This window comes from Variovorax sp. CCNWLW235 (assembly GCF_037204085.1).
Classification (GTDB): Bacteria; Pseudomonadota; Gammaproteobacteria; order Burkholderiales; family Burkholderiaceae_C; genus Variovorax.
Window position 1 is genome coordinate 225,009 of the sequence record NZ_JBBCBW010000005.1, and the last position, 53,750, is coordinate 278,758.

General features: G+C 66.1%; 58 protein-coding genes and 1 pseudogene (1 of these 59 only partly in view). 40 read left to right on the plus strand and 19 right to left on the minus strand.

What is annotated here, in order from left to right; all coding sequences use genetic code 11:
* Positions 1-96: 96 nt before the first annotated feature.
* From hfq to V9L21_RS08650, 9 genes are all read left to right on the plus strand, one after another.
* On the plus strand, positions 97-342 hold the full coding sequence (hfq, locus tag V9L21_RS08610; protein WP_012747311.1) for an RNA chaperone Hfq: 246 nt from the start codon (positions 97-99) through the stop codon (positions 340-342).
* A 54-nt stretch (positions 343-396) separates the two neighbouring features.
* Complete coding sequence (gene hflX, locus V9L21_RS08615; RefSeq protein WP_157613551.1) at positions 397-1,566, plus strand: GTPase HflX; 1,170 nt, start codon at positions 397-399, stop codon at positions 1,564-1,566.
* A 74-nt stretch (positions 1,567-1,640) separates the two neighbouring features.
* Positions 1,641-3,005, plus strand: coding sequence for an FtsH protease activity modulator HflK (gene hflK / locus V9L21_RS08620; protein ID WP_337311057.1), 1,365 nt, complete (start codon positions 1,641-1,643; stop codon positions 3,003-3,005).
* A 16-nt stretch (positions 3,006-3,021) separates the two neighbouring features.
* Positions 3,022-3,924, plus strand: coding sequence for a protease modulator HflC (hflC, locus tag V9L21_RS08625; protein ID WP_157613552.1), 903 nt, complete (start codon positions 3,022-3,024; stop codon positions 3,922-3,924).
* A 19-nt stretch (positions 3,925-3,943) separates the two neighbouring features.
* Positions 3,944-4,132 carry a DUF2065 domain-containing protein gene (locus V9L21_RS08630; protein WP_126747290.1) on the plus strand — a complete coding sequence of 63 codons (189 nt, stop codon included), beginning with the start codon at positions 3,944-3,946 and terminating at the stop codon, positions 4,130-4,132.
* 44 nt (positions 4,133-4,176) lie between these two features.
* Positions 4,177-5,337 carry an ATP phosphoribosyltransferase regulatory subunit gene (locus V9L21_RS08635; RefSeq protein WP_126747291.1) on the plus strand — a complete coding sequence of 387 codons (1,161 nt, stop codon included), beginning with the start codon at positions 4,177-4,179 and terminating at the stop codon, positions 5,335-5,337.
* Positions 5,338-5,360: 23 nt separating this feature from the next.
* On the plus strand, positions 5,361-6,692 hold the full coding sequence (locus tag V9L21_RS08640; RefSeq protein WP_337310936.1) for an adenylosuccinate synthase: 1,332 nt from the start codon (positions 5,361-5,363) through the stop codon (positions 6,690-6,692).
* Positions 6,693-6,710: 18 nt separating this feature from the next.
* On the plus strand, positions 6,711-7,235 hold the full coding sequence (locus tag V9L21_RS08645) for a phosphoribosyltransferase (RefSeq protein WP_157613555.1): 525 nt from the start codon (positions 6,711-6,713) through the stop codon (positions 7,233-7,235).
* A gap of 179 nt (positions 7,236-7,414) precedes the next feature.
* Positions 7,415-7,948 carry a hemerythrin domain-containing protein gene (locus V9L21_RS08650; protein WP_337310938.1) on the plus strand — a complete coding sequence of 178 codons (534 nt, stop codon included), beginning with the start codon at positions 7,415-7,417 and terminating at the stop codon, positions 7,946-7,948.
* Between the two features lie 25 nt (positions 7,949-7,973).
* Here V9L21_RS08650 and V9L21_RS08655 read toward each other — a convergent pair whose 3' ends face one another.
* Entirely contained in the window at positions 7,974-8,426 is a 453-nt protein-coding gene (locus tag V9L21_RS08655) for a VOC family protein (protein ID WP_337310940.1), read from the minus strand.
* Positions 8,427-8,511: 85 nt separating this feature from the next.
* Here V9L21_RS08655 and V9L21_RS08660 point away from each other — a divergent pair, with 85 nt between their 5' ends.
* The 3 genes from V9L21_RS08660 (at position 8,512) to V9L21_RS08670 (ending at position 10,959) form a co-directional block, all read left to right on the plus strand.
* Positions 8,512-9,705, plus strand: coding sequence for a PLP-dependent transferase (locus tag V9L21_RS08660; RefSeq protein ID WP_337310942.1), 1,194 nt, complete (start codon positions 8,512-8,514; stop codon positions 9,703-9,705).
* A 15-nt stretch (positions 9,706-9,720) separates the two neighbouring features.
* A complete protein-coding gene (locus V9L21_RS08665; protein WP_337310944.1) occupies positions 9,721-10,686 on the plus strand; it encodes a hypothetical protein in 966 nt (321 codons plus the stop codon).
* Positions 10,687-10,755: 69 nt separating this feature from the next.
* Positions 10,756-10,959 (plus strand): hypothetical protein, encoded by a 204-nt coding sequence (locus V9L21_RS08670; RefSeq protein WP_126747299.1) that lies wholly within the window; start codon positions 10,756-10,758, stop codon positions 10,957-10,959.
* A 75-nt stretch (positions 10,960-11,034) separates the two neighbouring features.
* Here V9L21_RS08670 and V9L21_RS08675 read toward each other — a convergent pair whose 3' ends face one another.
* Complete coding sequence (locus V9L21_RS08675) at positions 11,035-11,715, minus strand: arylesterase (RefSeq protein WP_337310946.1); 681 nt, start codon at positions 11,713-11,715, stop codon at positions 11,035-11,037.
* On the opposite strand from V9L21_RS08675, the gene V9L21_RS08680 reads away from it, so the two are divergent.
* Genes V9L21_RS08680 through rlmB form a run of 3 tightly spaced genes read left to right on the plus strand, consistent with a single transcriptional unit; the run spans position 11,714 to position 14,193 of the window.
* A complete protein-coding gene (locus V9L21_RS08680; RefSeq protein WP_126747300.1) occupies positions 11,714-12,436 on the plus strand; it encodes an ABC transporter ATP-binding protein in 723 nt (240 codons plus the stop codon). The two genes, V9L21_RS08675 and V9L21_RS08680, sit on opposite strands and share 2 nt — an antisense overlap.
* Positions 12,433-13,413: a hypothetical protein gene (locus tag V9L21_RS08685; RefSeq protein WP_337310948.1), complete on the plus strand. Its 981-nt coding sequence runs from the start codon at positions 12,433-12,435 to the stop codon at positions 13,411-13,413. The genes V9L21_RS08680 and V9L21_RS08685 overlap by 4 nt, the downstream gene beginning before the upstream one ends.
* 33 nt (positions 13,414-13,446) lie before the next feature.
* The gene (rlmB, locus tag V9L21_RS08690; protein WP_337310950.1) at positions 13,447-14,193 is read left to right on the plus strand and encodes a 23S rRNA (guanosine(2251)-2'-O)-methyltransferase RlmB; all 747 of its coding nucleotides are present in this window, start codon (positions 13,447-13,449) and stop codon (positions 14,191-14,193) included.
* Between the two features lie 236 nt (positions 14,194-14,429).
* On the opposite strand, the gene V9L21_RS08695 is transcribed toward rlmB, so the two are convergent.
* Both V9L21_RS08695 and V9L21_RS08700 read right to left on the minus strand, forming a co-directional pair.
* Complete coding sequence (locus V9L21_RS08695; RefSeq protein WP_148110631.1) at positions 14,430-14,600, minus strand: SoxR reducing system RseC family protein; 171 nt, start codon at positions 14,598-14,600, stop codon at positions 14,430-14,432.
* 121 nt (positions 14,601-14,721) lie between these two features.
* Positions 14,722-15,309, minus strand: coding sequence for a helix-turn-helix domain-containing protein (locus tag V9L21_RS08700; protein WP_337310952.1), 588 nt, complete (start codon positions 15,307-15,309; stop codon positions 14,722-14,724).
* A gap of 69 nt (positions 15,310-15,378) precedes the next feature.
* On the opposite strand from V9L21_RS08700, the gene V9L21_RS08705 reads away from it, so the two are divergent.
* Positions 15,379-15,903, plus strand: coding sequence for a GNAT family N-acetyltransferase (locus V9L21_RS08705; protein WP_337310954.1), 525 nt, complete (start codon positions 15,379-15,381; stop codon positions 15,901-15,903).
* Here V9L21_RS08705 and V9L21_RS08710 read toward each other — a convergent pair.
* The 3 genes from V9L21_RS08710 to V9L21_RS08720 form a co-directional block, all read right to left on the minus strand.
* The gene (locus tag V9L21_RS08710) at positions 15,900-16,859 is read right to left on the minus strand and encodes an aldo/keto reductase (protein WP_337310956.1); all 960 of its coding nucleotides are present in this window, start codon (positions 16,857-16,859) and stop codon (positions 15,900-15,902) included. The two genes, V9L21_RS08705 and V9L21_RS08710, sit on opposite strands and share 4 nt — an antisense overlap.
* A gap of 27 nt (positions 16,860-16,886) precedes the next feature.
* Positions 16,887-17,495 (minus strand): chromate transporter, encoded by a 609-nt coding sequence (locus V9L21_RS08715; RefSeq protein ID WP_337310958.1) that lies wholly within the window; start codon positions 17,493-17,495, stop codon positions 16,887-16,889.
* Between the two features lie 79 nt (positions 17,496-17,574).
* A complete protein-coding gene (locus V9L21_RS08720; protein WP_337310960.1) occupies positions 17,575-18,165 on the minus strand; it encodes a chromate transporter in 591 nt (196 codons plus the stop codon).
* An 80-nt stretch (positions 18,166-18,245) separates the two neighbouring features.
* On the opposite strand from V9L21_RS08720, the gene V9L21_RS08725 reads away from it, so the two are divergent.
* A complete protein-coding gene (locus V9L21_RS08725; RefSeq protein ID WP_337310962.1) occupies positions 18,246-19,163 on the plus strand; it encodes a YihY/virulence factor BrkB family protein in 918 nt (305 codons plus the stop codon).
* Here V9L21_RS08725 and V9L21_RS08730 read toward each other — a convergent pair.
* The gene (locus V9L21_RS08730) at positions 19,160-19,711 is read right to left on the minus strand and encodes a DUF924 family protein (protein ID WP_337311059.1); all 552 of its coding nucleotides are present in this window, start codon (positions 19,709-19,711) and stop codon (positions 19,160-19,162) included. The genes V9L21_RS08725 and V9L21_RS08730 overlap by 4 nt on opposite strands.
* A 124-nt stretch (positions 19,712-19,835) precedes the next feature.
* Between V9L21_RS08730 and V9L21_RS08735 the strand changes: the two genes are divergently transcribed.
* From V9L21_RS08735 to V9L21_RS08760, 6 genes are all read left to right on the plus strand, one after another.
* Positions 19,836-20,285, plus strand: coding sequence for a CHRD domain-containing protein (locus V9L21_RS08735; RefSeq protein WP_126747310.1), 450 nt, complete (start codon positions 19,836-19,838; stop codon positions 20,283-20,285).
* Between the two features lie 126 nt (positions 20,286-20,411).
* Complete coding sequence (locus V9L21_RS08740; RefSeq protein ID WP_443304523.1) at positions 20,412-21,542, plus strand: patatin-like phospholipase family protein; 1,131 nt, start codon at positions 20,412-20,414, stop codon at positions 21,540-21,542.
* An 86-nt stretch (positions 21,543-21,628) separates the two neighbouring features.
* Entirely contained in the window at positions 21,629-22,411 is a 783-nt protein-coding gene (locus tag V9L21_RS08745; RefSeq protein WP_337310967.1) for a 3-hydroxybutyrate dehydrogenase, read from the plus strand.
* Positions 22,412-22,536: 125 nt separating this feature from the next.
* On the plus strand, positions 22,537-23,559 hold the full coding sequence (locus V9L21_RS08750) for a tripartite tricarboxylate transporter substrate binding protein (protein WP_337310969.1): 1,023 nt from the start codon (positions 22,537-22,539) through the stop codon (positions 23,557-23,559).
* Positions 23,560-23,602: 43 nt separating this feature from the next.
* A complete protein-coding gene (locus V9L21_RS08755; protein WP_337310971.1) occupies positions 23,603-24,076 on the plus strand; it encodes a tripartite tricarboxylate transporter TctB family protein in 474 nt (157 codons plus the stop codon).
* Positions 24,077-24,091: 15 nt separating this feature from the next.
* On the plus strand, positions 24,092-25,600 hold the full coding sequence (locus V9L21_RS08760) for a tripartite tricarboxylate transporter permease (RefSeq protein WP_337310972.1): 1,509 nt from the start codon (positions 24,092-24,094) through the stop codon (positions 25,598-25,600).
* Here the strand turns inward: V9L21_RS08760 and V9L21_RS08765 are convergent.
* Positions 25,587-26,543, minus strand: coding sequence for a bifunctional helix-turn-helix transcriptional regulator/GNAT family N-acetyltransferase (locus V9L21_RS08765; protein ID WP_443304525.1), 957 nt, complete (start codon positions 26,541-26,543; stop codon positions 25,587-25,589). The two genes, V9L21_RS08760 and V9L21_RS08765, sit on opposite strands and share 14 nt — an antisense overlap.
* A gap of 155 nt (positions 26,544-26,698) precedes the next feature.
* On the opposite strand from V9L21_RS08765, the gene V9L21_RS08770 reads away from it, so the two are divergent.
* Complete coding sequence (locus V9L21_RS08770) at positions 26,699-29,098, plus strand: YgiQ family radical SAM protein (RefSeq protein ID WP_337310976.1); 2,400 nt, start codon at positions 26,699-26,701, stop codon at positions 29,096-29,098.
* Positions 29,099-29,105: 7 nt separating this feature from the next.
* Here V9L21_RS08770 and V9L21_RS08775 read toward each other — a convergent pair whose 3' ends face one another.
* Positions 29,106-29,561 carry a DUF1294 domain-containing protein gene (locus V9L21_RS08775; protein WP_337310978.1) on the minus strand — a complete coding sequence of 152 codons (456 nt, stop codon included), beginning with the start codon at positions 29,559-29,561 and terminating at the stop codon, positions 29,106-29,108.
* Positions 29,562-29,627: 66 nt separating this feature from the next.
* On the opposite strand from V9L21_RS08775, the gene V9L21_RS08780 reads away from it, so the two are divergent.
* Entirely contained in the window at positions 29,628-30,548 is a 921-nt protein-coding gene (locus V9L21_RS08780; protein WP_337310980.1) for a hypothetical protein, read from the plus strand.
* A 132-nt stretch (positions 30,549-30,680) separates the two neighbouring features.
* Positions 30,681-32,792 (plus strand): esterase-like activity of phytase family protein, encoded by a 2,112-nt coding sequence (locus V9L21_RS08785; RefSeq protein ID WP_337310982.1) that lies wholly within the window; start codon positions 30,681-30,683, stop codon positions 32,790-32,792.
* Here the strand turns inward: V9L21_RS08785 and V9L21_RS08790 are convergent, their stop codons facing one another.
* Positions 32,793-33,671 carry a CoA transferase gene (locus V9L21_RS08790; RefSeq protein ID WP_337310984.1) on the minus strand — a complete coding sequence of 293 codons (879 nt, stop codon included), beginning with the start codon at positions 33,669-33,671 and terminating at the stop codon, positions 32,793-32,795.
* 146 nt (positions 33,672-33,817) lie between these two features.
* Here V9L21_RS08790 and V9L21_RS08795 point away from each other — a divergent pair, with 146 nt between their 5' ends.
* Complete coding sequence (locus V9L21_RS08795; protein ID WP_337310986.1) at positions 33,818-34,720, plus strand: SDR family oxidoreductase; 903 nt, start codon at positions 33,818-33,820, stop codon at positions 34,718-34,720.
* Positions 34,721-34,790: 70 nt separating this feature from the next.
* The gene (locus V9L21_RS08800; protein ID WP_337310988.1) at positions 34,791-35,399 is read left to right on the plus strand and encodes a glutathione S-transferase; all 609 of its coding nucleotides are present in this window, start codon (positions 34,791-34,793) and stop codon (positions 35,397-35,399) included.
* A gap of 1 nt (position 35,400) precedes the next feature.
* Here V9L21_RS08800 and V9L21_RS08805 read toward each other — a convergent pair whose 3' ends face one another.
* On the minus strand, positions 35,401-35,793 hold the full coding sequence (locus V9L21_RS08805; protein WP_337310990.1) for a DUF488 domain-containing protein: 393 nt from the start codon (positions 35,791-35,793) through the stop codon (positions 35,401-35,403).
* A 28-nt stretch (positions 35,794-35,821) separates the two neighbouring features.
* Positions 35,822-37,675 (minus strand): PhoX family protein, encoded by a 1,854-nt coding sequence (locus V9L21_RS08810; RefSeq protein ID WP_337310992.1) that lies wholly within the window; start codon positions 37,673-37,675, stop codon positions 35,822-35,824.
* A 96-nt stretch (positions 37,676-37,771) separates the two neighbouring features.
* Between V9L21_RS08810 and V9L21_RS08815 the strand changes: the two genes are divergently transcribed.
* Both V9L21_RS08815 and V9L21_RS08820 read left to right on the plus strand, forming a co-directional pair.
* Positions 37,772-38,599, plus strand: coding sequence for a crotonase/enoyl-CoA hydratase family protein (locus V9L21_RS08815; RefSeq protein WP_337310994.1), 828 nt, complete (start codon positions 37,772-37,774; stop codon positions 38,597-38,599).
* A gap of 244 nt (positions 38,600-38,843) precedes the next feature.
* Positions 38,844-39,155 carry a hypothetical protein gene (locus tag V9L21_RS08820; RefSeq protein ID WP_337310996.1) on the plus strand — a complete coding sequence of 104 codons (312 nt, stop codon included), beginning with the start codon at positions 38,844-38,846 and terminating at the stop codon, positions 39,153-39,155.
* 80 nt (positions 39,156-39,235) lie between these two features.
* On the opposite strand, the gene V9L21_RS08825 is transcribed toward V9L21_RS08820, so the two are convergent.
* The 3 genes from V9L21_RS08825 to V9L21_RS08835 all read right to left on the minus strand — a co-directional run bounded on the left by V9L21_RS08825 (position 39,236) and on the right by V9L21_RS08835 (position 41,832).
* Positions 39,236-40,378, minus strand: a complete 1,143-nt coding sequence (locus tag V9L21_RS08825) for a DSD1 family PLP-dependent enzyme (protein WP_337310998.1) — start codon at positions 40,376-40,378, stop codon at positions 39,236-39,238.
* A 117-nt stretch (positions 40,379-40,495) separates the two neighbouring features.
* Positions 40,496-40,819 (minus strand): hypothetical protein, encoded by a 324-nt coding sequence (locus tag V9L21_RS08830; RefSeq protein WP_337311000.1) that lies wholly within the window; start codon positions 40,817-40,819, stop codon positions 40,496-40,498.
* 65 nt (positions 40,820-40,884) lie between these two features.
* Complete coding sequence (locus tag V9L21_RS08835; RefSeq protein ID WP_337311002.1) at positions 40,885-41,832, minus strand: LysR family transcriptional regulator; 948 nt, start codon at positions 41,830-41,832, stop codon at positions 40,885-40,887.
* Between the two features lie 110 nt (positions 41,833-41,942).
* Here V9L21_RS08835 and V9L21_RS08840 point away from each other — a divergent pair, with 110 nt between their 5' ends.
* Both V9L21_RS08840 and V9L21_RS08845 read left to right on the plus strand, forming a co-directional pair.
* Positions 41,943-43,007: a tartrate dehydrogenase gene (locus V9L21_RS08840; protein WP_337311004.1), complete on the plus strand. Its 1,065-nt coding sequence runs from the start codon at positions 41,943-41,945 to the stop codon at positions 43,005-43,007.
* Between the two features lie 67 nt (positions 43,008-43,074).
* Positions 43,075-44,073 (plus strand): Bug family tripartite tricarboxylate transporter substrate binding protein, encoded by a 999-nt coding sequence (locus V9L21_RS08845; protein ID WP_337311007.1) that lies wholly within the window; start codon positions 43,075-43,077, stop codon positions 44,071-44,073.
* A gap of 20 nt (positions 44,074-44,093) precedes the next feature.
* Here V9L21_RS08845 and V9L21_RS08850 read toward each other — a convergent pair whose 3' ends face one another.
* Positions 44,094-45,119, minus strand: coding sequence for an antibiotic biosynthesis monooxygenase (locus V9L21_RS08850; RefSeq protein WP_337311009.1), 1,026 nt, complete (start codon positions 45,117-45,119; stop codon positions 44,094-44,096).
* Positions 45,120-45,262: 143 nt separating this feature from the next.
* Between V9L21_RS08850 and V9L21_RS08855 the strand changes: the two genes are divergently transcribed.
* Both V9L21_RS08855 and V9L21_RS08860 read left to right on the plus strand, forming a co-directional pair.
* Entirely contained in the window at positions 45,263-46,222 is a 960-nt protein-coding gene (locus tag V9L21_RS08855) for an AraC family transcriptional regulator (protein WP_337311011.1), read from the plus strand.
* Entirely contained in the window at positions 46,219-47,109 is an 891-nt protein-coding gene (locus V9L21_RS08860) for a LysR family transcriptional regulator (RefSeq protein WP_337311013.1), read from the plus strand. Before V9L21_RS08855 ends, V9L21_RS08860 begins: the two co-directional genes overlap by 4 nt.
* On the opposite strand, the gene V9L21_RS08865 is transcribed toward V9L21_RS08860, so the two are convergent.
* Positions 47,097-48,005, minus strand: a complete 909-nt coding sequence (locus V9L21_RS08865) for a LysR family transcriptional regulator (protein ID WP_337311014.1) — start codon at positions 48,003-48,005, stop codon at positions 47,097-47,099. The two genes, V9L21_RS08860 and V9L21_RS08865, sit on opposite strands and share 13 nt — an antisense overlap.
* A 194-nt stretch (positions 48,006-48,199) precedes the next feature.
* Between V9L21_RS08865 and V9L21_RS08870 the strand changes: the two genes are divergently transcribed.
* Positions 48,200-48,676 (plus strand): (R)-mandelonitrile lyase, encoded by a 477-nt coding sequence (locus V9L21_RS08870; RefSeq protein WP_337311016.1) that lies wholly within the window; start codon positions 48,200-48,202, stop codon positions 48,674-48,676.
* Positions 48,677-48,764: 88 nt separating this feature from the next.
* Positions 48,765-49,426 (plus strand): annotated as a pseudogene (locus tag V9L21_RS08875) (carboxymuconolactone decarboxylase family protein).
* Between the two features lie 27 nt (positions 49,427-49,453).
* On the opposite strand, the gene V9L21_RS08880 reads toward V9L21_RS08875, so the two are convergent.
* Positions 49,454-49,930, minus strand: a complete 477-nt coding sequence (locus V9L21_RS08880; RefSeq protein WP_337311018.1) for a MarR family winged helix-turn-helix transcriptional regulator — start codon at positions 49,928-49,930, stop codon at positions 49,454-49,456.
* Between the two features lie 226 nt (positions 49,931-50,156).
* Between V9L21_RS08880 and V9L21_RS08885 the strand changes: the two genes are divergently transcribed.
* The 4 genes from V9L21_RS08885 to V9L21_RS08900 all read left to right on the plus strand — a co-directional run.
* Entirely contained in the window at positions 50,157-50,843 is a 687-nt protein-coding gene (locus V9L21_RS08885; protein WP_337311020.1) for a response regulator transcription factor, read from the plus strand.
* The gene (locus V9L21_RS08890) at positions 50,812-52,239 is read left to right on the plus strand and encodes a sensor histidine kinase (RefSeq protein ID WP_337311022.1); all 1,428 of its coding nucleotides are present in this window, start codon (positions 50,812-50,814) and stop codon (positions 52,237-52,239) included. Before V9L21_RS08885 ends, V9L21_RS08890 begins: the two co-directional genes overlap by 32 nt.
* A gap of 205 nt (positions 52,240-52,444) precedes the next feature.
* Entirely contained in the window at positions 52,445-53,398 is a 954-nt protein-coding gene (locus V9L21_RS08895) for a glycosyltransferase family 2 protein (RefSeq protein ID WP_337311024.1), read from the plus strand.
* Positions 53,398-53,750, plus strand: partial view of an ArnT family glycosyltransferase gene (locus V9L21_RS08900; protein WP_337311026.1) — the start only. Its footprint extends 1,198 nt past the window's final position; 353 of the gene's 1,551 nt are visible here — the first part of the coding sequence; it begins with the start codon at positions 53,398-53,400; its stop codon lies off the right edge, out of view. Before V9L21_RS08895 ends, V9L21_RS08900 begins: the two co-directional genes overlap by 1 nt.

Here is a 53,750-nt window from a genome sequence, read left to right on the forward strand (position 1 = left end):
TTATTTTTCAAAGGCTTTTGACCCCGCCTGCTGCGGCGCAGAAACCCTGTGTTAAGGTCATCTCTCCAACAACTACTCTTGAACACGGAGAATATCGTGAGCAATAAAGGGCAACTTCTACAAGACCCGTTTCTGAACACCCTGCGTCGCGAGCATGTGCCGGTTTCCATTTACTTGGTGAACGGTATCAAGCTGCAGGGCCAGATCGAGTCTTTCGACCAGTACGTCGTGTTGCTTCGCAACACGGTGACACAAATGGTCTACAAGCACGCCATTTCCACTATCGTGCCGGGTCGTGCCGTCAACTTCTCGGCTGCCGAGAACGACGACGCCGCAGCCTGATCGCGCGGAGCGCGGCGGTACCCACCGCCGCGCTTTTTCCATATTTGACCCCGCTTGTCTGAACTGAACTCCCGCCAGGAAGGCGCCGCCGTTCTCGTCGGCGTCGATTTCGGGCTGCCCCATTTCGACAGCGAACTCGAGGAACTCGGCCTGCTCGCACAGACCGCAGGCCTGGAACCTGTCGCCCGACTCATCTGCAAACGCAAGGCGCCCGACGCAGCGCTCTTCGTCGGAAGCGGCAAAGCCGATGAAATCAAGGAACTGGCTGCGATGCACCAGGCCAGCGAGGTCATCTTCGACCAGTCGCTGAGCCCCGCGCAGCAGCGCAATCTCGAGCGTCAGCTCGACGTGGCGGTGTACGACCGCACCTTCCTCATTCTGGAAATCTTCGCGCAGCGCGCCCGCTCCCACGAGGGCAAGCTGCAGGTCGAGCTGGCGCGGCTGCAATACCTCAGCACGCGCCTGGTTCGCCGCTGGTCCCACCTCGAGCGCCAGACTGGCGGCGCGGGTGTGCGTGGCGGCCCCGGCGAAAAGCAGATCGAACTCGACCGCCGGATGATCAGCGAGTCGATCAAGCGCACGCGCGAGCGCCTCGCCAAGGTGCAGAAGCAGCGCGGAACACAGCGCCGCCAACGCGAGCGCCGTGAGACCTTCAACATCTCGCTCGTGGGCTACACCAACGCAGGCAAGTCTTCGCTGTTCAATGCGCTGGTGAAGGCGCGCGCGTATGCGGCCGACCAGCTTTTTGCAACGCTCGACACCACCACGCGCAACCTGTACCTGGGCGACGCCCGCCGGCAGGTCTCCATCTCCGACACCGTCGGCTTCATTCGCGACCTGCCTCACGGCCTGGTCGACGCATTCAAGGCCACCCTGCAGGAAGCGGTCGATGCCGACCTGCTGCTGCACGTGGTCGATGCTTCCAACCCGCATTTCCCCGAGCAGATGGCCGAGGTTCAATCGGTTCTTCGCGACATCGGGGCCGATGCCGTTCCGCAGCTTCTGGTGTTCAACAAGCTCGACGCTCTTGAAACTGCACAGCATCCGCTGCATCTGCAGGACGAGATGGAAATCGACGGCGTGCAGGTTCCGCGCATCTTCCTGAGTGCGCGAAGCGGCGAGGGCGTTCCCCTGCTGCGAGCCGAACTGGCCCGCCGGTCGGGTTCCGTGGGCGATACGATGACCCCAGAAGCCGACACTGAATTGCACGATACCGCCAATTGATTGGGCACAATCCCGCCACTGACAAGAGAACGAAGCGAATGAATGCAAAGCCAGCGTGGAGAGGGTTTCTGGGCATGTTCAACCTGAACGATGGCCGGTGGGGGCGTGGCGATGAGCCCGCATCCAACGGCGAGCGCCCGACCGGCAACCGACCTCCCGACGCCGACCCACCGGGCGCCCCGACGCCCCCGCCTTCGGGCAACAGCAACCAGAACAACGGCAACCGTCCTCGCGGGCAGGGCCCTAACCAGGGGCCGCCCGATCTGGACGAACTCTGGCGCGACCTCAATCGCAAGCTCGGCGGCTTCTTCGGCGGTAAGGGCGGCGGCAATCGCCCCAGCGGCAACGATGGTGGCGGCAACGGCTACAGGCCCGACATGAAGAATGCGGGCTTCGGCATCGGCCTCGTGGCCATCGTGGCCGTTCTCATCTGGCTGGGTACCGGCTTCTTCATCGTGAACGAAGGCCAGCAGGCCGTGGTCACCCAGTTCGGCCGCTACAAGGCGACGGTGGGCGCGGGCTTCAACTGGCGCCTGCCGTACCCGATCCAGCGCCACGAAGTGGTCGTGGTCACGCAGATCCGCTCCACCGACGTGGGCCGCGACGCCATCGTGCGCTCCACCGGCCTGCGCGAGTCGGCCATGCTGACCGAGGACGAGAACATCGTCGAAATCAAGTTTGCCGTGCAGTACCGCCTGAGCGATGCACGCGCCTACCTGTACGAAAGCAAGTCGCCCACCGAAACCGTGGTGCAGGTGGCCGAAACCGCTGTGCGCGAAGTGGTCGGCAAGATGAAGATGGATGCGGCCTTGGCCGAGGAGCGCGACCAGATCGCGCCTCGCGTGCGTACGCTGATGCAGACCATCCTCGACCGCTACAAGGTTGGTGTCGAGGTGGTCAACATCAACTTGCAGCAGGGTGGCGTTCGCCCGCCCGAGCAGGTGCAGTCCGCATTCGACGACGTGCTCAAGGCCGGCCAGGAACGCGAGCGCGCCAAGAACGAAGCCCAGGCCTATGCCAACGACGTGGTGCCGCGTGCAACGGGTACCGCATCGCGCCTGAAGGAAGAGTCCGAGGCGTACAAGGCGCGCATCGTGGCGCAGGCACAAGGCGATGCCGGCCGGTTCTCGGCCGTACTGGCCGAATACCAGAAGGCGCCGCAGGTCACGCGCGACCGCATGTACACCGACGCCATGCAGCAGATCTACGCCAGCACCACCAAGGTGCTGGTCGATACCAAGCAAGGCTCCAACTTGCTGTACCTGCCGCTCGACAAGCTCATGCAGATGAGCGGCAACAACCAGGCAACGCCGGTCGATGCAGCCAGCCCCAGCGTGGCCGGCACTGCGCCCGCCCAGTCCTCGGTGATTCCCGTGGCCCCCGCCGCCGGCGACAACCGCGCCCGCGACGGCCGTTCGCGCGACCGCGACGTGCGTTGAAAAGGCTAAGAAGAACATGAACAGAATCGGATTCATCGCCTCGTCGATCCTCGTGCTGCTGGTGCTGCTGAGCTCGACCCTCTTCGTGGTCGACCAGCGCCAGTTTGGCGTGGTGTACGCCCTGGGGCAGATCAAGCAGGTCATTACCGAGCCGGGCTTGCATTTCAAGCTGCCGCCGCCGCTGCAGAACGTCTCGTACATCGACAAGCGCCTGCTCACGCTGTCCAGTCTCGACACCGAGCCGATGCTCACAGCCGAGAAGCAGCGCGTGGTGATCGACTGGTATGTGCGCTGGCGCATCACCGATCCGCAGGCCTACATCCGCAACGTCGGCCTCGACGAGAGCGCGGGCGCCACGCAGCTCAATCGCGTGGTTCGCAACGCCTTCCAGGAAAACATCAACAAGCGCACCGTGCGCGACCTGATCTCCGTGCGCCGCGAGGCCCTCATGTCCGACGTGCAGCGCGAAGTGCTGGCCGTGGTGAAGGGCGCCAAGCCCTGGGGCGTGGACGTGATCGACGTGCGCATCACGCGTGTCGACTACGTGGAAGCGATCACCGAATCGGTCTACCGCCGCATGGAGGCCGAGCGCAAGCGCGTGGCCAACGAGCTGCGTTCGACCGGTTTCGCCGAAGGCGAAAAGATCCGTGCCGACGCCGACCGCCAGCGCGAAGTGATCGTGGCCAACGCCTACCGCGACGCCCAGAAGATCAAGGGCGAGGGCGATGCCCAGGCCGCCGCCGCCTACAGCGAGGCCTTTGGCCGCGATGCGCAGTTCGCCCAGTTCTACCGCAGCCTAGAAGCCTACAAGCAGAGCTTCAACAAGAAGAGCGACGTGATGGTGCTCGACCCGTCGTCCGATTTCTTCCGCGCCATGCAGAGCGCCGGCACGCCAGCAGGCAACGCGCCGCGCCGCTGATCCGGCGGCCGGCTTCGTCGTGAGTGCCGAGATCTTCTGGAGCGCGCTGGCGCTCGTGCTGGTGATCGAAGGCATCCTGCCTTTCGTGTCGCCGGGCGGGTGGCGGCGCGGCTTCGGCCAGCTGATGCAGCTGCGCGACGGACAGCTGCGTTTCTTCGGACTTTGCAGCATCTTGCTGGGTTTGCTCCTCCTTTGGGTTTTGGGGTAGCTCGGTCCCGGTAGAATCCCGGTTTAACCACGCCCCCGATCCCCATGTCCGCCTGGGTCCTCCCGGATCACATTGCCGATGTGCTGCCTTCCGAGGCGCGCCACATCGAAGAACTTCGACGCCAGCTGCTCGATACCGCCCGTGGCTATGGCTACGAGCTGGTGATGCCGCCGCTGCTCGAGCACCTCGAGTCGTTGCTGTCGGGCACCGGCGAGGCGCTCGACCTCCAAACCTTCAAGCTCGTCGACCAGCTCTCCGGCCGCAGCATGGGCCTGCGCGCCGACACCACCCCCCAGGTGGCGCGCATCGACGCCCACTTGCTGAACCGCGAGGGCGTGGCCCGCCTGTGCTACTGCGGCCCTGTGCTCCATACCCGCCCGGATCGGCCGCACGCCACGCGCGAGCCGCTGCAGTTCGGCGCTGAAATCTACGGCCATGCCGGGCTCGAAGCCGACACCGAAACCCTGCTGCTGGCACTCGACTGCCTTCAGGCGGCCGGCATCGGCAATGGCCTGATCGTCGACCTGGCGGACGCACGCATCGTGCGGGCGCTGTTTGCCGGCGTGCCGGTCGATGCCTCGGTGCTGGCGCGCGTGCATGCGGCCCTCGTCGCCAAGGATGCAAGCGAGCTGCATGCGCTCACGCGCAACTTCCCGGCGCCATCTCGCGACGGCTTGCGCGCCCTGGTCCAGCTGTATGGCGATGCGTCGGTGCTCGACGAGGCCGCCAAGGCCCTCAAGGGCACTCCCGCCGTGAGCGCGGCGCTCGCCGGACTGAAGCAGCTTGCTGACAGCCTGCAGGGCGATTCGGGGCGGCAGATCAGTTTCGACCTTGCCGACCTGCGCGGCTATGCCTACTACAGCGGCATGCGCTTCGGCATCTACGTGCCGGGCGCGGCCGATGCGCTGGTGCGCGGCGGCCGCTACGACGAAGTCGGTGCCGTGTTCGGCCGCAATCGCCCCGCGGTCGGCTTCAGCCTCGACGTGCGCGAACTGGTCGGCGTGCTGCCGGCCCGGCCGCTGCGCGCGGCCATCCGCGCACCCTGGAGCGACGCCGCCGGCCTGCGCCAGGCCATTGCCGGGCTGCGCAAGGCCGGCGAAACCGTGGTGTGCGTACTGCCCGGCCACGGCAGCGAAATCGATGAATTCCATTGCGACCGCGAGCTCGTCGAGCAAGCAGGGCAGTGGCAAGTCCGAGCCATCTGAATTTTTGAAGTAATGGAACGAGCATGAGCGTAACCACCGGAAGAAACGTGGTCGTCGTCGGTACCCAGTGGGGCGACGAAGGCAAGGGCAAGCTGGTCGATTGGCTGACGGAAAGCGCCCAGGGCGTGGTCCGCTTCCAGGGCGGCCACAACGCGGGCCACACGCTGGTCATCAACGGTGTGAAAACCGCGTTGCACCTGATCCCGAGCGGCATCATGCGCCCGGGCGTCAAGTGCTACATCGGCAACGGCGTGGTGCTGTCGGCGGCCAAGCTCTTCGAGGAAATCGAAGGCCTGGAGAAAGCGGGCGTCGAAGTGCGTTCGCGCCTGCGCATCAGCGAGGCCTGCCCGCTGATCCTGCCGTTTCACGCCGCGCTCGACATCGCGCGCGAAACCTACCGCGAAAAGGGCGGCGTCGAGAAGATCGGCACCACCGGCCGCGGCATCGGCCCGGCCTACGAAGACAAGATCGCCCGCCGTGCGCTGCGCGTGCAAGACCTGAAGCACCCCGAGCGCTTTGCCACCAAGCTGCGCGTGCTGCTCGACCTGCACAACCATGTGCTGACCCAGGTGCTCGGTGCGCCCGCCATCGACTTCGACCTGGTGTTCGACGAAGCCATGCGCCATGCGGCACTGCTCAAGCCGATGATGGCCGACGTGTCGCGCGAACTGAACGACGCGCATAAGGCCGGCGCCAACCTGCTGTTCGAAGGCGCACAGGGCACGCTGCTCGACGTCGATCACGGCACCTACCCGTACGTCACGTCCAGCAACTGCGTGGCCGGCAATGCCGCCGCCGGCTCCGGCGTGGGCCCGGGCATGCTGCACTACATCCTGGGCATCACCAAGGCCTACTGCACGCGCGTGGGCGGCGGTCCGTTCCCGACCGAACTCGACTGGGCGACGCCGGGCACCCCCGGCTATCACATGAGCACCGTGGGCGCCGAAAAGGGTGTGACCACGGGCCGCAGCCGCCGCTGCGGCTGGTTCGACGCCGCGCTGCTCAAGCGCTCGGCGCAGGTCAACGGCCTGTCGGGCCTGTGCATCACCAAGCTCGACGTGCTGGACGGCCTCGAAAAGCTCGAGCTGTGCACCGGCTATGAACTCGACGGCGAAACGACCGACATCCTGCCGATGGGTGCGGACGAGATCGAACGCTGCACGCCCATCTACGAAACCCTCGAAGGCTGGACCGAAAGCACCGTCGGCGTCACGCAGTACGACAAGCTGCCCGTCAATGCGCGCCTCTACCTGCAGCGCATCGAGCAGATCACGGGCGTGCCGATCCACATGGTGTCGACCAGCCCTGATCGCGATCACACGATCATGATGCGCCACCCTTATCTCGCCGACTGAACAGGAACCAACCAGACCATGTTGACCGAAGACGGCAAACATCTATACGTCAGCTACGACGAGTACCACAACCTGATCGAGAAGCTCGCGATCAAGGTGCACCAGTCGGGCTGGGAGTTCGACACCATTCTTTGCCTCGCGCGCGGCGGCATGCGCCCCGGCGACGTGCTCTCGCGCATCTTCAGCAAGCCGCTCGCCATCATGTCGACCAGCTCGTACCGCGCCGACGCCGGCACGGTGCAGGGCCATCTCGACATTGCCCGCTACATCACCACGCCCAAGGGCGAGATCGCAGGCAAGGTGCTGTTGGTGGACGACCTGGCCGATTCGGGCCATACGCTGCATGCGGTGATGGACATGCTGCGCAACAACTACAAGCCGATCACCGAGCTGCGCAGCGCCGTGCTCTGGACCAAGGCGCTGTCGACCTTCACGCCTGACTACTCGGTCGAGTACCTCGCGACCAACCCCTGGATTCACCAGCCCTTTGAAGGCTACGACTCGCTCGGGCCTGAAAAGCTGCTCGAGAAGTGGTCGGTCTGACCTGATCTCGCCCCGGGGCGGCGACTCATCAGCACCCCGGGCGCGCGCGCATGTAGGCGCACTGCGCGTATGCGCCGCCATGGCTTGCAGTACCCGCTGCAACGATGTAGAACAATAGCGTTAAAGCTTGAAGTTCACAGGCAGTTTTGGAGCCTTCAGCGGCTCCAAAGGAGTCAGGCATGTTGGCAGCGGAATGCGCGTGGGCCATCTTGCGCGCCGAGCACGTTCGCACCCGGGAATTGCTGGATTGCCTCCGCGAGGCGATGAAGGCAGGGGGCGAGGCGAGCGTTCGGCAACGCGCAACATCCGCCATCGAGATCATCGAGCGGCTTCGGGCCTTCGAAGAAAACACGCATCGCCCCAAAGGCGTTGTCATGCTGAACATACTGCGCGGCAGGTCGCGCGAAGCCGACGAGCTCCTTGAGCAGCTCGATGCCGAGAGCGAGTGCTGCAATGGCCTCATCTCGCAGGCGAGGCTGCTGCTCGAGCGCGCCCGGTCCGGTGACCCGGATGCGGCTGGGCAGGCCGGGGCCCTGTTGCGGCAGCACCGGCAGTTCATGTCCACGCATCTGGACAAGGAAGACACGCTCCTGCATTCGCAAACCGCGCTGCTGCTCACGGCCGAGGAGTGGGCGACCGTGGTTTCGTCCATCTCCAAGGAGGTGGGCGCCGCGAGAAAGCGCGAGCATCGGCGCTTACCGGTGCGCGGGTAAGCCTCGAGGAGGCCGCGACCCTTGCCTACGCTTCGCCGGAATCGAACATCGCGGTGTAGCGCCGCTGCATCTCTTCGGGCGTCAGCTTCTCGATGCTGTGGCCCACGTTCCAGCGGTGTCCGAACGGATCGCGGAACACGCCTGATCGCTCGCCGTAGAACTGGTCCTGTGGCGCCATGTCGAGCGTGGCACCGGCCTTGACGGCTCGCGCCACCACGGCATCGGCATCGTCCACGTGCAGATGCAGCGTGACCGCGGTGCCGCCGAGCGTCTTGGCGCTGTGGATGTTGTATTCGGCGAACTCGTCTGAAAGCATCAGGATCGCGCCGTTGTGGAAGTCGAGCTCCGCATGTCCGATGCGGCCGCTCGGTTCGGTCAGCCGGAAGATTTCCTTGACCTCGAAGACCTTGCAGTAGAAGTCGATGGCGGCGCCGGCATCGTCGACGCAGAGGTACGGAAAAAGCTCGTGGATGGCCATGGAAGCTGCCTTTCGAGTGAGGTGAAAAACAGGCTGTTGCCCATCGGCGCATTGTGCGGCGAAACGCCGCGCTAGCATCGGGGCCATGAGCAAGCCCTCCACGACCCTGATTCACCATCCCTACAAGCCGCCCGCCAACTTCGCCGCGCCGCAGCCGGGGATCTACAAGGCCTCGACCGTGTTCTTCGCCGACGTGGCCGCCATGCGCGCACGCGACTGGAAAACCAAGGCCGGCTACACCTACGGCCTGCACGGCACGCCGACCACCTTCACGCTCGAGGAACGCCTGGCCACGCTCGAAGGCGGCACCGAATGCCTGCTGGTGCCGAGCGGGCTTGCTGCCATCTCGCTGGTTGCCTTCGCTTTCCTGAAGAGCGGCGACGAGGTGCTGATTCCCGACAACGCCTACGGCCCCAACAAGGCGCTGGCCACCGGCGAGTTGGCCAACTTCGGCATCACGCACCGCATGTACGACGCGATGAATCCGGCCGACCTGCAGGCCAAGCTCTCCGACCGTACGCGGCTCGTATGGATCGAGGCGGCGGGCTCGGTGACGATGGAGTTTCCAGACCTGCCGGCCCTGGTCGACATCTGCCGCGCCCGCGGCGTGGTCACGGCGCTGGACAACACCTGGGGCGCGGGCCTGGCGTTCGCCCCCTTCGATTTCAACGGCAGCGGGCAGGGCGCGGACATCTCGGTGCATGCGCTCACCAAATACCCGAGCGGCGGCGGCGACGTGCTGATGGGCAGCGTGACTACGCGCGACGAGCGGCTGCACCGCGCGCTCAAGCTCACCCACATGCGCATGGGGTTCGGCGTGGGCGTTGGCGACGTCGAGACGCTGCTGCGCTCGCTGCCCAGCATCGGGCTGCGCTACGCCGCCCACGACCGCACCGCGCGCGACCTGGCACGCTGGCTCAGCGGCCGCGAAGAGATCGCCCAGGTGCTCCACCCGGCGCTCGAGGAGTCGCCGGGCCATGCGAACTGGCGCACCCTGTGCGGCGAAACCGACCTGGCCGCGGGCCTGTTCTCGGTCGTGTTCGATGCGAGCTACAGCACCGAACAGGTCGACCGCTTCTGCGACAGCCTGAACCTGTTCCGTCTCGGCTATTCATGGGGCGGCCCGGTCAGCCTGGTGGTGCCCTACGACATCGGCCTGATGCGCGATGCGAACGTGGCCCCCTGGCCGCACAAGGGCACGCTCGTGCGCTTCTCGATCGGCCTGGAGGACGTGGAAGACCTGCGCGCCGACCTGCAGCAGGCGCTGCTGCAGATGTAGGCCCTGCCCAGGCGCATGGCAAGAAAGAATCGCAAGAGCCAGCCCATCGCCGCGCCCGCCCCGCGTGGCATGGCACCGGCACGCGCGGCAAATACCCATACCGCTGCGCCGCGCGTGCTCGAGGTTCCCGCACACGTGCTGGAAGCGCTGGCGCGTGAGGGAGCGGTGGAGGGTGTGCCGGACCTCGTTGCCACGCGGCTCCTGCTCGGCGGGCTGGTAGCGCTTTTTGCGCTGATGGCGCTCTCCTTTGCCGCCGCGGTGGTGCTGCAGGATGACTGGTCGAACTTGCGCGGCAACGAGGGGATCGTCGCGTTGGCCGTGCTCGCGCTTGTTGCCGGGCTGGGCGGCGGGCTCTGGTATTTGCTGCGGCAGTTTGCGCATGTGAGCCAGGGCTCGATGCGGATCGACGCCGAAGGCATGCGCTGGGGCGATCCCGCGTCGCCGCAGGCGGTGGCGTGGCGCGAGGTCTGCCGCGTGCGCGCTGGCCTGCAGGATGTGAAAACCGAATTCACTTCGAGCGATGCGATCGTCAAGCGGCTTGTCTTCCAGCGGGCCTCGGGTGGCGGCGAAACCATGGATGTGAGGCTGCCATTGGCGCTGACCATGGACGCTCCGCGTGTGCTGCGCTTTCGCAACCGCGCCGCACTCCTGCGGGCGTTGCTGCTGCGGCTTGCCACCCAGCCCCGGCCGAGGCTGCGCTTTGCAGCGGAGGTGTTCATCGACGCCGGCATCGATCCGCAGACGTGGGAGCCGATGCTGGCGCCAAGGCGCTGGATGTGGCTTTCGTCCCTTGCCGCGCTGCTGCCGGTGCTGGCAGTGTTTCTCTTCTGGCCGCTGGGCGAACACGTCGGCTGGATGATTGCGGCCCTGGTCCTCGCGATGCTGGCCGGCGCCGGTGCCATGGGCTGGTTCATGGACCAGCGCTATCCAGGTTTGCAAGGTGTGTTCGAGTTCGAAACACCCACAGGCCCCGTGCCTTGAGACCGCACCGTTATCGCTTACAGTAGGCTACGCACAGTCACCGTGACTGTCTCGCCTCAAGGAGAAGCAGTGGCAACACCAAATTACGGCTACGAAAAGCGCCAGAAGGAGCTGGCCAAGAAGAAGAAAAAGGAAGAGAAGCTCCGCGAGAAGGCCAATCGCAAGCTCTCCCCAAGCAGCGAAGGACTCGCCCCGGGCGACCCGGAAACCGACGTGGCCTCGCTCGAACGCGACCCGCCGACGGTGCCCGAATTGCCAACCAAGAACGGTTGATTCACCGATCGACGCTTTGGAAAAAAAGCCGCTGCAAGCCCCAAGGCCTGCAGCGGCTTTTTGTTTGTGCCGGGCCTACTTGGCAGCGAGCAGCTTGCGCAGTTCCGGCCACACGTTCTCGAGCAACTGGGGCTGCGCCGCGGCCGTGGGATGAATGCGGTCGGCCTGGAAGAGCGCAAGCGCATCGGGGGCGTCGGCCACGCCCTTGAGAAGAAAGGGCACCAGCGCCGCCTTGGTGGCGCTGGCCACCTTGCCGAACACCGCCTCGAAGCGCCGCGTGTAGTCGCCGCCGTAATTGGGCGGCACCTGGATGCCGACGATCAGCACCTTGGCTCCGGCCGCCTGCGCCGCCTTGGTGATCTGCAGCAGGTTTTCCTCGGTGTTCTGGAGCGGCAGGCCGCGCAGGGCGTCGTTGGCGCCAAGCTCCACCACCACGTGGCTGGGCTTGTGCTGCGTGAGCAGCGACGCAAAACGGGCGCGCCCGCCCGAGCTCGTGTCGCCGCTGATGCTGGCGTTGACCACCGTGGCCGGGATCTTTTGCTCAGCAAGCCGCTTCTCAAGCAGGGGCACCCAGCCTTCGCCGCGCTTCAGGCCGTATTCGGCACTCAGCGAATCGCCGAGCACCAGAATCACCGGTTTGCGAGGTGCCGCAGCCTGTGCGGTCTGGGCGTGTGCCGTTGCCGATGCCCCTGCAATGCCGGAAGCGGCGGCGGTCAAGATAAAGTCACGTCGATTCAAAACGAAAAGCCTTTCCATGTCCCAACTCCCGTCTGAAGCCATTGTCGCCGTCGAGCACGTGTTCAAGTCCGTTACAGACTCGACCGGTACGCTGGACATTCTGCAGGACATCGATTTCACCCTGGGCGCGCGGGAAACCGCCGCCATCGTGGGGGCTTCGGGCTCCGGCAAGAGTACCTTGCTGTCGATCATCGCGGGGCTGGACACGCCCACGCGCGGCACCGTCAAGCTCGCGGGCGACGATATCTTTGCCATCGACGAAGATGCGCGCGCCGCTCTCAGGGCCCAGCGCGTGGGTTTCGTCTTCCAGAGCTTCCAGCTGCTTGGCAACCTGAGCGCACTCGAGAACGTGATGCTGCCGCTGGAACTGGCCGGCCGCAAGGATGCGCGCAAGGCCGCCACCGAGATGCTCGGACGGGTCGGGCTCGGGCAGCGGCTCGGGCACTATCCCAAGGTGCTCTCGGGCGGCGAACAGCAGCGGGTGGCCCTGGCTCGGGCATTTGTGGTCCAGCCGGCCCTGCTGCTGGCCGACGAGCCCACCGGCAGCCTCGACTTTGCGACGGGCGAGCAGGTGATGCGGCTGATGTTCGACCTGAACCGCGAACTCGGCACCACCCTCGTGCTCGTTACCCACGACCGCGGCATTGCGGCCCAATGCGAGCGCCGCATCACCATCGAAGCCGGGCGCATGGCGCTCAACGAGTCCAAGCCCGTGCTGGTGGCCTCGCTCGAGGCATGATCGTTCCCAGGTTCTGGGCCGAAGGCCGAATTCAGGAGCGGGTGGCGGGCAAGCAGATCACGGTGCGGCGCTACGGCTGGTCCGACGACAGCCCGATTGCCGCGCAGGCGCATGCCGACCAGCGCACGCAGGAAGCCTTCGAGCGCATCGCCCGTGGCGAGCAGCTCGACCGCCGCGAGCGCAAGCTGGCCTACAACGGCGCCCAGGGCGTACCCATCCGCGAGGAAATCGTCGAGCGGCAGGGCGACACCGTCATTACCCGCAACAGCTACGGCGCGCGCTGCCTCAACACGCCCGATGTGCTGTTCGTGGACATCGACTTCGAGGAGCCGCTGCGCGGCAGCGTGTTCGGCTTTGCGCTGGCGCCCGCGCTGATTGCGGGCGTCGTCGGCGGATGGGCCGCCAAGACCTGGGTGGGCGGTTTGATCGCGGCCGTCGTGGTCTTCATCGTTGCCTACCGCATCGGCCTGGCCAAGAAGCGCGGAGAGGCCAGCAGCAATCCCTCGCCTGAAAAACGCGCGGCCGAGCGCATCGGGCGCTTCGTGCAGCAAAACCCCGACTGGCACTTGCGCCTTTACCGCACCCCGGCCGGCTTTCGCGTGCTGGCAATGCACGACGTCTTCAGCCCGGCCGACCCGGCGGTGGCCGAATGCTTCGAGGCGCTGGGCGTCGACAAGACCTATGCGCGCATGTGCCGCAACCAGAACTGCTTTCGCGCCCGGCTGAGCGCCAAGCCCTGGCGCATCGGCATCGGCGAACACATGCGGCCCCAGCCGGGCGTCTGGCCCGTGTCACCGGAGAAGCTGCCGGTGCGCGACGCCTGGGTGGCGCGCTATGAAAAGGCGGCCGAAAGCCATGCCGCCTGCCAGTACCTGGAAAGCGCCGGCAACAGTGGCCGGGTGCATCCAAACGCTCTGGCCGTTCAGGAACTGCACGACGAAAAAAGCCGGGCGCACAGCGGTTTGCCGATTGCCTGAAAGGCAGGGCGCGCCGCCCTCGATAATCAGGGGATGTCTTCCCCTAAAGTGATCTTCGGCTTCCATGCCGTGAGCGTGCGCATCAAGACCGCGCCCAAATCGGTGCTCGAAGTGATGTTCGACACCAGCCGGCGCGATGCGCGCATGAAACAGTTCATTGCGCGCGCGCAGGAAGCCGGCGTGCGGCTGGTCGAGGCGGACGGCCTGCGCCTTGCCAAGCTCAGCGGCAGCCACGGCCACCAGGGCGTGGTGGCGCGGGTCGAACCCATTGCGCAGGTCCGCTCGCTCGACGAACTGCTCGAGGGCCTTGAAGAAGCCGGCACCGTGCCTCTTCTGCTGGTGCTCGACGGCGTGACCGATCCGCACAACCTGGGCGCCTGCCTGCGCGTGGCCGACGGCGCCGGGGCGCACGCAGTCATCGCGCCCAAGGACCATGCGGCCGGCATCAACGCCACCGTGGCCAAGGTGGCGAGCGGCGCCGCCGAAACCGTGCCGTACTTCATGGTGACCAACCTGGCGCGCACGCTGAACGAACTCAAGGAACGCAACATCTGGTGCGTGGGCACCAGCGACGATGCACCCGGCACCCTCTACCAGAGCGACTTCAAGCGCCCGCTGGCGCTGGTGCTCGGCGCCGAAGGCGAGGGCATGCGCCAGCTCACCCGCAAGACCTGCGACGAACTCGTGAGCATTCCGATGGCCGGAGCGGTTGAAAGCCTGAACGTTTCGGTAGCCAGCGGCGTGTGCCTCTACGAGGCGATGCGGCAGCGCGGCATCTGAGGCGATTGCTCGGCTGGAGGTGATCGAAACCTGTTCGGCCACCATCAGCGCAGCGGGGCGGGCGTGCAACAAGGGAAGAAGAGGCGTCGCCGAGACGGGCGAAGGAATCGAGGCGGACATGGGCGAGCTGACTTGTAGCGATACGCACCGCGAACTGCGGTGCGCACGCGAAGTCAGCTACGCCATGGCCGCGCGGCGTGAAGCCTGTGTGGAATGTGCGGTAGTCGCCATCGAACTCAGGAAGGGTCCTTGCTGCGTGTGCGGCCCACTGCGCTGAAGATGCCGATGCCCAGGATGATCAGCGCGCCAATGCCGATGTAGAGCGTGGGCACGCCGGCGACCGATGCGCCCCAGGCGAGGCCACCCAGGAAAATCAGAAACCCGATCATGTAGAGCACAAATGACATGCTTGTTTCCTCGAAACTGTGATGCCTTGCAGTATCTCGGCCGGTGCCGGGGCCAGCACAGGCCTTCGTCGCCAGTCGCTGTGGGAACTTGCCTACTACTTCTGGGCAAGCCGGCGCAGGCTTAAGGGGGCGATGCAACCAGCAGATAGCGGCAGCCAGTGCGGCCAAGCGCCTTGAAGACCAGAGGGCGGTCCACGCCAAAATCCAGGCAATCGCCCTCGGCCAGTTCGAAGCGCTCGTCGCCATAGTCGACCCGCAGCGCGCCTTCGAGCATCCACAGGCACTGGCGATACGGCTTGCCGCTCCATCGCGGATAGCCGACCTGGGCCGAGCGCGGCAGCTCGATCTCCACCATCTCCACGCCGCCATTTGCACCGCGCTCGACAATCTGTCGGCGCAAATAGCCGGCCTCGGGGTCGCGCCATACCTCCTGCTGCGCCCGGGCGCGCAACCGGCGCGGCGAGCCCTTGTCTTCGGTCAGCAGCTGCGCAAGCGGCACGCCCAGTCCGGCGGCAAGCCGGCCCAGCAACACGGCGGTCGGGCTGCTTTCCGCACGCTCGACTTTGGAGATCATCGCCTTGCTGACGCCGGAAAGCCCGGCCAGCTCTGCAAGGCTCAACCCCTTGGCCTGGCGCAGCGCAAGAAGCCGGCCGGCAATGAGCGAGTCGATGCCGGCGAGTTCGTCGGGCGGAGAAGAATTGTTTCTCATATGAGACTATTATTCTCCTATATTAGACAAACCGCCCTACGTGCCGCCGCCAGTTCGAAAGGAACCAACATGCGCCTGATTACCTGCACAGAGGAGGCCCACGCGGGCGCGATCCTAGACATCCTCAACGAAGCCATCGTCAGCTCGACCGCGCTGTACGACTACAAGCCGCGCACGCCCGAGAGCATGGTCGCGTGGTTTGCGACCAAGCGCGCCAACGGGTTTCCGGTGATCGGCGCCGAGGACGAGGAGAGCGGCAAGCTGCTGGGCTTTGCGAGCTACGGCGCGTTCAGGGCCTTTCCGGCCTACAAGTACACGGTGGAGCACTCGGTGTATGTCGAGGCCGGGCACCGCGGCGCAGGCCTCGGCCGCACGCTCATGGAGGCGATCATTGCGGAGGCGGTCGCGCGCGATGTGCATGTGATGGTCGGCGCCATCGATGCTGCGAACGCCGGCAGCATCGGCCTGCACGAGCGGCTGGGCTTCGAACATGCCGGCACCGTGCGGCAGGCCGGGTTCAAGTTCGGCCGCTGGCTCGACGTGGCCTTTTATCAGCGGATTCTTTCGACCCCCCTGAATCCGGTCGACGGCTAGTTTTCTTCGCTGGCCCGGTCCAGCATCTGGATGGTGCCGGCGTCCAGCTTGAGCTGGGTGGCCACGACCAATTCCTCCAATTGGGCAATCGAGGTTGCGCTGGCGATGGGCGCGGTGACCGAAGGCCGTGCGATCTGCCATGCGATGGCAACCTGCCCCGGCTTGGCGTTGTATTGCTGGGCCACCTTGTCGAGCGCCTCGAGAATGCGCAGCCCGCGCGGGTTCAGGTACTTCTTGGTGGTGTTGGCACCGCGCGCGCTCTTCGAAGCGTCGGCTTCGGTGCGGTACTTGCCGGTCAGGAAACCGGCCGCCAGCGCATAGAAGTTGATGACGCCCACCTCGCGCTTCACGCACAGCGGTTCCAGTTCGTCCTCGAACACCGCGCGGTCGTAGAGGTTGTAGAGCGGCTGCAGGCTTTCGTAGCGCGCAATGCCAAGCCGTTCGGATATGTCGAGCGCTTCGGCCAGCCGCGGCGCGCTGTAGTTCGAGGCGCCGATGGCGCGCACCTTGCCGGCCTTGATCAGCTCGTCGAAAGCGCCCAGCGAATCCTCCAGCGGCGTGGCCGTATCGTCGTCGTGCGACTGGTACAGGTCGATGAAATCCGTCTGCAGGCGCTTGAGCGAAGCCTCCACCGCTTCGCGGATGTACGCGGGCGACAGTCCCGACTTGCCTTCGCCCATCGGCTTGCCGACCTTGGTGGCCAGCACCACGCGGTTGCGCTTGCCGCTTTGCTTGAGCCACTTGCCGATGATGGTCTCGGACTCACCGCCGGTATGGCCCGGCACCCAGCTCGAATAGACGTCGGCTGTGTCGACGAAGTTGAAGCCAGCATCGAGCCAGGCGTCGAGCAGGCGGAACGAGGTGGCTTCGTCCACTGTCCAGCCGAACACGTTGCCGCCGAAGGCGAGCGGCGAAACCAGGAGGCCGGAGCGGCCCAGCGAGCGAAGTTGCGACATGAGTTTCTTCCCTAAAAAGAGCGAGGATCAGACAAAACCGATGGCACCGAGCAGCGCGCCCGCGCCGAGCAGCCACAGCAAGTGAATGCGCGTGCGCCACACGACAAGGGTTGCCGCTGCGCTCAGCAGCCACAAATGCCAGGCGGGCGCGTCGCCCGAATGGTTGCCCGCCGCGAGCACCCAGCCGGTGGCAATCAACAGGCCCACCACCACCGGCGCCATGCCTTGCTTGAAGGCGCGCACGCCGCGCTTGTCGCGGTTGCGGTGGCCCCAGCGGGTGGCAAGGTAGGTGAGGGTGGTGCTCGGCAGCATGATGCCGACCATGGTGACCATGAGCCCCAGGAAGCCGAGCATCCACGCGCCCGGCCCGGCGCCGATGCCGCCGCCCGCGTTGAGGCCGACGTTCCAGCCCATGAGCGCGACAAAGAGTACGTTGGGGCCCGGCGCTGCCTGGGCAATGGCCACCGACGAGCTGAACTGCGCTTCGGTGAGCCAGCCGTGCTGCGCGACGAGGTAGCGGTGCATGTCGGGCACCGTGGTGATGGCGCCGCTGATCGACAGCAGCGACAGCAGCAGGTACTGGCCGAAGAGCGCAAGCCAGTCGTGCCATTGCATCACGATCGTGACAGGGCTCATGTGGCCCCCACGCTCGGCACTGGCGTGTCCTCGCTGCCCCCCGAGGGGGCGCTCGCACCTTGGGGCGGCCCGGCGGTGCTCATGGCGCAATCCTCCGCCACGTCCACGCGCAGGCCACGCCGCCCACCGCCAGCAGCACCCAGCCGAGCGGAATTTTCAGTACCGCGATGGCGCCGAACACCAGCGCCACGAACACCAGGCAGGCGGCAAAGCCCAGCGGGTGCCTGCGCAGCTGCGGAATCAGCTTGATGCCGGTGGCGGCAATCAGGCCGCCCGATACCGCGCCCATGCCGCGCAGCGCGCCCGCCACCTGCGGGTTGCCGGCGTAGTGGGCGTACAGCACGGCCAGCATCAGGATGACGACGAGCGGTATTGCGAGCATGCCGGCCACGGCGGCTATGGCACCGCGCAGTCCGAAATAGCGGTCGCCGATCATCAGCGCGAGGTTGACCACGTTCGGGCCCGGCATCACCTGGGCCACGGCCCAATCTTCCAGAAACTGCTCGGGCGTGAGCCAGCGCTTTTTCTCGACCATTTCGCGCTGGACGATGGCCAGCACGCCGCCGAATCCCTGCAGCGCAAGCCAGGTGAATGAAACAAAAAGGTCGCGTGGCGACTTCGGTTGCGGAGGGTCGGATGGCGCCGCCGCGCCTGAGGGAGACGGATGCATGTGGAGCGATTATCGTAGCCCTACCTGCAACACGCCGGGCACCGGGCCGACATGCCCTGTGCCATTCAAAGGGAGACTTCATGGTCATGCAAATGCGCGCGCTTTTCGATCTCTGCAAGGAGGCCGTGGCCTCATGGTCGAACGACTATGCCCCCAGCATGGGCGCCGCACTGGCCTACTACACGGTGTTCTCGATTGCGCCGCTGCTGCTGATCGTCATTGCCGTGGCGGGCCTGGTGTTCGGGCAGGAGGCTGCGCGAGGCGAAATCTTCCTGCAGCTTTCGGGCCTCATGGGCGAGCAGGGCGCGGCCGCGGTGCAGAGCATGCTGCAGGCGGTCAACAAGCCGGCCGAAGGCATCGTGGCCACGGTGGCCGGCATTGGGCTGCTGGTGATCGGCGCGACCACCGTCTTCGGCGAACTGCAGGACGCGCTCGACCGCATCTGGCGCGCACCGGCCCGCGCGAAGAACAAGGGGCTCTTCAACTTGCTGCGCGTGCGGCTGCTGTCGTTCAGCATGATCATGGGCATCGGCTTTCTGCTCATGGTGTCGCTGGTGGCCAGCGCAGCGCTTGCCGCGCTCAGCAAGTGGTGGTCGCCGGTGTTCGGCGCCTGGGCGACGCTGGCGCAGGCCGTGAACTTCGCCTTCAGCTTTGCAATGGTGACGGTGATCTTCGCGATGATCTACAAGATCATGCCGCGGGCCAAGGTGCAATGGCGCGACGTGTGGGTGGGCGCCGCGGTCACGGCGCTGCTCTTCACCGTGGGCAAGCATCTCATCGGCCTGTACATCGGCAAGAGCAGCGTGGCCTCCGGCTATGGCGCCGCGGGTTCGCTGGTGGTGGTGCTCGTGTGGGTGTACTACTCGGCGCAGATTTTTCTTCTGGGCGCCGAGTTCACCTGGGTGTATGCCAAAACCTACGGCTCGCTCAAGAACGCCAGGGACAGCGCCAGCGCGAATCCTTCGCCCACCCGGTCGGAGCCGCTGCCGCAGCGCTAGCCGGCAAAGCCGCCTTCGTCGAGAAAGCGCTGTTCCTCGGCGCTGGTGGTGCGCCCGAGCAGCTTGTTGCGGTGCGGAAAGCGGCCGAAGCGCGCAATGATGTCGCGGTGCAATACCGCAAAGCGCTGCGTGTTGGCATCGAGCGCCGCGTTGAGCTCGACCGAACGCTCCTGGTCGGCCAGCGATTCGGAGTGCATGAAGGGCAGGTAGAAAAAGCGCCGCAACGCTTCGTCCACCTTCAGGTCGAGGCCTGCCTCGATTGCCTTGCGGGCCACGGCCAACGCCTTGGCATCCGTCGCAAGCATGCGCGCGTTGCCGCGCCAGGTGTTGCGCGGGAACTGGTCGAGCAGCACCATCAGCGCGAGCGCGCCCTCCGGCTCGGTCGACCAATGGTCCAGTTCGCCAAGGGCGGCCGCTTCGTGGGCGGCAAGAAAGCGCCCGCCGAACTCGGCATCGAAGGCATCGTTCTTGGCAAACCATCGGTCGGGTCCGGCGCTGCGCCAGAAGTCGACCACGTCGCGGGCGGTGGGAAGGTTGGCAGGGTGCATCGCCGCATTCTCTTTCAGCTTGGGGCGCTGCGCCGGGGCCGTGAAAGTCGCGGTGGTGGCCGACATCGGCACGGGCCGGGGCTCCCTATGCTGAAGCGGTTTCATAACTCAGGAGATAAAGCTCATGAACCGATATGGCACCCTTTTGCGCGCAACCCTCATCGCCGGCGTAGCCAGCGCTGCGCTGGCCGGCTGCGGGATGATGTCGAAGTCGAACGTCGCGAGCTTCAGCGGCACCATGAACGCCGCCAGCGAAGTGCCGCCCAACATGACGCGCGGCAGCGGCCTGGCGGAGGCCTGGCTCAACAGGGACACGAACGTCCTGAAATACAAGATCACCTACAGCGGCCTGAGCGGCCCGGCCACCGCCGGCCACTTCCACGGGCCCGCGGCAGCGGGTGCCAATGCCGGCGTGGTGCTGCCCTTTGCAAGAACGGAGAGCCCGATCGAAGGCCAGGCCACGCTCACGCCTGCACAGGCGGCCGACCTGCTTGCCGGCAAGTGGTACGCCAACATCCACACAGCGGCCAACCCGGCCGGCGAGATCCGGGGACAGATGCTGCCCAAGATGTAAGGGCTGCAGTCAGCTTGCAGCCGTGGGGCTGGTGTCAAATGACACCATATGACGACGAAGAAGCCCCAGAGATTCCGCACGGCAAGCAAGAAGACCCCGAGCCCGTTCGCAGCGCCCCGCGAAGACATGCGCTCCGCGCGCAAGGCGTTGGTGCTACAGGGCGGAGGCGCCCTCGGCGCCTACCAGGCCGGTGTGTATGCCGCGCTCAGTGAAACGGACTTGCAGCCGCACTGGATTGCCGGCGTTTCGATCGGCGCCATCAACGCCGCATTGATCGCGGGCAATGCGCCCGACAAGCGGGTCGACCGGCTGCGGGAGTTCTGGCACCTGGTGTCTTCCGGGCCGGCGCAGCGTTTGCCGGCATGGCTGGGCGACCGCGCCGCGCAGAACCAGTGGAGCGCTTCCATGGCAATGCTGCTCGGCATTCCGGGTTTCTTCGAACCGCGCTATTCGCCCGCGCTGCTGATGGGCGCTGCGGCGCCCCTTCTGAGCTACTACGACACCGCGCCGCTCAAGCTCACGCTCGAACGCCTGATCGATTTCGACCGCATCAACGCCTGCGAGGCGCGCTTCAGCGTGGGCGCGGTCGATGTGCGCACCGGCAACTCGGTGTACTTCGACAACACGCGCCAGCGCATCGGCCCGGAGCACATCATGGCCAGCGGCGCGCTGCCGCCGGGCTTTGCGCCGGTGACGATCGACGGCGACGACTACTGGGACGGCGGCATCGTCTCGAACACGCCGCTGCAATATGTGCTCGACATTCATCCGCGCTCCGAGCCGCTGGTGGTGCTGCAGGTCGACCTTTTCAATGCACGCGGCGAAATGCCGCGCACGCTGTCGGGCGTGCTGGAGCGGCAGAAGGACATCACCTATTCGAGCCGCACCCGCATGAACACCGATGCACTGGCCGCCAACCTGAACCTGCAGCAGGCCATTGCGGACCTCATCTCCAAGCTGCCCGCGAACCTGCGCAACGACCCGTCTGTGCTTGCGGTGCAGGCCGAGCTCACGCATCACCCGATCGACATCTTTCACCTGATCTACCGCGACAAGCCCTATGAGGCCGAATCGAAGGACTACGAGTTCTCGCGCGCCGCCGTCGAAGAGCATTGGGAAGCCGGCGCGCGCGACATGCGGCGGACGCTGGCGCACCCCGAAACGCTGCGCAGCGACGCCACGGTGAACGGCGTGACCACCTTCGACCTTGGTGAGCCCGGGGTGGGGCGCATCAAGCGGCCCGGGTTGTCGCGTTGACAAAAGATGCCGCGAGCCGCGTGCTCGCCTGAATCCTGCAGTTCCGTTTTCTTTCTTTTTCTTCTTCAACCTCAAGGACGTTCACCATGCAACTCAAGGACAAGGTCGCCTACATCACGGGCTCGGCCAGCGGCATCGGCAAGGAGATTGCTGTTCTGTTCGCGCGCGAAGGCGCCAAGGTCGTCATTGCCGACCTCAACAAGCAAGCGGCCGATGCCACGGCTGCGGAGCTCAAGGCCGCGGGCGCACAGGCCATCGGCGTGGCGGTGGACGTGACCAGTGAGGACCAGGTGAACGCATCGGTCGAGGAAGCGGCCAAGGCCTTCGGCGGCATCGACATCCTCATCAGCAATGCCGGCGTGCAGATCGTGCATCCGGTCGATGAGTTCAGCTTTGCGGACTGGAAGAAGATGCTCGCCATTCACCTCGACGGCGCCTTCCTCACCACCAAGGCTTGCCTCAAGCACATGTACGCCCAGGGCCGTGGCGGCAGCGTGATCTACATGGGCTCGGTGCATTCGAAGGAAGCTTCGCTGCTGAAGGCGCCGTACGTCACGGCCAAGCATGGACTCATCGGCTTGGCCAAGACGGTCGCGAAGGAAGGCGCCAAGCACGGCGTGCGCGCCAACGTGATCTGCCCCGGCTTCGTGCGCACGCCGCTCGTTGAAAAGCAGATTCCCGAGCAGGCGAAGACGCTGGGCATTACCGAAGAGCAGGTCATCAAGAACGTGATGCTCAAGGAAACGGTCGACGGCGAGTTCACCACCACCGAGGACGTCGCCCGCGTAGCGCTGCTGTTTGCGGCCTTTCCGACCAATGCGCTGACCGGGCAATCGCTGGTGGTGAGCCACGGCTGGTTCATGCAGTAACCAAATGACGCCGCCGGGTGCGGCACACGATGGTTCACCCTAATGTCTCCGGCGAGTGAACTGTGCGAAAAATCGCATGGCCATTCAAACGTCATACCAATGACCTTCGCCAGGAGACAACAACCATGCGTGTCAGTTTGCCCCGTGTCAGTTCCTCCCGTGTGTTTTCGCGACGCTCTTTCGTTGCCCATGCCGCGGGTGTCGCGGCCGGGCTCGCCATGTTTGCAGCGGCGGCTCCCGCGGCTGCGCAGGCGTATCCGAGCCGCCCGGTCACGCTGATCGTTCCCTGGGGAGCGGGCGGTGGCACCGATGCCACGGCGCGCATCATTGCAAGCCTGCTCGAAAAAGAACTGGGCCAACCGTTCACCGTGGTGAACCGCACCGGGGGCAACGGCGTGGTGGGCCATTCCGCCATTGCCGCCGCGCCGCCCGACGGCTACACCATCGGCATGGCCACGGTCGAAATCGGCATGATGCATTGGCAGGGGCTCACGCAACTGACCAGCACGTCGTACACCCCCATCGGCCTTGCCAACCTCGACCCCGCCGGCATCCAGGTGCGCGCCGATGCACCCTACAAGACCGTGGCCGAACTGCTCGCGGCCATCAAGGCCAGCCCCGGCAAGCTGAAGGCCTCGGGCACGGGACAGGGCGGCATCTGGCACCTGGCCATTGCCGGCCTCTTGCGCGACCAGAAGATCGATCCCGCGGCCGTGCCGTGGGTGCCGAGCAACGGCGCCGCGCCGGGGCTGCAGGACGTGGTGGCCGGTGGCGTCGACATCGCACCGGTCTCGCTGCCAGAGGCGCGCTCGCTCATCGATGCGGGCAAGGTCAAGAGCCTTGCGATCATGAGCGACAAGCCTTCGGCGCTGTACCCCAATGTGCCCACGCTCAAAGCCTCCATAGGCAGCGACTGGTCGATGGCCGCCTGGCGCGGCATCGTCGCCCCCAAGGGCCTCCCGGCCGACGTGCGCGACAAGCTTGCTGGCGCGCTCAAGAAAGTGGTGGCGAGAAAGGAGTACACCGACTTCATGGCTTCGCGCGGCTTTGGCGTGATCTATGCGGGCCCGGACGACTTCGCCGCCTACATGGCCAAGTCCGACGCCGAGCTCGGCGCAACCATGAAGGCCGTGGGTATCGTCAAGTGAGCGCCGCGCGGCGTGCGTGCGCGCCCCGCGAAGGGGCTGCGCAATGAAGTTCAACGACGCGGTCTTCGGGCTGATCCTGCTGGTGCTCGGCGCGCTGGTGCTGGCCGTGGTGCGCAGCTATCCCGGCATACCGGGCCAGCAGGTCGGGCCGGCGCTTTTCCCGGGGCTGATTGCCATCGGGCTGTGCATCTGCGGCTTCATGCTGCTGGTCAAGGGCTGGCGAGAGCGGCATGCCGCGCCCTGGATGCGGCTTGGCGCCTGGGCTGCTTCGCCGCGCCATGTGCTGGCCGCCGCGCTGGTGATTGGCGCGGTGCTGTTCTACATCGTCGCTTCGGGGCGGCTCGGCTTCTTGCCGACCGCGGCAATCTCGCTGCTGGCGCTGATGCTTGCCATGCGCGTGCGGCCGGGCCGCGCGGTGCTGATTGCGCTGATTGCCTCGCTGCTCATCCATGCGGCGTTCTACAAGCTGTTGCGCGTTCCTCTTCCCTGGGGTGTGCTGACACCCATTGCCTGGTAACCGGGGCCTCCACTCATGTCGGCAGCACTCTTGCAGGCTTTCTCGATGGTCTTCGAGCCCTACACCATCCTTGTGATGGTGCTGGCCTCGCTCTATGGCCTGTTCGTCGGCGCGGTACCGGGGTTGTCGGCCACCATGGCGGTTGCGCTGCTGGTGCCGGTCACTTTTTTCATGCCGCCCATTCCCGCCATCGCGGCGATGGTAACGGCCACCGCCATGGCCATCTTCTCGGGCGACATTCCCGGCTGCCTGCTGCGCATTCCGGGCACGCCTGCATCGGCCGCCTATACCGACGAGGCCTTTGCAATGACGCGCAAGGGCATGGCCGAAACCGCGCTCGGCGCGGGGCTGGTGTTCTCCGCCGTGGGCGGGCTTTTCGGCACCGTGGTGCTCATCGTGGCGGCGCCGGCGCTGGCCGACTTTGCGCTCAACTTCAGTTCCTTCGAGTACTTCTGGCTGGTGCTGCTGGGCCTGACCTGCGCGGTGTTCATTACGTCGGACCGGCCGCTCAAAGGCATGGTCACGCTGCTGCTCGGCCTGCTGGTGGCGTGCGTGGGGCTTGGCAACCCGGCGGGCTTTCCGCGCTTCACCTTCGGCAATGCCGAGATGACGGGCGGCATCGGCATGATCCCGATGATGATCGGCATGTTCGCGGTCTCGGAGGTGATCCGCTTCGCGGTCGATACGCTGCCGCCAGGCGAGATCGTGGTCGAGAAAGTGGGCCGCGTGCTCTCGGGCCAATGGGCGCTGGCTAAAAAGTACCCCGTGCAGATATTGCGCGGCAGTGTGCTGGGCACGGCAGTGGGGGCGCTGCCGGGCGCAGGCGCCGACATCGCGGCATGGATGTCGTACGCCATGAGCAAGAAATTCTCGAAGGAGCCCGAGAAGTTCGGCACGGGCCATGTCGAAGGCATTGTCGAATCGGGTTCGGCCAACAACAGCGCGCTGGCCGGCGCGTGGATTCCGGCGCTGGTGTTCGGCATTCCGGGCGACTCGATCACAGCCATCGTGATCGGCGTGCTCTACATGAAGAACCTCAACCCGGGGCCGACGCTCTTCACCACCAACCCGCAGAACATCTATGCGGTGTTCATGCTGTTCATCATTGCCAACATCATCATGGTTCCGCTGGGCATCCTGTGCATCAAGGTGGCCAAGCGCATCTTGCGGGTGCCGCGCAACGTGCTGATGCCGCTCATCCTGCTGTTTTGCATCGTCGGCGCATTTGCCATCAACAACTCGCTATTCGATGTGGGCGTGATGCTCGTTGCCGGCATCGTGGCGTATCTGCTCGAGGAAAACGGCTTTCCGATTGCGCCCGCCATTCTGGGCGTGGTGCTCGGCGGCATGCTCGAAGAGAACTTCATCACCTCGATGATCAAGTCCGGCGGCAACCTGGCGGGCTTCGTGTCGCGGCCCATCGCCGCTTCGCTGGCCGCGGTGGTTGTGCTGGTGTGGCTTGCGCCGCTGCTTCGAAAACTGTGGGTCAGGGGGCGGCGAACCGCTTCGTCTACTGCAGCTTGAGCGACCAGGTCTCGCCCACGAGTTGCTGGCCGAAGCCTTCGTAGGGCTCGGACTTGTCGAGCTTGAAGCCGCGCTTGGCGTAGATGGCGCGGGCGGCCTCCAGGCAACTGTTGGTCCAGAGCACCATCTTCCGGTAGCCCCTGGCCTTCGCAAAGGCAATGCATTCGTCGGTGAGCCGGGCGCCAAGCCCCAGGCCGCGTGCAGACGGCGCGAGCAAAAGCAGCCGCAGTTGGGCCGTGGTGGGAGATTTGCGCACCACGAAGATCGCGCCCACCCGCTCGCCGTCGAGCTCCGCAATCCAGCACTTCTCCCACGCCGGTTGAAACTTGCGGACGAACTGGGCCACGATTTCGGCCACCAGCGCCTCGAACTCGCTGTTCCAGCCGTACTCGCGCGCATACAGCTCGCCGTGCTGCTGCACCACCCAGCCCATGTCGCCGGGCAACGGGTCACGCAGCACGACGGTGCGGGTGCGCGCCGCAGGGGCGGTGGCCGGATCGAGCAGGCGTTCGATGCGCGCCATGGCATCGACCACCTGCTGGCGGTCGTGCGGCGGCAACGGGGAGAGCAGGGCGGCCGCCTCGTCGCGCGACTTTTGTTGCAGCGGCGCAAATGCGGCGTGGCCCGCTTCGGTAAGGCGCAGCACGCTTTGCCGCGCGTCGCGGGCGTGCGGCTGGCGCGTGAGCCAGCCTTCGGCTTCGAAGCGGCGCAGGATGCGGCTCAGGTAGCCGGCGTCCAGCCGCAAGTCGCGGCCGATCTCGCTTGCCACGGGCGTTGGCCGGTGGGCCAACTCGTACAGCACGCGAACGTCGGTCAGCGACATGTCGCTGCCAAGGTACGGATCGAGCACGCCGATTCGGCTCGTATAGAAGCGGTTGAACTGCCGGATCGCCTTGACGGCGGCGGCATCGGGAGTGGCCAGGGTGCTCGACATGATTGCCATTGTCATATTAATGATTGACTTCGGCAACCAATTAAAGGCCTTGCAGCGGTCGCGCCAAAGCAGCCGGACGCGACAGAAGTGATGGAAAACCCTAAAATCATGGGTTGCCCACTGCGGCGCCGAGCCCGCCAAGCCGCGCCGCCAACTTCCCACTGATGAACGCCCCCGTCGACGTCTCCTTTTTTGCGCGTGCCGCCAAGCCGCTGACCAGCTACCGCAAGTACTGGGCGGCCCGTTTCGGCACGGCCAAGTTCTTGCCCACCACGCGCAAGGAAATGGACGCGCTCGGCTGGGACAGCTGCGACATCATCGTGGTGACGGGCGATGCCTATGTCGACCACCCGAGCTTCGGCATGGCCGTGATCGGCCGCATGCTCGAGGCGCAGGGCTTTCGCGTGGGCATCATCGCCCAGCCCGACTGGCAGAGCGCCGAGCCATTCAAGGCGCTGGGCAAGCCGAACCTGTTCTTCGGCGTGACCGCCGGCAACATGGATTCGATGATCAACCGCTACACGGCGGACCGCAAGATTCGCAGCGACGACGCCTACACCCCCGGCGACGTGGGCGGCGCGCGGCCCGACCGGGCGGCCATCGTCTATTCGCAGCGCTGCAAGGAAGCCTGGAACGACGTTCCCATCATCCTCGGCGGCATCGAAGGCTCGCTGCGTCGCATTGCGCATTACGACTACTGGCAGGACAAGGTCCGCCGCTCGATCGTGGTCGATTCGAAGTGCGACCTGCTGCTGTACGGCAACGCCGAGCGCGCCATCGTCGAAATCGCGCACCGCTTGGCGGCGCGCGAACCTGTGCATGAGATCACCGATGTGCGCGGTACCGCCTTCGTGCGGCGCGACACGCCAGAAGAGTGGTTCGAGATCAACTCCACCAGCGTGGACGAGCCCGGCCGCGTCGAGGCGCACGTCAACCCGTACCTCATGGTGTCGGAGCAGGCCAAGGCCAACGGCGCCACCTGCGCGAAGGAAGACGAAGCCCAGGCTGTGGCACAAGCCGCAGAAGCCGGCGCCGCGGCCAACCCGGTGAACCCGGCCATCAAGCCGCTCACCTTCGTGCCGAACCCCGCGCTCCAGCAGCGCGCCAAGATCAAGGTGCCTCCGCGCGACCGCAGCGTGATCCGCCTGCCGTCGTACGAGCAGGTGCGCGCCGATCCGGTGCTCTATGCCCACGCCAACCGCGTGCTGCACCTCGAAACCAACCCCGGCAACGCCCGCGCATTGGTGCAGGCGCACGGCGAGGGCGCCACGGCGCGCGACGTGTGGATCAACCCGCCGCCCATTCCGCTCACCACGGCCGAGATGGACTACGTGTTCGACCTGCCGTATGCACGCAGCCCGCATCCGCGCTATGCCGACGAAAACGGCAGCCACGACGGTGCGACCAAGATCCCCGCGTGGGAAATGATCCGCTTCAGCGTGAACATCATGCGAGGCTGCTTCGGCGGCTGCACCTTCTGCTCCATTACCGAGCATGAGGGCCGCATCATCCAAAGCCGCTCCGAAGAATCGATCATCAAGGAGGTCGAGGCCATTCGCGACAGCGTGAGCGGCTTTACCGGCACCATCTCCGACCTGGGCGGCCCCACGGCCAACATGTACCGGCTCGGCTGCAAGAGCCCCGAGATCGAGGCCGCCTGCCGAAAGCCCAGCTGCGTGTATCCGGGCATCTGCCAGAACCTGGGCACCAACCACGATCCGCTCATCAAGATCTACCGCCGCGCGCGTGCGCTCAAGGGCATCAAGAAGATCCTGATCGGCTCGGGCCTGCGCTACGACCTGGCCGTGCAGTCGCCCGAATACGTGAAGGAGCTGGTGCAGCACCACGTCGGCGGCTACCTGAAGATCGCGCCCGAGCACACCGAGCAGGGCCCGCTCACCAAGATGATGAAGCCCGGCATCGGCAGCTACGACAAGTTCAAGCAGATGTTCGAGAAGTTCTCGGCCGAGGCGGGCAAGAAGCAGTACCTCATTCCGTACTTCATTGCCGCGCATCCGGGCACCAGCGACGAGGACATGATGAACCTCGCGATCTGGCTCAAGAAGAACGGTTTCCGCGCCGACCAGGTGCAAACCTTCTACCCGAGCCCGATGGCCACGGCCACGACGATGTACCACACCAACAAGAACCCGCTGCGCAAGATCACGCGCGACAGCGAGACGGTGGACATCGTGCGCGGCGACAAGCGCCGCCGCCTGCACAAGGCCTTCTTGCGCTACCACGACGCCAACAACTGGCCGCTGCTGCGCGAGGCCTTGAAGAGCATGGGCCGCGCCGACCTCATCGGCAACGGCAAGCACCACCTCATTCCAACGTGGCAGCCGCTCACCGATGGCGGCTACACGAGCGCGCGGCGCAAGAACTCGACCTCCGCGCCAGTGGCGGCCAAGGCGTCGGCGCCGGTCAGGCTCGCACCGGTAAAGCCCTCGAAGGGCCGCATGCTCACGCAGCACACCGGCCTGCCGCCGCGCGACAACGGTTCGGCGCCACCGCGCAAGGCCGCGGCCGGCCCGGTGCGCGGCAGCATCCGCAAGCCACGCTGAGCCGAGCTCAGCCCCCGAGCAGTCCGGCCGGCACCAGCTTGCCGACCCAGGCGGCCACGGCGGCGATATTCAGCAGCACGGTGGCCCAGTAGCCCGCCATGAAGCTCGCCTTGCGCGACTTGTGGCGAAAGAGCCGCTGCGCGCACCATGCGCCCGGCCATCCTCCCGCCAACGACAACAGGTGCAGCGTGCTCTCCGCGGTGCGCCAACGTCCGGCTTGCGCAGCGCTCTTGTCGAAACCGTAGACCGCGAAGGTCAGAAGGCTGACCAGCAGCAGCACGCCCAAGGCAAGCGGCGGCAGGCGCGCGGTCCATACGCCGTAGCCGAGCAGCGCCGCATAACCCAGGAGCAGCACGCTCATGGGCAGCATCGACGATGAAGAGGAGGGCGCCGCCCCGCTGCGTCGCCGCGAATCGGCTGCGGTGCGGCCCGCATTCGGCGATGCGGGAGCTTGGCGCTTCACGGTTTGCAGACTGAAAGAAAGGGATGCATGGCGGGATTCTCGCCGCCCGTTGTATCGTGTGGCCCCATGAGTACTTTGTTCTCTCCGCCGGTTTCATGGTTGCGAGCCCTGGCGGGGGGCATTCTGTTCGCCGCTTCAGTGCATGCGTTGGCGGCGCCTTCCGAATCTCCTTCTGCATCGGCCAGTGCTTCGGCCGAAGCGCTGCGCGCTACGCACCAGCGCATGAAGGGCAAGCTCGAGCGCAGCGGCTTCGGAAGGCCCATTCAGCTCGATTCGCTGGAAACGCCGGGCGGGCTGCAGGGCGACATCTATGCAGTGGTAGACCACTCGCTGCCGGAGATCAGCGCTGCGCTCAAGGAATCGTCCCACTGGTGCGAACTGCTCAAGCTGCACGTCAACAATCGACGATGCCGCGCGGGCACCACGCCGCAAGGGCAAGACATGCTGACGCTGTTCGTCGTGCGGCGCTACGACAAGCCGGTCGATCAGGCGTTTCAGCTGCCCTTCATCTATCGCGTGGCCAACGCAACGCCGGAGTACCTGTCGGTCGAGATGAACGCCGCCAGCGGACCGCTGGGCACAAGCAACTACCGGGTCACGCTGGAAGCGGTGGCGCTCGACGAGAAAAGGAGCTTCCTGCATTTTGGCTACAGCTACGACCACAACATGATGGTTCGCATGGCCACCCAGGCATACCTGGCCACCTTCGGCCGCAACAAGGTGGGCTTTACCGTGGTCGGCAAAGAGGCCGACGGGCAGCCCGACTACATCCGCGGCACGCGCGGACTGGTGGAGCGCAATGCGATGCGCTACTTTCTGACGCTGGACGCCTATCTCTCTTCGGACGCCGGTGCGCCGGCCGAGCGGCGCGAGCGCTCCTGGTTTGCCGCGGCCGAGCAGTATCCGCGGCAGCTGCACGAGATCGAACTCGAAACCTACCTTGCGATCAAGCGCGAGGACCGCGAACGCGACGGCACGAAGCGCTAAGAGGCACGGAAGGGGCGCTGAAAAAGCGAACCCGCCGCAACCTTTCGACTGCAATTTCACGGGCTTGTCATCTGCCTCGGCATTAATCGCCGGGGCCTGCGCCTTTGCGCGGGCGCTTCACAAGGACAAGCAATGCGGAAGACAAGAGGATCGAGGATGGGGTGGCTGGCGCTCGCAGGTGCCAGCGTGCTGTTGGGTGCCTGCGGCGGTAGCGATGGCGGCGGGAGTGGCGGATGGGCGTTTCCCCCGGCATCGGGTGGCGGTGGCGGTGGTGGCACGACGAATCCGCCGGCGGCCCAGTCGAAGACCGGCACCTTCCTTGACGCGGCGGTCGAAGGCCTGGACTACGTTGCCGGCAACGCCGACAAGGCGACCACCAACGCAGCCGGCGAATTCACCTGCAAGGACGGCGAGACGGTTATCTTCAGCGTCGGCGCGCTCGCGCTCGGCAGTGCTGCTTGCGGTGATGCGATCACCCCATTGACCCTGGCCGGCGGCACCGACGTGAAAGCCGATGCCGTCGTCAACCGCCTGCTCGCGCTGCAGAGCTTCGACGAGGACCGCGATCCTTCGAACGGCATTCGCCTGACTCCGGCGCTGAAGGTTGCGCTCACAGCCGGGTCCGTCGATTTCAGCGCCGCGGCCGCGAGCTTCGACACCGCTTTCAACGCAGTGCTCGCGGGCCTGCCCGCTCCCTACAATGCCCGCATGGTCGATTCAAGCCGCCGCACGCTGGCGCGTGAACACTTCGAGGACACGCTGGCTTCGCGCCTCGGCGCGCCGGTGACCGAAGCCTCGACGCAGACCAATGCGCTCGGCACCATCGGCATCGACGTCACGCGCTACCAGTTGCAGGCCGATGCCAGCTTCAACGTGCCCTACGAGGGCGACAACGAGAAGACCAAGGCCGACTTTCCCGCGGGCTTCCTGCCGGCCTACGGGTCGGGCCTGGCGTTCAAGGGCAAGGCCGACGACGGCACGCTCGAGTTCTATGCCATTACCGACCGCGGCCCGAACGGCGACGGCCCGACCGCGCCCGTGCCCAATGGCGGCGGCGCCACGAGCATCAGCAAGGTGTTTCCCGCGCCGTCGTTCGCGCCGAGCTTCGGCATCGTGCGCATCGGCAAGACTGGTGCGGTGCTCTCGTCGAGCGTGCCGCTCAAGCTCGATGCCGGCAAGAAGATCACCGGCCTGCCGCCGCAGTCGGGCGTGGGCTCGACGGGTGAAACGCCGCTGACCGACCGCTACGTGTTCGATGCCGCCAAGGCGAACTACGACGCCAACGGCCTCGACCCCGAGACCATGGTGCTCGACAAGGCGCGCAACGTGCTGTGGACCAGCGACGAGTACGGCCCGTTCATTGCACGCATCAACATCGCTACCGGCGTGATCGAGAAGAAATACGCCCCCGGCAGCGGCCCCGCCGATCTGCCGCTGGTGCTCGCGCAGCGCCGCGCCAACCGCGGCATGGAGGGGCTGACGCTCGACGCGGCAGACGGCAAGCTGCACGGCTTCCTGCAGAGTCCGATCGATCCGAAGGACGGCGCGGGCAAGTCGATCCAGGCCACGCCGCCGGGCGGCAGCAAGACAGATGTGCGCCACATCGCGAAGTTCACGCGCTGGCTCGCATTCGACCCGGCCACCGAGACGTCGAAGCTCTACGCCTACCCGATCGACGGCAGCCAGTACGACAAGAACCGCACCGGCAACGCCAAGCTCGGCGACGTGGTGAGCCTGGGCAACGGCCGCTTCATCGTGATCGAGCAGGGTGCGCGCAAGAGCGACGGCAAGGTGTTCAACAAGCTGATGCTGGTCGAGCTGCCGGCCAATGCAACCGACATTGCGGCCTTCGACCACAACCTGGAAATCAGCAGCATCACGCAGGCGCCTTCGGGAGCCGCTGACTACTCCACGGTGGTGACCATGCGCAAGACCGAGCTGCTCGACCTCAATGCGCTGGGCTGGCTGGCCGAAAAGGCCGAGGGCCTGACTGTTGTGGACGACCAGACCCTGGCATTAGTGAACGACAACGACTTCGGCCTGAGCACGATCCTGCTCGATGCCGACGGCAAGACCGTGGCAGGCAGCGTCGAGGATTGCACGGTGGATGCCACCGGCGCGATCATCGCCAAGTGCCCGGCGGGCGTGACGGGCGCGCGCATCACGCGCGGCAGCGACCTGGAACGGCCGGTGCGCATCTGGCTCATCAAGCTCGATCGCAAGCTGAGCGAACTGCGCCTTTGATCAGTCGGCCAGCGTGAGCAGCGGCACGTCGCGCTCCCGCGCCATGGCTTCGAGCTGTGCGCGGGTGCGGGTGCCAATCCAGGCGGCAATGCCCTCGCGCGTGGCCGCCGAGAACATGTCGCGCGAAGCCACGCCGGCCGCTTCGCAGAGGCGCTCCGCAAAGTGCGGCTCCAGCGCGGCAACCGCCACGCGTCCGTCCGCGCAGGGATACACGCGATAGCCCGCGTGCGCGCCGCCCACGGCGCCCTCGGGCCGGGTGAGGCCCCAGGTGCGCGGCAGCGCCAGCCAATCGGCCGATGCATTGAGTGCCACCTCGAGGTACACGCCGTTCGCGTTTGCCGCGGACCGGGCATGCAGGGTGGCCTGCAGCACCGCTTCGCTTGCGAGCAGGGCGCCGCCCATGTCGGCGTAGAGCGTGGGCGGCAGTTCGGTGCCGGTGACCAGGCCGCTTTCCGCAACATAGGTAAGGTCGTGGCCCGGCTCCTCGGCGCGCTCGCCGGGGGCGCCGACGATGGCGACCTGGGACAGCGACGGATGGCGCGCCTGCAGCGATGCCCAGTCGAGCTTCAGCTTGACGAGCGCTGAAGGCCGGAAAGAGGTGAGCAGCACGTCCGTGCGCGCGAGTTCGGCGTGCAGCTGTTGCTGGCCGGCTTCGGTTTTCAGGTCGGCCGTGCGAACCTCGATGCCCTCGTGCAGCGCGGCGTACGCGGCCTTGTCGTAAAGCGCCATCGGGTCGCGGGCGGGCGGCTCGAACTTCAGGCAGGTGGCACCCATGCCGCGGCAGCGCAGCAGTGCCGCGGGGCCCGGCAAGTTGAGCGCAAGGCTCAGCACACGCACGCCGGCGAGCGATTGGAAAGACGAAGCAGCGGGGCTTTGCATGGTCATGTATCCGGTGATCAGGGCGAAGGACATTTTTACCCGCGCAGAGCCAGATTTCGCAAGCCATGGCATTTGTCGGCGGCGTAGCATGCGCCATGGCGGCCCCGCGCCTTGCCGCTCTGTTGCAACCACCAAGGAGATTCACCATGTTTGAAGCTTCCCTCATGAGCGGCCAGCGCATTCTCGTGACAGGCGGTGGCACCGGCCTCGGCCGCGCGATGGCCGAGCGCTTTCTGGGCCTGGGCGCCGACGTTGCAATCTGCGGCCGGCGCCAGTCGGTCTGCGAAGAAACCGCGGCCGAGTGGCGCCAGCAGTTTCCGGGGCGCCGCATCGACACCTTCGGCGTGGACATCCGCGTTGCGCAGAGCGTGGACGACATGGTCGAGAGCCTCTTCCAGAGCGGGGGGCTCACCGGCCTCGTCAACAACGCGGCGGGCAACTTCGTGGCGCCGACCGAGAGCCTCTCGCCCCGCGCTTTCGATGCCATAGCGAACATCGTGTTCCACGGCAGCTTCTATGTCACGCAGGCTGTGGGCAAGCGATGGGTGGCCGAAGCGAAGGCCGGCAAATGGAAGGAGGGCGACGCGCTGCGCAGCGTGATGAGCATCATCGTGACCTGGGTCGACAACGGCAGCCCCTACGTGGTGCCTTCAGCCATGAGCAAGGCCGGCATCGAAGTCATGACCAAGTCGCTGGCGGTGGAGTGGGCGCGCCATGGCATTCGCCTGAACGCCGTGGGGCCGGGCGAAATTCCGACCGAGGGCATGAGCAAGCGCTTGAACCCCGGCGAGGAGCCCGGTGCCCGCAGCAAGAAGACCAACCCCATGGCGCGCACCGGCCGCATGAGCGAGCTGCAGAACCTGGCGGCCTTTCTCATGGCGCCCGGCCAGTGCGACTGGCTCACCGGCCAGAGCATCATGATGGACGGCGGCAACGCGCTGGCCACCGGCGGCAACTTCTACGAGCTGCGCCAATGGAGCGATGACGACTGGCAGGCCGCGCGCGAGCGCATCGAGGCGCAGAACCAGAAGGACAAGGCGCAGCGCTGACGGGCCTGCATGCCGCCAGCAGACGGATCACGCGTATCGTTGCGCAATATCAATCCAGGAAAAAAAGCAGATGCAACTCATCGGCATGCTCGATTCGCCCTATGTCCGCCGCGTGGCCGTCTCGCTGCGGATGCTCGGGCTTTCGTTCGAACACCGGTCGATCTCGGTCTTCAGCACCTTCGAACAATTTCGGGAGATCAATCCCGTGGTCAAGGCACCGACCTTGGTGTGTGACGACGGCACGCTGCTGATGGATTCCACGTTGATCATCGACTACGCCGAAACACTCGCCGGCCGCAGCCTCATGCCGTCCGGACTCGCGGAACGGCAGCATGCGCTGAAGGTACTCGGGCTTGCGCTGGCCGCGTGCGAGAAGTCGGTGCAGATCGTCTATGAGCGCAAGCTGCGCCCACCGGAAAAGCAGCACGCGCCGTGGGTCGAGAGGGTACGAGGCCAGCTCGGTGCGGCTTACGCGGGGCTCCAGGACGAACTGCGGAAGCTGCCTGCGCCAAACGCCGAAGGCACCATCGGGCAGGCCGCGCTGACAAGCGCCGTGGCATGGAGCTTCACCCAACTGGTGCTCCCGGATGTGATTGCGCCAGCCGATTACCCCTCGCTTGCAGCCTTTGCGGCCGACGTGGAAAAGCTGCCAGCTTTCGTGGCTCTTCCGCAGGTCTGAATCAGTTCGCGGCGATGTCCGCCCCGCGCTCGGCCAGCAGGCCGCGCAGCAGCGAGCGATGGCAGCGCGACTCGTCCTCGCAATAGCAGCCCACCGCAAGCGCCGTGCTGTGCGAAAGCGCCGCGAGCAGGTCGAGGCTGCGGCTCGCATCGGCCTCGGCCATCTCGGCTTTGTACTTGCGCATGAAAGCGTTCCATTGCGCGGGCGTTTCCGCTTCCTGGCCGAGCTTCATGGTCTCGGCCGAAGGTGCAAGGTTCGGGTACCACACGTCGTACCAATCTTGCGAGGCGAACTCCGTCTTGGGAACGCCGCGCGGCGGACGGCGCACGGTGCCGATGCGCAGGCCTTCGCCGTGGGCGCGCGGTGTGCCGAGGCGAACGATGCGAATGCTCATGCAGGGTCTCCTTTTTTTTGGACGGGCTTCAGGTGCCGACGATACCGCCGTCGCGCCGGCGAATGGCCAGCGTGGCCGAGCGTGGGCGTGCGCTGCCGGGCTCGGTGCCGTCGGGCCAGGCGCTGGTCGGCGTTCCGCTGCCGTCGTCGCGGGATTCGCCCGGGTGCTGGATGTTGACGAACAGCGTGCGCCGGTCGGGCGTTACCACGCAGCCGGTGACCTCGCTGCCGTTCGGCGCCGTCAAGAAGCGCTTGATGCGGCCCGTCGCCGGATCGGCGCACAGCATCTGGTTGTTGCCCAACGATGCATAGGGCGGCTTGCCGATGAGCTGGCCGCTCATGTCGGTCTGTATCCAGAGCAGGCCGCCGCCGTCGAAGTGCAAGCCGTCGGGGCTGCCGAAGACGTCTGCATTGGCCAAGGGATAGCGCGCGCCGCTGTCCGTTTGTGCCGGGTCGCCGGCGAGCGCGAAGTGGTCCCAGGCGAAGCCTTCGCTGCCTGCATCGCCGCCATCCTCGCGCCACCGCAGAATGCCGCCGAAGAGGTTGGCGGCGCGCGGATTGGCTGCGTCCGGCGCCGGCTTGCCGGGCTCGCCGCGCTGGCTGTTGTTGGTGAGCGTGGCGTACACCTCGCCGGTTTGCGGATGCACCGCAATCCATTCCGGACGGTCCATGCGGGTGCCGCCCACCACGTCGCCGGCCAGCCTGGCGTGGACCAGCACCTCGGCCTGGTCGGCAAAGCCGCCCGCCGCATCGAGGCCGTTGCGCCCGTGGACGAGTTCGAGCCATCGGCCGCGGCCGTCGGCGTCGAACCGGGCGACGTAGAGCGTGCCTTCGTCGAGCAGGCGGCTGTTGGCGGCACTGCCGTCGCTGGCTGAAACCTTTCCGTGGCTGACGAACTTGTAGATGTATTCGAACCGCGCGTCGTCGCCCATGTAGACCACGAGGCGCCGGTCCTTGGCGAGCGTGCAGGTGGCGCTTTCCTGGCGCTTGCGGCCTAGCGCGGTGCGCTTGACGGGCTTGGCCGCGGGATCGAAAGGATCGATTTCGACCACCCAGCCGAAGCGGTGGGACTCGTTCGGATGCCGGCTCATGTCGAAGCGTTCGTCGAAGCGCCAGTAGTCCACCCACTGCGAGCCCGGCACCGTGCCGTAGCGGCGCTGCGCGGGCGTGATGTCCCTGGCCGCTTCCTTCGGGCCGCCGAAGTAGCCGTGAAAGTTTTCTTCGCAGGTCAGATAGGTGCCCCACGGCGTCACGCCCATCGCGCAGTTGGCGAAGGTGCCGAACACCTCGTCGCCGGTGGGGTTGGCCTGTGTGCGCATCAGCGGCGTACCCGCCGCGGGGCCTGCAATGCGCATGGGCGTGTTGCCGTGCACGCGGCGGGCATAGGGCGACGGGCGCACCTGCCGCCAGCCATCGCGCGTGCGCCGGATCTCGATGACCGAAACACCCATGGCATGCAGCGACTTGCGCACCTTCTCGGCGGTCCATTCCTTGATGCCGTCAGCGTGGAGCAACTGCTCGTCGGTGTATTCGTGGTTCATCACGAGCAGTGCGCGGTCTGGTGTTGCAAGCGGAAAGAAGTGCATCCCGTCGTGGTGCATGCCCGCCTGCAGTGCCTGGTCGGCCGCGCTGTGGGAGCCATCGGGCGCAAAGGCCGGCATCGGCTGGCCCTTCACTCCCGTGGGCGTGCCCCATGGATAGAGCAGTTGCCATTCGTACTCCGGCGGCACCACCACCGCGTCTCGCAGCGAAACCGGAACGGCAGTGAAGCCGAGCATCGCCGTCTCGGCGCGGCTGGGGAATGCGTGGGCACCGCTTCGGTGGAGCAGCGCCACCACGGCGGCGGCGCCCGATTGCAGAAAGATCCGGCGATCCACGGGCATGAGTCGAAGCAGGTGTTGGGTGGGCGACAGGCGCCATCATCGCCGAGCGCTCGCACCGGGCGATACTGGCGCGAAGAAAACCGAAGGAGACACGACATGGCCGACCGAATCGAATGGACCCGCCACCCCGACGGCGTGGTGGAACTGCAGCTTGCACGCGCCGACAAGATGAACGCGCTCGATCCCGCGATGTTCGACGCGCTGATCGAGGCCGGCGAATCCTTGCGCCGTGACGCCGCGGTGCGCGCCGTGGTGGTCTCGGGCCAGGGCAAGGCGTTTTGCGCCGGGCTCGACATGGCTTCGTTCGAGCGCATGGGGCAGGGCGCCGCGAGTGCCGTGCTGGGCGCCGCGGCCGGCGGCACCGACCTGGCCACCCGGACCCATGGCATTTCGAACGCAGCCCAATACGTTGCAATGGCCTGGCGCGAAGTGCCGGTGCCAGTCATCGCCGCCGTACATGGCGTGGCTTTCGGCGGCGGCCTGCAGGTGGCGCTGGGCGCCGACATCCGCATCGTGGCGCCCGACACCAGGCTTTCGGTCATGGAGATCAAGTGGGGCCTTGTGCCCGACATGGGGGGCATGGTGCTGATGCGCGAGCTCGCCCGCAGCGACGTGGTGCGCGAACTCACCTTCACCGGGCGCATCTTTTCGGGCGAGGAGGCGCTGAAACTGGGTTTTGCCACCCGGCTGGCCGCCGAACCGTTGGCCGAAGCCCTCCAGATGGCACGCGAGATCGCGGGAAAGAGCCCCGACGCCATCCGGGCGGGCAAGCGCCTGCTCAATGCCGCGCTGTCGCAAAGCGCAGCAGATCTGCTGGTTGCCGAGTCGGTCGAGCAGCGGGCGCTGATCGGGGGCGCAAATCAGACGGAGGCGGTCCGCGCCAACATCGAGCGGCGCCCGCCGCAGTTCGGCGCCGCCACCTGACCCGCGCCGCCTAGGCGGAAAGGCTGTTTTTCGCCTTTCAGCGCCCAAAAGCGGCCAATTTCGCGCCCAGGGCCGAGTGTTTGTAAGAACTAAGGATTGCTTTCTGCGGAATGGTCCTCTGCGGACAAACATGACCTTTGTGTGACTAAGGTCACGTCTTGGCCGGGATTAAGGGTTCGGAAGGGTGGCCGAGTCAGTCACATTCCTTAACAATTAATCCTTTTGACTGCGATGGCGATCCTGCATGTCGACCACGTTTTTCTGCAATCTCAGCGTGCCCATCCTGGTGGGCGAGGATCGCTACAAGTACATCCCTGTCGTCGGCGTCTTCCGAAGCATTCCGTTCGAGCAAATAGACGAGTGGGTGATGCACCCCGATGGCAAGCCCCGGAGCGACCGCGAGCTCGCGGCCGAAGTTCTTGTCGAGATCCGCGTACCGCCCGAAATGAGCGGAAGCGCTGCTGCGCGCGCGTTCGAGATTGCGGACCTCCTGCAATTGGACCGCGCGGCTGCGATCGTGGTCTCTACCTACCTGGCGGCACTGCCGCGCGTCTGACCGCCCGCTCGGCGATTCTTCGCCATTGCCTCAGCCCGGAGTCCCAGCGCCAGTCCTAGCGCCCCGGCCTAGCGCCCCGCCTAGTGCCTGCCGCGCGCATCCACCGGCCAGATGGCCACCAGGGTGTCGCCATCGACCACGTGGTAGGCGTCGTGCAGGTTGACCGTCGGGTCGCAATGCGGGGTGACGAACTCGACACGCTCCCCCAGCGCTGGCCGCGCCCCGGCGAACAGCAGTTTGCCGTGCTCGTCGCCAAAGAACGCGTAGCGGCTCGCCGGGTCGGCGCCGCGCGCCACCAGCGGCACGCCGGCGTCGGTGGCAAAGCACTTGGTGCCGCCATCGACCGTGACCCAATCCGCCGCATTGGCGCTCACCACCGCCGTCTGCACGAACAGGGACACCTCGAAAGGCGAGGGCTGCCCGGGGGCGCCAAGCACCTCGGTGTATTCCGCGTCCATGAAGACATAGGAGCCCGCCTGCAACTCGGTGAATGCGTCGCGCTGCGCGTCGAGGTCGTGCGTGCCCGTGCCGGCGCCCGTCACGATCTCGAAATGAATGCCCTCCTGCCTGGCCTGCGCCACGATGCGCGCAACGGTTTCGCGCAGGCCGGCGGCCGCTGCACTGCGCTGCCCCCGGTCGACAATGTGCTGCAGATTACCGGCGTAGGCCTGCAAGCCGCGCAGCTTGAGGCGCGGCTCGGCCGCGATGCGGCGCGCGAGCTCGAGCACCTGCGCTTCGGTTGCGGCGCCGGTGCGGTTGTAGCCCGCGCCGTAGTCGACCAGCACCTCGAGCGGATGCGGCAGCCCCAGCGTGGCGGCGGCAAGGTCCGCGGCATTGCGCGGGTCGTCCACCACCACCATCATTCCGCCCGGCCCCGCGAGCCTGGCAAGCTTGACCACCCGCGCGATCTTGCTCGGCGTCACGGCGGGCGAGGTGATCAGCACATCCGGAATGCCGGCCTTGACCATGACCTCCGCCTCGCCCAGCGTGACGCAGCTCACCCCGATGGCGCCGGCGGCCACCTGGCGCCGCGCAATCTCCACCGACTTGTGCGTCTTCACGTGCGGGCGCAGGCCCACACCGCGCGCCTTGGCAAAGGCGGCCATGCGCTCGATGTTGCGCATGAGGGCGCCCAGGTCGAGCAGGAGCGCGGGCGTATCGAGCGACTGCCGGCCGCCGGCCAGCCCGATCAGCGGCGTGTTGACTTGCGTATCAGGGAGCATGGGAAACCTTCGTATGCAGAGTTCAGGGTGCGCGCGCCAGGCACGAGGCAGGGCGAAATGATCGCATCGAAAAGCCGCTTGTGGTACTGCGCGCAGCGGCCGAAAAAAGAGTGTCGCTCAGTCGGCCCGTGACGGCGCCCGGTGCCCCGAGCGCCCCGGCCGCCCCGAGCGCTTGACTGCCAACCACCAGAGCAGCGCCGCATTGACGGCCCAGCCACCTGCGAGCAGGAGCAGCGCCGTCTGCGCAACGCCCGGCGCGAGATCGAGCGTCAGCAGGGCCAGCGACCAGGGCAGCGCCCCCGCGATGGCCGCCAGCATGGCCAGTTCGCTTTCGGGAAAGGCGGCGGACGACACCACGCACACCGCGCCCGCGGTGGAATAGGCGAGCGCGCCAATGCGCCACCAGGAGGGGAAGGGCGGCCGAGGGTCTGTGGTGTCCATGTGGCAACGATTGCAGGCGTCTACAGTGTGCCGCGACAGCCGCCCGCGCGAAGCGATGTAAGTCTTCAGGCGATGCCTGCCGGGCCAGGGTCGCTTTTGTTCCCCAGGCGCGCGAAGGCGTCGGAAAGGCAATCCACGAAGACGCGTATGCGCGAAGAAAGCTGATGCCGCTGCGCGTACACGGCATAGATGTCGGCGCCGGGCGTGCGGTACTGCGGCAGCACCTGCACAAGTCGGCCGCTCGCGAGATACCGCTCGATGTCCCATTCGGCTCGCATCACGATGCCGTGTCCGTCCAGCGCCCATCGCACTGCAATTTCCCCGTCGTTGGTGGTCAGCGCGCCGCGGACCTTGATGGTTTCGGTCTGTTCGCGGCGGCCTTTTCCGCTGGAAAGGCGCCACACCCCGTAGGCGTCGTTGCCCTGGCGAATGCCGATGCAGTCATGGCGCGCCAGGTCGCTCGGCACCACCGGCGTTCCGCGCTGGGCCAGGTACTTGGGCGAGGCGCACAGCAGCCGCCGGTTCGGCGCCAGGCGCTTGGCGATCACTCTCGCGTCCGGCGGCTCGCCAAAGCGCACGCAAACGTCGAAGGCATCGTCCGTCAGTGGCGGCGGGTCGGCGGAAAGCTGCAACTGCACCTCCACGTCGGGACACAGGCGGCTGTAGCGCGAGATCACCGGCGCCACGTGCATGCGGCCGAACCCCAGGGTCGCATTCACGCGCAGCAGGCCCTTCGGCGAGCCCCGGCCCTTGGCCAGAAGCTGGTCCAGGTCGTCGAGCTCGCCGAGGATGCGGCGCGCATGCTCCAGAAACACCTCGCCCTCCGGCGTCAGGCTCATGCGCCGCGTGGTGCGGTTCACCAGCGGCATGCGAAGCCGCTGCTCCATCTGCGAAAGCCGCTTGCTCACCGCCGGCGTGGACACCCCCAGGTTGCGCGCCGCGGCGCTCAGGCTGCCGCCGGTAGCAATCTGCACGAAGAAGCCCAGTTCGGAGGGCTGGATGCCGTGGCTCATGGTCGAAACGATTGTTGACTTGCGGTTAATGATGGATTCACTTTACCCCTGCGATGTCATTGGGTGCAAACCACAGAATCGGCCGAACCACTCAAAGGACGACGGCGCAAATGAAGACGTACAAGATTGCAACCATTCCCGGAGACGGCATCGGCAAGGAAGTGATTCCCGCGGGCCAACAGGTGCTCCAGGCGCTGGCCTCGGCCGGCGGAAGCTTCAGCTTCGAATTCGAGAACTTCGATTGGGGCGGCGACTACTACCGCGAGCACGGCGTGATGATGCCGAACGACGGCCTGGAGGCGCTGCGCGGCAAGGACGCCATCCTGTTCGGCTCGGCCGGCGATCCGCACATTCCCGACCACATCACGTTGTGGGGCCTGCGCCTGAAGATCTGCCAGGGCTTCGACCAGTACGCCAACGTACGCCCGACGCGCATCCTGCCCGGCATCGACGGCCCCCTGAAGCGCTGCGGGCCCGATGACCTCAACTGGGTGATCGTGCGCGAAAACTCCGAAGGCGAATACGCCGGCGTCGGCGGCCGCGTGCACCAGGGGCACCCCATCGAAGCCGCTACCGATGTCTCGATGATGACCCGCGCGGGCGTCGAGCGCATCATGCGCTTTGCCTTCAAGCTGGCGCAGTCGCGGCCCCGCAAGCTCCTCACGGTCATCACCAAGAGCAACGCCCAGCGTCATGCCATGGTGATGTGGGACGAGATTGCGCTGCAGGTCTCCAGGGAGTTTCCGGACGTGACCTGGGACAAGGAACTGGTCGACGCATCGACCGCGCGAATGATCAACCGGCCCGCCTCGCTCGACACCCTTGTTGCCACCAACCTGCATGCCGACATCCTGAGCGACCTGGCCGCCGCGCTCGCGGGTAGTCTGGGCATTGCACCGACCGGCAACATCGACCCCGAGCGCCGCTACCCCTCGATGTTCGAGCCGATCCACGGCTCCGCCTTCGACATCATGGGCAAGGGCCTGGCCAATCCGGTCGGCACCTTCTGGTCGGTCGTGATGATGCTCGAGCACCTGGGTGAGGCTGACGCCGCAAGGCGCGTCATGCAGGCGGTCGAAGCCGTGACGGCCGACCCTTCGCTTCACACCCGCGATCTGGGCGGCACCGCCACCACCGCGCAGGTCACGCAGGCCGTGTGCGCGCGGCTCGCATAGAGACCGCCGCATTTCCTCCGCAACCCGCAAGAAGAACGGCGCACGCCGTCAGCCTGGAGACAAAGACATGAAGAAGCAACCGTTCGCCGTGGGGCGCCGCACCGTCGCGGGGACTGTGCTGGCAGCCATCGCACTTTCTGCCATGCCCTGGGCCGCTGCGCAGGAGCCGTGGCCGGCCAAGCCGATCAGCCTGGTCGTGCCTTTTCCGTCCGGCGGCACCACCGACGTGCTGGCCCGCGCACTCGGCGATGCGCTCTCCAGGAGCCTGGGCCAGCCTGTTGTCGTGGAAAGCAAGCCGGGCGCCGGCGCCACGCTTGGCGCCGACTACGTGGCCAAGGCCAGGCCCGACGGCTACACGCTGCTGATGGGCGCCGTGCACCACACCATTGCCACCAGCGTGTACAAGAAGCTCCCCTACGACTTCCAGAAAGACTTGGCGCCCATCACCACGGTGGCCATGGTGCCGAACGTGCTGGTGGTCAACGCTTCGCTCACGCCCGCAAAGTCGGTGGCTGAGCTGGTTGCCGCCGGCAAGTCGTCGTCCAAGGAACTGGCCTACGGCTCCAACGGCAACGGCACCGCGCAGCACCTCATCGGCACCCAGTTTCAGGCCAGCACCGGCGTGAAGCTGCTGCACGTGCCCTACAAGGGGAGCGGGCCGCTCACCACCGACCTGCTGGGCGGGCAGGTGGACATGTCGTTCGACACCATCACGCCCGTGCTGCAGCACATCAAGGGTGGCAAGCTGCGCGCCTTGGCCGTGACCACGGCCAGGCGCTCGGCCGTGCTGCCCGATGTGCCGACGCTCGAAGAGGCGGGGCTGAAGGGCTTCGACATCGGCACCTGGTTCGGCGTGCTTGCGCCCGCCGCAACGCCGAAGGACATCGTCGCGAAGCTGAATGCCGAGATGGTGAAGATCATCAGGTCGCCGGAGTTCGCCGAAAAGATGCGTGCGGTCGGCGCCGACCCCATAGGCGACAGCTCCACGGACATGGCGGCACGGATCCGCGACGAGACGGCCAAGTTCGCCAGGCTCGTGAAAGAGGGCAAGGTGGCGGTGGAGTAGGGCGAGGCGCTAAGCACCGATCACGGCAGCGCTCCCTCGACGATGTACACGCGCGACTTTGCCGACCTGAAGCGGATGGGGCGGATCTCCCGATACTGAGGTGAGTCGTACCAGGCCTGTGCCCGCTCCAGGGTGGGAAAAGCGATCATGACGATGCGCTTTGTGGGCTCGCCTTCGAGCACGCTGATCTGCCCGCCACGCACGAAGTAGTAGCCACCGAAGGCCCTGAAGGTCGCCTCCACTTGTGCGCTGTAGGGCTTGATGCCTTCGGGGTCGGTAAGTTCGAATTCGGAGACGTAGTACGCGGGTGCCTTGCTTGCCGGCGGCAGGCCGAGAAAGATCGGCTCCGCTTCCAACAGCGTGCGCGAGGTGATCATCGACCTGGTGGCTTCCACATACTTCTTGAAGTGCGGCGAGTCGATGTGCTGCCGGTAGGCTGCTTCGTCGGCATAGATCTCGACGAAGCGCAGTTGTGCCGGCTGCTCTTTCAGTGCGAAGGCGTAGATGCCCAGCACGCCCGGTTCAACGCGGATCGATGTGTCGATTTCTTCCGACACGGCGTCCTTGTAGGCCTGGAGCTGGGCCGGATCGATCGTCAGCTCTGCGACCCGCACGTGTGCCCGGGAAGGCAAACTCTTCTTGGCGCCCAAGCGCACGGGCACGGCTTCGTGCAGTTCGCGGCGCAGCATCATCGTGTCTGTCGCGCCGCGAAACTTCTGGAAGTGCGGCGTCTGCACGTGGTCTTGGTAGGCCTTTGCGTCGACATACATCTCGAACACACGGACGTGACCAGGATTGCTTTTTTCGGCCACGGCATGGAAGGCGAGGACTCCGGGCTCCAACATGGTGGCCTCGGCGTTTTCGCGCGCGGCCTTGTAAAAGTCATCGAGTCGGCTCTTGTCGATATCGAGTTCTGCAAATCGCACGAGCGGTGTCGAGGCGGGTTGGGCGAGCGCAGTCCGGCACAGCGCGAGCGTCAACAGCAACGTGCCGACAAGCGCCAGCACCCAGAGGCGCAACGGCATGTGAATGGTCGAGAACAGCATGCCGAATTCTTGGCGCACACAGGGCGGCAGCAATAGACAGATCCGACCGAGTTCTTGCCTGATCCGACTGTTGCTGCAAGCAATGTGCAGCCACCAGTCAGCGACGCCCTACCATGGAGTCTTTCAGCCGCGGAGTGAAAGAGGTGAAGCAGGAATTGCCCGGTGTCCAGGCGGATACGTTCGAAGCCTTGCGCGCGGCGCTGGCTGAACGCATTGCGCGCTGGACAGAAGGTGCGGAGCAGTTCGACACAGCCATTCCCGGGCTTGCGTTCTACAGGCACGATGCGCCGACCCCGCCCATGAACTGCATGGTCGGACCGAGCATCGCGCTGACGGTGCAAGGCGCCAAGCGCGCGCTGCTGGGAGGCCGGAGCTACAGCTATCACAGTGGCCGCCACCTCATTGCCGCGCTCAACCTGCCGGTGGTGCTGCAGGCGGTGGAGGCGCATCCCGATCGGCCGTACCTGAGCCTGGTGCTGGAACTGGATGCACGCGGTATCGCGGAGTTGCTGCTCATGCAGGCCGAGCCGCCCGCGTTGCCCGTGCACTCGTCCACGGCCCCAGGCTTGGCACCGAGCCTCGTATTGGGCGATACGACCGAGGCGCTTCTCGAGCTCTTCCTGCGTTTGGTCAAGCTGCTGGACGAGCCGGCCGCGCTTGCGGTGATTGCGCCGCTGGTGCGAAAGGAAATTTTCTATCGCCTGCTCACGGGCGAGCAGGGCGCATGGTTGTGGCAGATGGCGTCCGCGGGCAGCCAGAACCAGCGCATTGCGCGTGCCATCGAATGGCTGAAGCTCAATTTCGCCCAGCCGCTGCGCATCGAGGAACTTGCCGCCCATGTGCAAATGAGTCCATCGCGGTTCCACCATCATTTCCGCGCCTTGACGGCCATGAGCCCGCTTCAGTTTCAGAAATGGCTGCGCCTCAACGAAGCACGCAGGCTGATGCTGGCGGATTGCATCGATGCCTCGAGTGCGGCGTTCCAGGTCGGGTATGAGAGCCCCTCGCAGTTCAGCCGTGAATACGGCCGCCTGTTCGGTGCCCCGCCGCGGCGGGACATCGAAGACCTGCGGCAGAAGGGCGGCGCCGAGGGCGCGAAATGACGCGTGACTCGATCAGCGACCTGCTGGCCTTCATGGCGGTGGCGCGCGAGCGCAGCTTCACGCGTGCGGCCTCCAAGCTTGGCGTGTCGCAATCGTCGTTGAGCCACACCATCCGTGCGCTGGAAACCCGCCTGGGGGTGCGCCTGCTGACGCGCACAACGCGCAGCGTGGCGCCCACCGAGGCCGGCGAGCGGCTGCTGCAAACGGTGGCGCCACGGCTGCAGGAAATCGAAGCCGAAGTCGCCGCGGTCGGCGAACTCGGTACCCGGACGAGCGGGAACATTCGCATCACGGCCATCGACTACGTGGTGGACACCGTGCTCTGGCCCCGGCTGAGGCCGCTGGTTGCCGAGTACCCTGATCTCAAGATCGAGATCAGCTCGGACTACCGCATGGTCGACATCGCGGCCGAGCGTTTCGACATCGGCGTGCGCTGGGGCGACCAGGTGGCCAAGGACATGATTGCGGTGCGCCTCGCACCCGACCAGCAGATGGTGATCGCCGGTGCGCCGGGCTATCTGGCGGAGCGCGGCGTGCCGGCCACGCCGCAGGAACTGCTTGCGCACAACTGCATCGCGCTGCGCCTGGCGGGCGGCGGCCTGTATGCATGGGAGCTCAAGAACGGCGACCGCGAGTTGCAGGTGCGCGTGGGTGGGCAGGCGACGTTCAACAGCGCCTACCAGATGCTGAGCGCGGCACTGAGCGGCTGCGGCCTGGCCTTCGTGCCGCAAGACCTGGCCTGGCCTCATCTGCAGGCGGGGCGCTTGCAGGCCGTGCTGGGTGATTGGTGTCCGGTATTCCCGGGCCTGCATGCCTACTACCCGAGCCAGCGCCGGTCGATGCGTGCATTGACGTTGGTGATCGACGCGCTGCGCTACCGCGGCTGAGGTTCATCGGGCAAGCGCAGCGCATCGATCACCATGGAAACCGCCTGCGTCTTCTGGCGCCGGCTGGGGTAGTACATGAAGAAGCCGGGCGAGGTCGGAAACCACTCCTCCATCACGCAGCGCAGGCGGCCGGCCTCCACGTGCGGCCGCGCCAGGTATTCGGGCGTGGAAGCGAGTCCGCAGCCATCCAGCGCCGCCTGCAGGATCTGGTAGCTGCCATTGAACGTGAGCTGCCCTTGCACCTGCACGCGTTCGGCTTGGCCGTTGCGTTCCAGCGGCCAGGCAAAGAGGCCGCCACGCGTTGCCAGCCGCAGCGTGATGCAGTTGTGCGCAAGCAGGTCCTGCGGCGTTTGCGGCACCAGGTGGCGCTCGAAGTAGGCCGGCGCACCGACGATCAGGCGCCGAAAGTCCGGCGTGATGCGCACCGACACCATGTCGCGTGCAATGGCTTCACCGGTGCGCACGCCAATGTCGTAGCGCTCCTCGACGATGTCGACCATGCGGTAGCTGGTGTCGATCTCGACCTTGATGTCGGGGTACTTGTGCAGCAGCGGCGCGAGGCGCGGCCAGATGAACAGGTCCGCCACGGTGTCGACCGCGGTAATGCGCACCGTGCCGGCCGGCTTGTCGCGGAACTCGGCCAGCGCCTCCAGCTCGGTTTCGATTGCATCGAACTGCGGCGCCACCGTAGCCATCAACCGCTCGCCCGCTTCGGTGGGAACCACGCTGCGCGTGGTGCGGGTCAGCAGGCGCACGCCCATGCGGCTTTCCAGCGCGCGCATCTTGTGGCTGAGTGACGATGGCGACACGCCGAGCGTGGCCGCCGCGCGGGTGAAGCTGCGCTCGCGCGCCACCGCAAGGAATGCGAGCAGGTCGTTGAAGTCGTCGCGCGGCATGGCTACCTCAGCCGCCGGCCCGCGGCCTGTGGCCCGTGAAAGAGGGCAGTCGTCATGCCCTCGAGTCTAGGTGCGCTTCGCGTAGGAAAACGGCTCGCGATTCATGCGCCCGGTCGATAAGTGCATGCGGATGAGGGCGGCTAGTCAGGGTGGGCGAGCCCGCCTACGCTTGGAGCCAGTGAAAGGTCTTCCGCATGAAAACATCCTTGTATTGCGCGCTATGCGCCGTATCGCTTCAGGCCGGCGCCGCTGAAGCTCAGCCCGAAGCTGCCCAGCAGGTCGCGCGCGCGGGCAGCCAGCCCTCGGCTGCGGGCCCGGCCGAATACTTCACCGGTCGCGTCCGGGTCGATCCGGTGTGGCCTGCCAACGCGCACATCAATGCCTCCGGCGGCGTGGTGACTTTCGAGCCGGGCGCGCGCTCGGCCTGGCATACCCATCCCGCAGGGCAGCGGCTGCTGGTGATGTCGGGTGTGGGGCTGACCCAGGAGTGGGGCAAGCCCGTGCAGGAGATTCGCACGGGTGACACGGTCTGGTGCCCGCCGGGTGTCAAGCACTGGCACGGCGCGGCGCCGGGTACCGCGGTGAGCCACCTGGCCGTGACCGGCACAGTGAATGGCAAGAACGTCGAATGGATGGAGAAGGTCAGCGATGAGCAATATGGCGCGCGCTAGACATCGCACCGCCGCCGTGGCGGCCATGGCCCTGGTGCTTGCGGCTCCGGCCATCCATGCATCCCAGAACCAGCAGGAGCCAGCCGGCATGACCAGCACACCCCAATCCCAAGCCTTGTCGGCCACGCACCAGGCCATCGTGCCGATCGCGGCCTTTGCCGCCGCGGGCGACATTGCCAGGCTGAACGCGGCCTTGAACCAGGGGCTGGATGCCGGCCTTACCGTGAGCGAAGCCAAGGAGGTGCTGGTGCAGCTGTACGCGTATGCAGGCTTCCCGCGCAGCCTGAATGCGCTGACGGAGCTGATGAAGGTGGTTGACGCGCGCAAGCAGCGCGGCCTGAAAGATGCCGAGGGCCGCGGGCCGAGCCGCCCCATTCCGAAGGGCGACGCCCTCATGGCCGCAGGAACGGCAAACCAGACCAAGCTGTCGGGCGCGCCGGTCCAGGGGCCGCTGTTCGACTTTGCGCCTGTGGCCAACGAATACCTGCGGGCCATCTGTTCGGCGACATCTTCGAGCGCGACAACCTCGACTGGCAAAGCCGCGAGGTGGCCACGGTCAGCATGCTGTCCGCGCTTGCGGGTGTCGAGTCGCAGCTGCAGTCGCACATTCGCATCAGCATGAACGTGGGCCTCTCGGCGCAGCAGCTGCGGCAACTCGGCAGCGTGCTGGCCGACCGCGTGGATGCAGAAAGCGCCAAGCGCGTGCACGACGCGCTGGAGCGCCACCTGGCGAGCAAGCCGGCAGGCTGACAGAACCGCAGCCGCAACCGCAGCCGGTCAGCCTTGCTCTTCGTCCTCCATGTCCTGCTCCAGCTTCTGCCGGATCGAGGCCATGACTTTCTGCATTGTCTTGATGTCGTCCACCGCTACGCCGTTCGAGAGGCTGTTGATCCACGGGGCTTGCAAGGCCATGGCGGCCGTGTAGACCTGCCTTCCCCTGTCGGTCAGCACCACGAGTTGCGCCCGGCGGTGGTGAGGGTTGGTCTCGAACGCGACGAGCTCTTCCTTCTCCAGGTCGTTGACGATCCGCTGCACGTTTTGCCGATTGGCGCCCAGCGTGCGGGCAAGCCACGCCACGGGCTGCGGATGTTCGCCCTTGAAGATGGTGCCAAGAATCTGCCAGCGAGCGCTCGTCAGCCCGAGCGGCGCCACCAGCCGGTCGCCGGCGGTCAACAGGCGGCTGTTGAGCCTGAACAGTTCGAGCATCAAGCTGCTCATCGCTTCGCCGGCAGGCGTTCGCTTGGTCTTTGTCATTTGTTGCTATAAGGCTTTATTGACAACATAATGTCATATTGGCATCATTTGATCGTACCAGACCGACCTCGGTTTCAAAGGACGAGACGATGACATTGAGCAACAGCACCATCCTTGTGACCGGGGGCGCCAGCGGCATCGGGTTTGCGCTTGCTGCAATCGTTCACTCTCGCGCTCGGGCATCGACTTCGCCACACCGCGGTCAAGGTGGTCCGTATCGCATGCGATGAATCGCATCCTTCTGGTCGAGGACCATGAGCGGCTTGCCCGGCTCACGTGCAGCGGGCTGCAAGCCGCCGGTATTGCGGCCGATGTCGTCCAACGCGGCGATGCGGCGTGGGCTGCCATCCAGGAGGTGCCATACGGTGCGCTGGTGCTCGACCGGGGGTTGCCCGACGGAGACGGTATTGCCCTGCTGCAACGCTTGCGCGCGCGGGGATTCGGCGTGCCCTGCCTCGTGCTGACGGCACGCGATGCCTTGCACGACCGCGTGGAAGGGCTCGAGTCCGGGGCGGACGACTACCTTGCCAAGCCGTTTGCCATGGACGAAATGGTGGCGCGCGTGCGCGCGCTGCTGCGCCGCCCCGTGGCATGCCGGCCGCTCGAACCCGCCCATGGCGACCTGCGCCTGAAACCGGCTGAGGCAACCGTTTGCTGTGGTGCGGAGCGCGTGTCATTGGCGCCGTCGGAAATGCAGATTCTGCTGTTGCTGGTGCAGGGCGGCGGCGAGACGGTGCGGCGCGCCGCGCTCGAACTGGCTGCATGGGGATTGGGCGGCGCGGTGACGCCGAATGCACTCGACGTGGCCCTTCACAGGCTTCGCCGAAAACTGCTCGCCATTGGATCGCGGCAGCGGGTTGTCAACTTAAGAGGCCTCGGCTATGCGCTTCGTCCAGTCGGCGTGGCTGAATAGTCTCAGCTTCAAGATATTGCTCGCATTCGTCGTCGGCGTGGTGCTGAGCATCGTGCTGATCGCTTCGATCCTCGTCACGGTGCTGACAGTGCGCAGCGACCTCCTGTTCGTTGCCGACCTGGTGGGGCGTGCAGAGGAGTTGGCGGGCGCATTGCAGTTCGACGGTTCGGGAACGCCCGTCGGGTTCGATGCGCGCGAGAGCAGTGCGGACTGGATGTACGACAGCCTCAGGCAAGAGGTGGCGTATCGCGTGTTGGATGCCTCCGGCAACGCCGTGATGTCTTCTGTTGGGGGCGACGCATTCTGGGCGGGCGCGGCCCGGCAGGCCGGTCGCGGGTACTTCAAGTTCGAGCACAACGGGGAGTCGATTCACGGTGCCACCGTGCCCGTGGAGCACGCGGGTCAGAAGTGGTTCTTGCAGTTTGCTGCGAGCGCACGGCTTGCCGATCTCATGCACCGGCATTTCGCGCTGCCGTTCATGGTGGCGGGGATCGGCGTGTTCAGTCTGGTCCTGCTGGTTGTTTTTGGCGCGTGCGCTTTCCTGGCGCTGCGCTGCACGCTCAAGCCCTTGCGAAGCGTCGCAGCTTCGGCTGCCGCGATCGCGCCGAGATCCATCCATGCCAGGCTACAGGTGGCCGGAGTGCCATCGGAGGTAGTGCCGCTGGTCGAAAGCTTCAATCGCGTGCTCGAGCGGCTGGAGCATGGATTTCGCATTCAGCAGGAGTTTCTTGCGACTGCGGCGCATGAGCTGAAGACCCCGCTCGCGTTGATCCGTGCACAAATCGAACTGGGTGAAACGGGCGCCGGCCGCGACTCGCTGCTCATGGACGTCGAGCACATGGCGCGCCAGGTGCAGCAGCTGCTCCACCTGGCCGAGGCCAGCGAGGCTCAGAACTACAGCTTTGCGGAAGTCGATGTGCAGGAGGTCGTAGGGGAGGGCGTTGCCTACCTGGAGCGCATGGCGCAGGCGGCAGGCGTGCATCTTTCAGCACACTTCAACGGGCAGGACAGCCACGAGAGCCAGCAGCTTCACTGGACCGCCGATAGAGGGGCGTTCTTCACGGTGCTGAAGAACCTCATGGAGAACGCCATCCAGCATGCACCGCGAGGCACGAAGGTGACGGTCGAGGTGGGTGCCGAGGCAATGGCGGTTCGAGACTGGGGGCCGGGCGCAGACCCGGAACAGATCATGAAGATGTTCACGCGCTTCTGGCGCGGGCCTCATCGCCGCGACCATGGCGCGGGACTTGGCCTGGCCATTTGTCGCGAAATTGCGCAGGCGCACGGATGGAAGCTCTCTGCGCAGAGGGCCGAACCGGGCATGCGCTTTCTGCTGGCTCGTTCAGATGCGCAAGAGGAGATTGCGGTAACCCGGACGACGAAGCAGGGCCGGTAAGTCGCCGGAAAGTCTTCCAGGCGGAGGATCCAGAAATCCTGTTTGTCCTGGTGCGATCTCAATGCCTCACTCTGTCGGTCCACGCTCCCTTTATCGCGCTCGTATTGCTGACCGGTTTCGCGCGAGTGACCGCACTGCAGGCGCATTGCCGCCGGACATGGCACCGGCCCGGCCTGCACAGCCAGCATCGGACTCGGCTTCCAACGTGGCGCTCAGCGTCGTGGTGCCGGTTTTCAACGAAGAGGCGGTGCTGGTCGAGTTTCAACGTCGCATGAACGCCGTGCTGGTAGGCCTTGGCGTAAGGTACGAAGTGATCTACGTCGACGACGGGAGTACCGACCAGACCGCTCATCTGCTGCAGCGTCTGCAGCGCAGCCATCCGGGGATCTCGTATGCGCGCCTGACCCGAAATTTTGGCAAGGAAGCCGCCATGAGCGCGGGTCTGCAACTTGCAAGCGGAGAGGCCGTGGTGGTCATCGATGCCGACTTGCAAGACCCTCCCGAGCTTCTGCCCGCGATGCTTGCGGCATGGCGTGGCGGGGCCGACGTGGTGAACATGAGGCGGCGAGAGCGGCTCGGCGAGTCGTGGTGGAAACGGGCCACCGCCAGCGCGTTCTATCACTTCATCGAGCGCGTGAGCGACGTGCCGATTGCGCGGCACGTGGGCGACTTTCGCTTGTTCAGCCGACGGGCAGTCGATGCACTGAACCAGCTGCCTGAGCGCGGGCGCTTCATGAAGGGCCTGTTCGCCTGGATCGGCTATCCGCAGGCAACCATCGACTACGAGCGCGCTGCCCGCGCGGCGGGAGAGACCAAGTGGCCTTTTCTCAAGCTTGTCGGGTTGGCCTTCGACGGCATTACGGCGTTCTCGGCCGCCCCGCTGAAGGTGGCCACGCTTTTGGGAATGGCCAGCGCGGGCAGCGCCTTTGCCTACGCGATGTTCTTCTTTTTCAAGGCGCTGATTCTTGGCGATGCGGTGCAGGGCTTTCCGACGCTGATCGTGACCATGCTGTTTCTCGGCGGGCTGCAGCTGTTGTGCATGGGCATGCTCGGCGAATACGTGGCGCGCATCTTCACGGAAACGAAGGGCCGCCCGGTCTACCTGATCGACGTGTATGAACCGGCGACCGTGCCATCGAACGCAAGTGCTGGCCGCTGATGCCGCGCGTTCTTACCGACACCCGGCAAGCGCTGGGCACTGCGACCACCTGCGTCCTGGTCTTTCTCATCGTGCTGCGCCTGGTCTCGCTGGCGGGCTACCCGCTGATGGACACCACCGAGGGGCGCTACGGCGAAATCGCAAGAAAGATGGCCGAGCGCGGAGACTGGATTACGCCGTGGTTCACCGATAGCGAGCCGTTCTGGGGCAAGCCGCCGCTGGCTTTCTGGCTGACCGCGGCGAGCATGCGCATCTTCGGCGTCAGCGAATTTGCCGCGCGCCTGCCTCACTTTCTGATGGCTGCGGCGATCGTCGTGCTCACGTTCGACTGGGCGCGGCAGGCCGGCATGAG

What these genes read in the sequence shown, in the direction of transcription:
- V9L21_RS08710 (WP_337310956.1), bottom strand. Translation starts at nt 16,859, where the DNA reads ATGTCGCAACTTCGCTCGCTGGGCCGCTCCGGCCTCCTGGTTTCGCCG.
- V9L21_RS08835 (WP_337311002.1), bottom strand. Translation starts at nt 41,832, where the DNA reads ATGAGCCACGGCATCCAGCCCTCCGAACTGGGCTTCTTCGTGCAGATT.
- V9L21_RS08705 (WP_337310954.1), top strand. Translation starts at nt 15,379, where the DNA reads ATGCGCCTGATTACCTGCACAGAGGAGGCCCACGCGGGCGCGATCCTA.
- V9L21_RS08655 (WP_337310940.1), bottom strand. Translation starts at nt 8,426, where the DNA reads ATGGCCATCCACGAGCTTTTTCCGTACCTCTGCGTCGACGATGCCGGC.
- hflK (WP_337311057.1), top strand. Translation starts at nt 1,641, where the DNA reads ATGTTCAACCTGAACGATGGCCGGTGGGGGCGTGGCGATGAGCCCGCA.
- V9L21_RS08715 (WP_337310958.1), bottom strand. Translation starts at nt 17,495, where the DNA reads ATGAGCCCTGTCACGATCGTGATGCAATGGCACGACTGGCTTGCGCTC.
- V9L21_RS08805 (WP_337310990.1), bottom strand. Translation starts at nt 35,793, where the DNA reads ATGAGCATTCGCATCGTTCGCCTCGGCACACCGCGCGCCCACGGCGAA.
- V9L21_RS08725 (WP_337310962.1), top strand. Translation starts at nt 18,246, where the DNA reads ATGGTCATGCAAATGCGCGCGCTTTTCGATCTCTGCAAGGAGGCCGTG.
- V9L21_RS08785 (WP_337310982.1), top strand. Translation starts at nt 30,681, where the DNA reads ATGCGGAAGACAAGAGGATCGAGGATGGGGTGGCTGGCGCTCGCAGGT.
- V9L21_RS08730 (WP_337311059.1), bottom strand. Translation starts at nt 19,711, where the DNA reads ATGCACCCTGCCAACCTTCCCACCGCCCGCGACGTGGTCGACTTCTGG.
- V9L21_RS08720 (WP_337310960.1), bottom strand. Translation starts at nt 18,165, where the DNA reads ATGCATCCGTCTCCCTCAGGCGCGGCGGCGCCATCCGACCCTCCGCAA.
- V9L21_RS08850 (WP_337311009.1), bottom strand. Translation starts at nt 45,119, where the DNA reads ATGCTGTTCTCGACCATTCACATGCCGTTGCGCCTCTGGGTGCTGGCG.
- V9L21_RS08830 (WP_337311000.1), bottom strand. Translation starts at nt 40,819, where the DNA reads ATGGACACCACAGACCCTCGGCCGCCCTTCCCCTCCTGGTGGCGCATT.
- V9L21_RS08840 (WP_337311004.1), top strand. Translation starts at nt 41,943, where the DNA reads ATGAAGACGTACAAGATTGCAACCATTCCCGGAGACGGCATCGGCAAG.
- V9L21_RS08860 (WP_337311013.1), top strand. Translation starts at nt 46,219, where the DNA reads ATGACGCGTGACTCGATCAGCGACCTGCTGGCCTTCATGGCGGTGGCG.
- V9L21_RS08675 (WP_337310946.1), bottom strand. Translation starts at nt 11,715, where the DNA reads ATGGAAAGGCTTTTCGTTTTGAATCGACGTGACTTTATCTTGACCGCC.
- hflC (WP_157613552.1), top strand. Translation starts at nt 3,022, where the DNA reads ATGAACAGAATCGGATTCATCGCCTCGTCGATCCTCGTGCTGCTGGTG.
- V9L21_RS08755 (WP_337310971.1), top strand. Translation starts at nt 23,603, where the DNA reads ATGAAGTTCAACGACGCGGTCTTCGGGCTGATCCTGCTGGTGCTCGGC.
- V9L21_RS08815 (WP_337310994.1), top strand. Translation starts at nt 37,772, where the DNA reads ATGGCCGACCGAATCGAATGGACCCGCCACCCCGACGGCGTGGTGGAA.
- V9L21_RS08650 (WP_337310938.1), top strand. Translation starts at nt 7,415, where the DNA reads ATGTTGGCAGCGGAATGCGCGTGGGCCATCTTGCGCGCCGAGCACGTT.
- V9L21_RS08810 (WP_337310992.1), bottom strand. Translation starts at nt 37,675, where the DNA reads ATGCCCGTGGATCGCCGGATCTTTCTGCAATCGGGCGCCGCCGCCGTG.
- V9L21_RS08665 (WP_337310944.1), top strand. Translation starts at nt 9,721, where the DNA reads ATGGCAAGAAAGAATCGCAAGAGCCAGCCCATCGCCGCGCCCGCCCCG.
- V9L21_RS08660 (WP_337310942.1), top strand. Translation starts at nt 8,512, where the DNA reads ATGAGCAAGCCCTCCACGACCCTGATTCACCATCCCTACAAGCCGCCC.
- V9L21_RS08750 (WP_337310969.1), top strand. Translation starts at nt 22,537, where the DNA reads ATGCGTGTCAGTTTGCCCCGTGTCAGTTCCTCCCGTGTGTTTTCGCGA.
- V9L21_RS08700 (WP_337310952.1), bottom strand. Translation starts at nt 15,309, where the DNA reads ATGAGAAACAATTCTTCTCCGCCCGACGAACTCGCCGGCATCGACTCG.
- V9L21_RS08890 (WP_337311022.1), top strand. Translation starts at nt 50,812, where the DNA reads ATGCGCTTCGTCCAGTCGGCGTGGCTGAATAGTCTCAGCTTCAAGATA.
- V9L21_RS08695 (WP_148110631.1), bottom strand. Translation starts at nt 14,600, where the DNA reads ATGTCATTTGTGCTCTACATGATCGGGTTTCTGATTTTCCTGGGTGGC.
- V9L21_RS08820 (WP_337310996.1), top strand. Translation starts at nt 38,844, where the DNA reads ATGTCGACCACGTTTTTCTGCAATCTCAGCGTGCCCATCCTGGTGGGC.
- rlmB (WP_337310950.1), top strand. Translation starts at nt 13,447, where the DNA reads ATGTCTTCCCCTAAAGTGATCTTCGGCTTCCATGCCGTGAGCGTGCGC.
- V9L21_RS08680 (WP_126747300.1), top strand. Translation starts at nt 11,714, where the DNA reads ATGTCCCAACTCCCGTCTGAAGCCATTGTCGCCGTCGAGCACGTGTTC.
- V9L21_RS08645 (WP_157613555.1), top strand. Translation starts at nt 6,711, where the DNA reads ATGTTGACCGAAGACGGCAAACATCTATACGTCAGCTACGACGAGTAC.
- V9L21_RS08880 (WP_337311018.1), bottom strand. Translation starts at nt 49,930, where the DNA reads ATGACAAAGACCAAGCGAACGCCTGCCGGCGAAGCGATGAGCAGCTTG.
- V9L21_RS08800 (WP_337310988.1), top strand. Translation starts at nt 34,791, where the DNA reads ATGCAACTCATCGGCATGCTCGATTCGCCCTATGTCCGCCGCGTGGCC.
- V9L21_RS08735 (WP_126747310.1), top strand. Translation starts at nt 19,836, where the DNA reads ATGAACCGATATGGCACCCTTTTGCGCGCAACCCTCATCGCCGGCGTA.
- V9L21_RS08845 (WP_337311007.1), top strand. Translation starts at nt 43,075, where the DNA reads ATGAAGAAGCAACCGTTCGCCGTGGGGCGCCGCACCGTCGCGGGGACT.
- V9L21_RS08795 (WP_337310986.1), top strand. Translation starts at nt 33,818, where the DNA reads ATGTTTGAAGCTTCCCTCATGAGCGGCCAGCGCATTCTCGTGACAGGC.
- V9L21_RS08635 (WP_126747291.1), top strand. Translation starts at nt 4,177, where the DNA reads ATGTCCGCCTGGGTCCTCCCGGATCACATTGCCGATGTGCTGCCTTCC.
- V9L21_RS08745 (WP_337310967.1), top strand. Translation starts at nt 21,629, where the DNA reads ATGCAACTCAAGGACAAGGTCGCCTACATCACGGGCTCGGCCAGCGGC.
- V9L21_RS08825 (WP_337310998.1), bottom strand. Translation starts at nt 40,378, where the DNA reads ATGCTCCCTGATACGCAAGTCAACACGCCGCTGATCGGGCTGGCCGGC.
- V9L21_RS08765 (WP_443304525.1), bottom strand. Translation starts at nt 26,543, where the DNA reads ATGGCAATCATGTCGAGCACCCTGGCCACTCCCGATGCCGCCGCCGTC.
- V9L21_RS08865 (WP_337311014.1), bottom strand. Translation starts at nt 48,005, where the DNA reads ATGCCGCGCGACGACTTCAACGACCTGCTCGCATTCCTTGCGGTGGCG.
- V9L21_RS08870 (WP_337311016.1), top strand. Translation starts at nt 48,200, where the DNA reads ATGAAAACATCCTTGTATTGCGCGCTATGCGCCGTATCGCTTCAGGCC.
- V9L21_RS08685 (WP_337310948.1), top strand. Translation starts at nt 12,433, where the DNA reads ATGATCGTTCCCAGGTTCTGGGCCGAAGGCCGAATTCAGGAGCGGGTG.
- V9L21_RS08790 (WP_337310984.1), bottom strand. Translation starts at nt 33,671, where the DNA reads ATGCAAAGCCCCGCTGCTTCGTCTTTCCAATCGCTCGCCGGCGTGCGT.
- V9L21_RS08740 (WP_443304523.1), top strand. Translation starts at nt 20,412, where the DNA reads ATGCGCTCCGCGCGCAAGGCGTTGGTGCTACAGGGCGGAGGCGCCCTC.
- V9L21_RS08640 (WP_337310936.1), top strand. Translation starts at nt 5,361, where the DNA reads ATGAGCGTAACCACCGGAAGAAACGTGGTCGTCGTCGGTACCCAGTGG.
- V9L21_RS08760 (WP_337310972.1), top strand. Translation starts at nt 24,092, where the DNA reads ATGTCGGCAGCACTCTTGCAGGCTTTCTCGATGGTCTTCGAGCCCTAC.
- V9L21_RS08885 (WP_337311020.1), top strand. Translation starts at nt 50,157, where the DNA reads ATGAATCGCATCCTTCTGGTCGAGGACCATGAGCGGCTTGCCCGGCTC.
- V9L21_RS08770 (WP_337310976.1), top strand. Translation starts at nt 26,699, where the DNA reads ATGAACGCCCCCGTCGACGTCTCCTTTTTTGCGCGTGCCGCCAAGCCG.
- V9L21_RS08780 (WP_337310980.1), top strand. Translation starts at nt 29,628, where the DNA reads ATGAGTACTTTGTTCTCTCCGCCGGTTTCATGGTTGCGAGCCCTGGCG.